The organism is Mesorhizobium sophorae (genome assembly GCF_002270415.1).
GTDB classification, from domain to species: Bacteria; Pseudomonadota; Alphaproteobacteria; order Rhizobiales; family Rhizobiaceae; genus Mesorhizobium; species Mesorhizobium sophorae.
Genome location: NZ_NNRI01000024.1, coordinates 110,624 through 159,216 on the forward strand (window position 1 = coordinate 110,624; position 48,593 = coordinate 159,216).

At 62.3% G+C, this 48,593-nt stretch carries 46 protein-coding genes and 1 tRNA gene (1 of these 47 cut by a window edge); 30 read left to right on the plus strand and 17 right to left on the minus strand.

The window, feature by feature from the left end; genetic code table 11:
* From CGZ66_RS38665 to CGZ66_RS38715, 11 genes are all read left to right on the plus strand, one after another.
* Window positions 1-187, plus strand: partial view of a heme o synthase gene (locus tag CGZ66_RS38665; protein ID WP_095091933.1) — the final stretch only. It extends 758 nt beyond the left edge of the window; the window shows 187 of its 945 coding nt (coding positions 759-945); the start codon falls outside the window, past its left edge; its stop codon occupies window positions 185-187.
* A 2-nt stretch (window positions 188-189) separates the two neighbouring features.
* Window positions 190-348, plus strand: coding sequence for a hypothetical protein (locus CGZ66_RS38670; protein ID WP_095091991.1), 159 nt, complete (start codon window positions 190-192; stop codon window positions 346-348).
* A 7-nt stretch (window positions 349-355) separates the two neighbouring features.
* Window positions 356-979: a cytochrome c oxidase assembly protein gene (locus tag CGZ66_RS38675; protein WP_095091934.1), complete on the plus strand. Its 624-nt coding sequence runs from the start codon at window positions 356-358 to the stop codon at window positions 977-979.
* Between the two features lies 1 nt (window position 980).
* Entirely contained in the window at window positions 981-1,862 is an 882-nt protein-coding gene (locus CGZ66_RS38680) for a cytochrome c oxidase subunit 3 (RefSeq protein WP_095091935.1), read from the plus strand.
* Window positions 1,863-2,002: 140 nt separating this feature from the next.
* The gene (locus CGZ66_RS38685; RefSeq protein ID WP_095091992.1) at window positions 2,003-2,494 is read left to right on the plus strand and encodes a L,D-transpeptidase family protein; all 492 of its coding nucleotides are present in this window, start codon (window positions 2,003-2,005) and stop codon (window positions 2,492-2,494) included.
* A gap of 3 nt (window positions 2,495-2,497) precedes the next feature.
* The gene (locus tag CGZ66_RS38690) at window positions 2,498-2,884 is read left to right on the plus strand and encodes a DUF983 domain-containing protein (protein ID WP_095091936.1); all 387 of its coding nucleotides are present in this window, start codon (window positions 2,498-2,500) and stop codon (window positions 2,882-2,884) included.
* Window positions 2,881-3,636, plus strand: a complete 756-nt coding sequence (locus CGZ66_RS38695; protein WP_167392429.1) for an SURF1 family protein — start codon at window positions 2,881-2,883, stop codon at window positions 3,634-3,636. Before CGZ66_RS38690 ends, CGZ66_RS38695 begins: the two co-directional genes overlap by 4 nt.
* Window positions 3,637-3,715: 79 nt before the next feature.
* A complete protein-coding gene (ispH, locus tag CGZ66_RS38700; protein WP_095091938.1) occupies window positions 3,716-4,726 on the plus strand; it encodes a 4-hydroxy-3-methylbut-2-enyl diphosphate reductase in 1,011 nt (336 codons plus the stop codon).
* Between the two features lie 5 nt (window positions 4,727-4,731).
* The gene (locus CGZ66_RS38705) at window positions 4,732-5,694 is read left to right on the plus strand and encodes a homoserine kinase (protein WP_095091939.1); all 963 of its coding nucleotides are present in this window, start codon (window positions 4,732-4,734) and stop codon (window positions 5,692-5,694) included.
* Between the two features lie 11 nt (window positions 5,695-5,705).
* Window positions 5,706-6,236, plus strand: a complete 531-nt coding sequence (gene rnhA / locus CGZ66_RS38710) for a ribonuclease HI (protein WP_095091940.1) — start codon at window positions 5,706-5,708, stop codon at window positions 6,234-6,236.
* A gap of 42 nt (window positions 6,237-6,278) precedes the next feature.
* Window positions 6,279-6,872, plus strand: coding sequence for a histidine phosphatase family protein (locus CGZ66_RS38715; protein WP_095091941.1), 594 nt, complete (start codon window positions 6,279-6,281; stop codon window positions 6,870-6,872).
* Between the two features lie 7 nt (window positions 6,873-6,879).
* Here CGZ66_RS38715 and CGZ66_RS38720 read toward each other — a convergent pair whose 3' ends face one another.
* From CGZ66_RS38720 to CGZ66_RS38730, 3 genes are all read right to left on the minus strand, one after another.
* A complete protein-coding gene (locus tag CGZ66_RS38720; RefSeq protein WP_095091942.1) occupies window positions 6,880-7,359 on the minus strand; it encodes a DUF2938 domain-containing protein in 480 nt (159 codons plus the stop codon).
* A 71-nt stretch (window positions 7,360-7,430) separates the two neighbouring features.
* A complete protein-coding gene (locus CGZ66_RS38725; protein WP_095091943.1) occupies window positions 7,431-7,913 on the minus strand; it encodes a peroxiredoxin in 483 nt (160 codons plus the stop codon).
* Window positions 7,914-8,096: 183 nt separating this feature from the next.
* The gene (locus tag CGZ66_RS38730) at window positions 8,097-8,903 is read right to left on the minus strand and encodes a protein-disulfide reductase DsbD domain-containing protein (RefSeq protein ID WP_095091944.1); all 807 of its coding nucleotides are present in this window, start codon (window positions 8,901-8,903) and stop codon (window positions 8,097-8,099) included.
* A 169-nt stretch (window positions 8,904-9,072) separates the two neighbouring features.
* On the opposite strand from CGZ66_RS38730, the gene CGZ66_RS38735 reads away from it, so the two are divergent.
* A complete protein-coding gene (locus CGZ66_RS38735) occupies window positions 9,073-9,681 on the plus strand; it encodes a YqgE/AlgH family protein (protein ID WP_095091945.1) in 609 nt (202 codons plus the stop codon).
* 17 nt (window positions 9,682-9,698) lie between these two features.
* On the opposite strand, the gene CGZ66_RS38740 is transcribed toward CGZ66_RS38735, so the two are convergent.
* The 4 genes from CGZ66_RS38740 to thrC are packed head-to-tail and all read right to left on the minus strand — an operon-like array spanning window position 9,699 to window position 15,906.
* Window positions 9,699-12,587 (minus strand): EAL domain-containing protein, encoded by a 2,889-nt coding sequence (locus CGZ66_RS38740; protein WP_095091946.1) that lies wholly within the window; start codon window positions 12,585-12,587, stop codon window positions 9,699-9,701.
* Between the two features lie 2 nt (window positions 12,588-12,589).
* Window positions 12,590-13,186, minus strand: coding sequence for a GNAT family N-acetyltransferase (locus CGZ66_RS38745; RefSeq protein ID WP_095091947.1), 597 nt, complete (start codon window positions 13,184-13,186; stop codon window positions 12,590-12,592).
* A gap of 15 nt (window positions 13,187-13,201) precedes the next feature.
* Window positions 13,202-14,494 (minus strand): M16 family metallopeptidase, encoded by a 1,293-nt coding sequence (locus CGZ66_RS38750; RefSeq protein WP_095091948.1) that lies wholly within the window; start codon window positions 14,492-14,494, stop codon window positions 13,202-13,204.
* A 14-nt stretch (window positions 14,495-14,508) separates the two neighbouring features.
* Window positions 14,509-15,906, minus strand: a complete 1,398-nt coding sequence (gene thrC, locus CGZ66_RS38755) for a threonine synthase (protein WP_095091949.1) — start codon at window positions 15,904-15,906, stop codon at window positions 14,509-14,511.
* A gap of 127 nt (window positions 15,907-16,033) precedes the next feature.
* On the opposite strand from thrC, the gene CGZ66_RS38760 reads away from it, so the two are divergent.
* A complete protein-coding gene (locus CGZ66_RS38760) occupies window positions 16,034-16,768 on the plus strand; it encodes a hypothetical protein (protein ID WP_095091950.1) in 735 nt (244 codons plus the stop codon).
* 23 nt (window positions 16,769-16,791) lie between these two features.
* Here CGZ66_RS38760 and CGZ66_RS38765 read toward each other — a convergent pair whose 3' ends face one another.
* Window positions 16,792-17,481, minus strand: a complete 690-nt coding sequence (locus CGZ66_RS38765) for an HAD family hydrolase (RefSeq protein ID WP_095091993.1) — start codon at window positions 17,479-17,481, stop codon at window positions 16,792-16,794.
* Between the two features lie 176 nt (window positions 17,482-17,657).
* Here CGZ66_RS38765 and CGZ66_RS38770 point away from each other — a divergent pair, with 176 nt between their 5' ends.
* The gene (locus CGZ66_RS38770) at window positions 17,658-18,791 is read left to right on the plus strand and encodes a site-specific DNA-methyltransferase (RefSeq protein ID WP_095091951.1); all 1,134 of its coding nucleotides are present in this window, start codon (window positions 17,658-17,660) and stop codon (window positions 18,789-18,791) included.
* Window positions 18,792-18,858: 67 nt separating this feature from the next.
* On the opposite strand, the gene CGZ66_RS38775 is transcribed toward CGZ66_RS38770, so the two are convergent.
* Together CGZ66_RS38775 and mutY are read right to left on the minus strand one after the other, a co-directional pair.
* The gene (locus tag CGZ66_RS38775; RefSeq protein WP_095091952.1) at window positions 18,859-19,470 is read right to left on the minus strand and encodes an HAD family hydrolase; all 612 of its coding nucleotides are present in this window, start codon (window positions 19,468-19,470) and stop codon (window positions 18,859-18,861) included.
* Window positions 19,463-20,596 (minus strand): A/G-specific adenine glycosylase, encoded by a 1,134-nt coding sequence (gene mutY / locus CGZ66_RS38780; RefSeq protein ID WP_095091953.1) that lies wholly within the window; start codon window positions 20,594-20,596, stop codon window positions 19,463-19,465. Before mutY ends, CGZ66_RS38775 begins: the two co-directional genes overlap by 8 nt.
* Window positions 20,597-20,644: 48 nt before the next feature.
* Between mutY and CGZ66_RS38785 the strand changes: the two genes are divergently transcribed.
* From CGZ66_RS38785 to smc, 3 genes are all read left to right on the plus strand, one after another.
* Window positions 20,645-21,145, plus strand: coding sequence for a DUF721 domain-containing protein (locus tag CGZ66_RS38785; protein WP_095091954.1), 501 nt, complete (start codon window positions 20,645-20,647; stop codon window positions 21,143-21,145).
* 142 nt (window positions 21,146-21,287) lie between these two features.
* Window positions 21,288-22,031, plus strand: a complete 744-nt coding sequence (locus CGZ66_RS38790) for a DsbA family protein (protein ID WP_095091955.1) — start codon at window positions 21,288-21,290, stop codon at window positions 22,029-22,031.
* Between the two features lie 105 nt (window positions 22,032-22,136).
* Window positions 22,137-25,595 carry a chromosome segregation protein SMC gene (gene smc, locus CGZ66_RS38795; protein WP_095091956.1) on the plus strand — a complete coding sequence of 1,153 codons (3,459 nt, stop codon included), beginning with the start codon at window positions 22,137-22,139 and terminating at the stop codon, window positions 25,593-25,595.
* 127 nt (window positions 25,596-25,722) lie between these two features.
* Here smc and CGZ66_RS38800 read toward each other — a convergent pair whose 3' ends face one another.
* From CGZ66_RS38800 to CGZ66_RS38815, 4 genes are all read right to left on the minus strand, one after another.
* Window positions 25,723-27,813: an O-antigen ligase family protein gene (locus CGZ66_RS38800; protein WP_095091957.1), complete on the minus strand. Its 2,091-nt coding sequence runs from the start codon at window positions 27,811-27,813 to the stop codon at window positions 25,723-25,725.
* Window positions 27,814-28,395: 582 nt separating this feature from the next.
* On the minus strand, window positions 28,396-29,076 hold the full coding sequence (locus CGZ66_RS38805) for a Crp/Fnr family transcriptional regulator (protein ID WP_095091958.1): 681 nt from the start codon (window positions 29,074-29,076) through the stop codon (window positions 28,396-28,398).
* A 194-nt stretch (window positions 29,077-29,270) separates the two neighbouring features.
* A tRNA-Gln gene (locus CGZ66_RS38810) sits at window positions 29,271-29,345 on the minus strand.
* 127 nt (window positions 29,346-29,472) lie between these two features.
* Window positions 29,473-29,817, minus strand: coding sequence for a VOC family protein (locus tag CGZ66_RS38815; protein WP_095091959.1), 345 nt, complete (start codon window positions 29,815-29,817; stop codon window positions 29,473-29,475).
* A gap of 223 nt (window positions 29,818-30,040) precedes the next feature.
* On the opposite strand from CGZ66_RS38815, the gene ppdK reads away from it, so the two are divergent.
* The 3 genes from ppdK to CGZ66_RS38830 all read left to right on the plus strand — a co-directional run bounded on the left by ppdK (window position 30,041) and on the right by CGZ66_RS38830 (window position 35,001).
* The gene (gene ppdK, locus CGZ66_RS38820; protein ID WP_095091960.1) at window positions 30,041-32,725 is read left to right on the plus strand and encodes a pyruvate, phosphate dikinase; all 2,685 of its coding nucleotides are present in this window, start codon (window positions 30,041-30,043) and stop codon (window positions 32,723-32,725) included.
* Between the two features lie 260 nt (window positions 32,726-32,985).
* Window positions 32,986-34,089 (plus strand): glycosyltransferase family 9 protein, encoded by a 1,104-nt coding sequence (locus CGZ66_RS38825; protein ID WP_095091961.1) that lies wholly within the window; start codon window positions 32,986-32,988, stop codon window positions 34,087-34,089.
* Between the two features lie 171 nt (window positions 34,090-34,260).
* Window positions 34,261-35,001, plus strand: coding sequence for a polysaccharide deacetylase family protein (locus CGZ66_RS38830; RefSeq protein WP_095091994.1), 741 nt, complete (start codon window positions 34,261-34,263; stop codon window positions 34,999-35,001).
* A 171-nt stretch (window positions 35,002-35,172) separates the two neighbouring features.
* Here the strand turns inward: CGZ66_RS38830 and CGZ66_RS38835 are convergent, their stop codons facing one another.
* On the minus strand, window positions 35,173-35,562 hold the full coding sequence (locus tag CGZ66_RS38835; RefSeq protein WP_095091962.1) for a DUF427 domain-containing protein: 390 nt from the start codon (window positions 35,560-35,562) through the stop codon (window positions 35,173-35,175).
* A 138-nt stretch (window positions 35,563-35,700) separates the two neighbouring features.
* The gene (locus tag CGZ66_RS38840; protein ID WP_095091963.1) at window positions 35,701-36,057 is read right to left on the minus strand and encodes a hypothetical protein; all 357 of its coding nucleotides are present in this window, start codon (window positions 36,055-36,057) and stop codon (window positions 35,701-35,703) included.
* A 190-nt stretch (window positions 36,058-36,247) separates the two neighbouring features.
* On the opposite strand from CGZ66_RS38840, the gene CGZ66_RS38845 reads away from it, so the two are divergent.
* The gene (locus CGZ66_RS38845; protein ID WP_095091995.1) at window positions 36,248-37,876 is read left to right on the plus strand and encodes a fatty-acid--CoA ligase; all 1,629 of its coding nucleotides are present in this window, start codon (window positions 36,248-36,250) and stop codon (window positions 37,874-37,876) included.
* A 156-nt stretch (window positions 37,877-38,032) separates the two neighbouring features.
* A complete protein-coding gene (locus CGZ66_RS38850) occupies window positions 38,033-38,818 on the plus strand; it encodes a DUF1499 domain-containing protein (protein WP_095091964.1) in 786 nt (261 codons plus the stop codon).
* 4 nt (window positions 38,819-38,822) lie between these two features.
* Here the strand turns inward: CGZ66_RS38850 and CGZ66_RS38855 are convergent, their stop codons facing one another.
* Window positions 38,823-39,731 (minus strand): MBL fold metallo-hydrolase, encoded by a 909-nt coding sequence (locus CGZ66_RS38855; protein ID WP_095091965.1) that lies wholly within the window; start codon window positions 39,729-39,731, stop codon window positions 38,823-38,825.
* Window positions 39,732-39,855: 124 nt separating this feature from the next.
* On the opposite strand from CGZ66_RS38855, the gene CGZ66_RS38860 reads away from it, so the two are divergent.
* The 8 genes from CGZ66_RS38860 (at window position 39,856) to CGZ66_RS38895 (ending at window position 48,419) form a co-directional block, all read left to right on the plus strand.
* Window positions 39,856-40,446 (plus strand): biotin transporter BioY, encoded by a 591-nt coding sequence (locus CGZ66_RS38860; protein WP_095091966.1) that lies wholly within the window; start codon window positions 39,856-39,858, stop codon window positions 40,444-40,446.
* Between the two features lie 37 nt (window positions 40,447-40,483).
* Complete coding sequence (locus CGZ66_RS38865) at window positions 40,484-41,509, plus strand: NAD-dependent epimerase (RefSeq protein ID WP_095091967.1); 1,026 nt, start codon at window positions 40,484-40,486, stop codon at window positions 41,507-41,509.
* 132 nt (window positions 41,510-41,641) lie between these two features.
* Window positions 41,642-42,523: a glucose-1-phosphate thymidylyltransferase RfbA gene (gene rfbA, locus CGZ66_RS38870; protein ID WP_095091968.1), complete on the plus strand. Its 882-nt coding sequence runs from the start codon at window positions 41,642-41,644 to the stop codon at window positions 42,521-42,523.
* Window positions 42,524-43,078: a dTDP-4-dehydrorhamnose 3,5-epimerase gene (gene rfbC, locus CGZ66_RS38875; protein WP_095091969.1), complete on the plus strand. Its 555-nt coding sequence runs from the start codon at window positions 42,524-42,526 to the stop codon at window positions 43,076-43,078.
* Between the two features lie 22 nt (window positions 43,079-43,100).
* Window positions 43,101-44,171, plus strand: a complete 1,071-nt coding sequence (gene rfbB / locus CGZ66_RS38880; protein WP_095091970.1) for a dTDP-glucose 4,6-dehydratase — start codon at window positions 43,101-43,103, stop codon at window positions 44,169-44,171.
* Window positions 44,168-45,049: a dTDP-4-dehydrorhamnose reductase gene (gene rfbD, locus CGZ66_RS38885; protein ID WP_095091971.1), complete on the plus strand. Its 882-nt coding sequence runs from the start codon at window positions 44,168-44,170 to the stop codon at window positions 45,047-45,049. Before rfbB ends, rfbD begins: the two co-directional genes overlap by 4 nt.
* Window positions 45,050-45,070: 21 nt before the next feature.
* Window positions 45,071-46,405, plus strand: coding sequence for a class I SAM-dependent methyltransferase (locus tag CGZ66_RS40500; RefSeq protein WP_206073852.1), 1,335 nt, complete (start codon window positions 45,071-45,073; stop codon window positions 46,403-46,405).
* 280 nt (window positions 46,406-46,685) lie between these two features.
* The gene (locus CGZ66_RS38895) at window positions 46,686-48,419 is read left to right on the plus strand and encodes a hypothetical protein (RefSeq protein ID WP_143748965.1); all 1,734 of its coding nucleotides are present in this window, start codon (window positions 46,686-46,688) and stop codon (window positions 48,417-48,419) included.
* Window positions 48,420-48,593 lie beyond the last annotated feature (174 nt).

Consider the following 48,593-nt stretch of genomic DNA (forward strand, 5'->3'; position numbering starts at 1 on the left):
CGCCGTGCTGCTTGGGTTGGGTTTTGTCTGGTACGCTTGGAAAGTGCTTGGCATGACCGACGATGACCGCGTGATGAAGCCGGCCAAGGCCTTGTTTGCCTATTCGTTGCTCTATCTCTTCGCCATCTTCGCTGCCTATCTCGCCGACAGCGTCGTCGAGCGCGCGCTTGCCATGGGTGGAGCATGACCATGATCGAAGAAAAGCTCGAGCTGGTCACGCTGACCGAGCGGCAGAGGAAAGCCAGACGCAATCGTTCTGTCGCCATAGGCCTGGCGCTGGCCGTGCTGGTGATCATTTTCTACATCGCGACGATCGTGAAATTCGGTCATCACCCCGGCTCGATGTGAGAACACGATGAGCCAGGTGACTGCCAGCAGGAAGAACACCAACCGCGTCGTCGCGTTTGTCTGCCTTGCCTTCTTCGGCGGCATGATCGGCATGGCCTATGCCGCAGTGCCGCTCTACAAGATGTTCTGCCAGGCGACGGGCTATGGCGGCACCACGCGGCGCGCCACGCAGCAATACGCGAACCGGGTGCTCGACCGCGACATCGTTGTCCGTTTCGACGCCAACATCGCCGGCGTACCCTGGGATTTCCAGCCGGTCGATCGTTCGATGACGATGAAGATCGGCGAGACCGTGCAGGCGCACTATCAGGCCACCAACAAGTTCGATCGCCCTGTTACCGGCCGCGCCACCTTCAATGTGCAGCCGGAACTGGCAGGTCCCTACTTCAACAAGGTCGAGTGCTTCTGCTTCACCGATACGACGCTGAAGCCCGGCGAGACGCTCGACATGCCGGTCGTGTTCTATGTGGATCCCGATATCGTGAATGTACCGGAACTGAAGGACGTGAAGACAATCACCCTGTCCTATACGATGTTCCCGGTCGAGAAGAGCAAGCCGGTCGCGTCATCAGTGCCGGTCCAAGGCAGCAGCAAGACAATTTCGAATACCGAAGCAAATCTCGGGGGTTGATATGGCAGACGCGCACGCAAAACCACACCATGACTACCATCTCGTCGACCCGAGCCCATGGCCGTTCCTGGGGTCCATCGGCGCGCTGGTGACCGCAATCGGCGGTGTCTGCCTAATGCAGTATCTCAAGGCCGGCGACTTCCCGATCTTCGGCTTCAACATCGCCAATCCGTGGCTGTTCTTCATCGGCCTGGCGATCGTCCTCTACACCATGTTCGCCTGGTGGTCGGACACGATCAAGGAAGCGCATGAGGGCCATCACACGCGTGTCGTGTCGCTGCATCTGCGCTATGGCATGATCATGTTCATCGCCTCCGAGGTGATGTTCTTCGTCGCCTGGTTCTGGGCCTACTTCGATGCCAGCCTGTTTCCGGGCGAGGTGCAGCAATACGCCCGCACCGCGTTTACCGGCGGTGTCTGGCCGCCGAAGGGCATGGAGGTTCTCGATCCCTTCCACCTGCCGCTCTACAACACCATCATCCTGCTGCTGTCGGGCACCACGGTCACCTGGGCGCACCATTCGCTCATCCATGGCGATCGCAAGGGGCTGATCAACGGCCTGGTGCTGACCGTCGGCCTCGGCATGCTGTTCACCATGGTGCAGGCCTACGAGTACATTCATGCTCCGTTCGCCTTCAAGGATTCCATCTACGGCGCCACCTTCTTCATGGCGACCGGCTTCCATGGCTTCCACGTCATCATCGGCACCATCTTCCTCTTGGTCTGCCTGCTCAGGGCGATGAAGGGTGATTTCACCCCCAAGCAGCATTTCGGCTTCGAGGCGGCCGCCTGGTATTGGCACTTCGTGGACGTTGTCTGGCTGTTCCTGTTCTCAGCGATCTATGTCTGGGGATCGGCCGGCGCGGTGATCGAAGCCCACTGATTTCGACCTGAGCAAAACAAAGGGATAGAGCACATCCCGATTCATCGGGATGGAACAGGCTCCAGGGATTTCAAAAAAGGCGGCCGCGGCGACGTGGCCGCCTTCTTCATTTCGGCGCAATGATCGCCGATCGATGGCCGATGCGGCTAACTCTTCTCTGTGCCATTTACGCGTGCATGATCGCCACAGCGCCGGCCCTTGCTGGCGAGAAAGTCGATCTGGTGCGTGTCGACAAGTCGGACCGGCGGCTGGAGTTGATTGGCGGCGGCAAGGTCCTGCGAAGCTACAGCATCGCGCTCGGCGGCGATCCGCTTGGGCACAAGCACCAGGAGGGCGATCAACGCACACCGGAGGGGCGCTATGTCCTCGACTGGCGCAACCCGAACAGCATCGCCCACAGGTCGATCCATATCTCCTATCCCAATGCCGACGATCCGGCCGCCGCAAAGACTCGCAATGTCGATGCGGGAGGCATGATCATGATCCACGGCCAGCCAAACGGTTTCGGCTGGTGGGGCTGGCTGCTTCAATTGGTCGACTGGACCGACGGCTGTATTGCGGTTACGGACTCCGACATGGACGAAATCTGGGCAATGGTGGCCGATGGGACGCCGATCGAGATCGAGCGGTAAGCAATGAGCGACGACAAGGCGATCTGGCCGCCCATCGATCCAATCTCGGCCGGCTTGCACGGTCGCTGCCCCCGCTGCGGCGAGGGGCAGCTGTTTTCCGGCTTCCTCACCGTTGGCAAGCGCTGCACCAATTGCGGCCTCGACTATTCCTACGCCGATGCCGGCGACGGACCGGCGGTCTTCGTCATCCTGATCATCGGTTTCATCATCGTCGGCCTGGCGCTCTGGGTCGAAGTGACGCTCAGCCCGCCGCTCTGGCTGCATCTGCTGCTCTGGATTCCGCTGGCTGTTGCGCTGTGCCTGACGGCGCTTCGGCTGATCAAGGGCGTGCTGCTCACACTGCAATACCGCAACAAGGCGGCCGAGGGCCGGCTGGATCGCGGCGAATGAGCGAGGCATCCATTAGAGCTGGAGGCCGCTCGCGGCCAAGGACGGCATTGCTGCTTGGCCTTGGGCTGGTGCTGTTTTTGATCCTGCTGGCGCTCGGCACCTGGCAGGTCCAGCGTCTGCACTGGAAGGAAGGTTTGCTGCAGACCATCGATCAGCGTACGCACTCGGCGCCGCAGCCGCTCGCCGAGGTCGAAAGGGAATTCGCCTCGACCGGGGACGTCGACTATACGCCGGTGACCGTCAGCGGAACCTTCCTGCATTCCGGCGAACGGCATTTCTATGCCACCTGGGAAGGCGAAGCCGGCTTCAACGTCTACACGCCGCTGGCCCTCGACGATGGCCGCTTCGTGCTGATCAATCGCGGCTTCGTACCCTACGATCTCAAGGATGCCGGCAAGCGCGCCAAGGGGCAGGTGACGGGCAAGGTGACGGTCACCGGCCTCGCCCGCAACCCGCTGCCGGCAAAACCGTCGATGATGCTTCCTGACAACGACGTGGCGAAGAACATCTTCTACTGGAAGGACCGCGACGCGATGGCGGCGAGCGCCGGGCTGCCGGCGGGCGCCACGCTGGTGCCGATCTTCATCGACGCTGACAAGACGCCGAATCCGGGCGGATTGCCGGTCGGCGGCGTCACCATCATCGACCTGCCGAACAGCCACCTGCAATATGCGATGACCTGGTATGGCCTCGCCGCCGCACTCGCCGCCGTGCTCATTCTGCGGCTTCGCCGCCCCTTGAAAGAGGAATGAAGGCGACCGCCGCCCCCTTGCACTTGACAGGGCAGGGGTAGGCACCTCATTTCGGCTTTGATCAACCGGCCAGGATTTAATGCTTCAGACAACCACCAAGCCCCCCCTGGCGATCCGGCTCTGCCAGCCGCGCGGCTTTTGCGCCGGCGTCGACCGCGCCATCCAGATCGTCGTGCTGGCGCTGAAGAAATATGGCGCGCCGGTCTATGTTCGCCATGAGATCGTGCACAATCGCTACGTCGTCGAGGGACTACAAAGCCTTGGTGCCGTCTTCATCGAAGAGCTCTCCGAGATTCCCGCCGAACATCGGCAGTCGCCGGTCGTGTTCTCGGCGCATGGCGTGCCGAAATCGGTGCCGGCGGACGCGCAGGCGCGCAACCTCTTCTATCTCGATGCAACTTGCCCGCTGGTCTCGAAGGTCCACAAGCAGGCGATGCGCCACCAGCGGCTTGGCCGCCACGTGCTGCTGATCGGTCATGCCGGACACCCGGAGGTGATCGGCACCATGGGCCAGCTGCCGGACGGGGCGGTGACGCTGATCGAGACCGAGGCTGATGCCGCGAAGCTTTCGCCTGCCGATCCGCAGGCGCTTGGCTTCGTTACCCAGACCACGCTGTCGGTCGAAGACACCGCCGGCATCATCCGCGCCTTGCAGGATCGTTTTCCGCAATTGCATGCCCCGGCGGCGGAATCGATCTGCTATGCCACCACCAACCGCCAGGAGGCGGTCAAGGAGACCGCGGCCGGCGCTGATCTCTACCTGATCGTCGGCGCACCCAATTCCTCCAATTCGCGACGCCTAGTCGAAGTGGCGGAGCGTGCCGGCGCCTCGATGTCGCTTCTCGTACAGCGCGCCGCCGAGATTCCGTGGAATGACATCGCCGGCATCTCGACGCTTGGCCTGTCGGCTGGAGCGTCGGCGCCGGAGATCATCGTCGACGAGATCATCGACGCGTTCCGCCAGCGCTTCGACGTCACCATCGACCTGGCCGTCACGGCCACGGAAACGGAGGATTTTCCGGTCATGCGGGTACTGCGCGATGTCGAACTGACGCGAGCCGACATGGCTTTCGTCAATGGAGCCGCGTAAGGCACATGGCGGTCTATACCGACGTTGCCGAAGGCGAACTCGGCGCATTCCTGAAGCAATATCCGGTCGGTAATCTCCTGTCTTACAAGGGCATCGCCGAAGGCACCGAGAACTCGAACTTCCTGCTGCACACCTCCAGCGGCTCGTACATCCTGACGCTCTATGAAAAGCGCGTCGAGAAGGCGGATCTGCCGTTTTTCCTCGGGTTGATGGGCCATCTCGCCAAAAAAGGCGTTTCCTGCCCGCTGCCGGTGACCGCGCATGACGGCAGCGTCATCGGCACGCTCGCCGGCCGGCCGGCGGTCATCATCACCTTCCTCGAAGGGCTTTCGCTGCGGCGGCCGACATCGACGCACTGCGGCGAGGTCGGCAAGGCCCTGGCCGCCTTGCATCTGGCCGGAGCCGACTTTTCGATGACGCGTCAGAACGCGCTCGCCATCGACGGCTGGCGCAAGCTTTGGAATGCCGCCCGTGACCGCGCCGACGAGGTTGAGCCGGGCCTGGCTGCCGAGGTCGATGCCGACTTCGCCGACTTCGAGCGGAACTGGCCGAAGGACCTTCCCCAAGGCATCATCCATGCCGATCTTTTCCCGGACAATGTCTTCTTTCTCGGCGAGAAGCTTTCCGGCCTGATCGACTTCTATTTCGCCTGCGACGACCTCTACGCCTACGATGTCGCCACCTGCCTCAACGCCTGGTGTTTCGAGAAGGATTTTTCCTTCAACCTGACCAAGGGCAAGGCATTGCTGGCCGGCTATCAGAGCGTGCGTCTCCTGAGCGACCAGGAAAAGGCGGCGCTGCCGATGCTGGCGCGCGGCTCGGCGCTACGCTTCATGCTGACCCGGCTCTACGACTGGTTGACCGTTCCCAATGGCGGGCTGGTGATGAAACGCGATCCGACCGAATATATCCGCAGAATGCGATTCCATCGGGCGATCAGATCTCCTTCGGAATATGGATTGGCCTGATATGGGGTATCATGAGCAAACACGTTGAGATCTTCACCGACGGCGCCTGTTCGGGCAATCCCGGCCCTGGCGGCTGGGGCGCGATCCTGCGCTTCAACGGCACCACCAGGGAGCTTTCCGGCGGCGAGGCGGAGACCACCAACAATCGCATGGAGCTTCTCGCCGCCATCTCGGCGCTGAATGCGTTGAAGGAACCCTGTACGGTCGACCTTCACACCGACAGCAAATACGTCATGGACGGCATTTCCAAGTGGATCCACGGCTGGAAGAAGAATGGCTGGAAGACCGCCGACAAGAAGCCGGTCAAGAACGGTGAGCTCTGGCAGGCGCTGGATGAGGCCAACAGACGTCACAAGGTGACCTGGAACTGGGTCAAGGGCCACGCCGGCCATGCCGAGAACGAGCGCGCCGACGAACTCGCGCGCGAGGGCATGGCGCCGTTCAAGAGAGGCCCGTTCAAGCCCGCTGCAGTGCCGAAGCCAGCTGCGCAGGCAAAACAGACGGTAGCAGCGAAGGCGCGGCGCTCGACCCAGAGTTATTGAACTCAGGAGCATGTCAGCACTCTCAGGCAGGGAGCCTCGATCATGCCGATCCTGTATTATGTCACCCATCCCCAGGTTCAGGTCGATGCCAACATTCCCGTGCCGGAATGGGGGTTGTCCGACATCGGACGAGCGAGAGCGGTTGCAATGCTCGACCAGCCCTGGATCGGCTCAATCCGGCACATCGTGTCGTCGGCTGAACGCAAGGCGCTGGAAACCGCCGAAATCCTCGCAACGCATCTCGGCCTTGCCATCGAGGTGAGGGAAAGGATGCATGAGAACGACCGATCGGCGACGGGGTTTTTACCGCCGCCGGAGTTCGAAACGGTCGCGGACCAGTTCTTCGCCAACCCTCATGACAGCATTCGTGGATGGGAGCGGGCCATCGATGCCCAGCATCGCATCGTGAGCGAGGTCGACGCCGTGCTCGGCGCCGCCGACGCGGGCGACATTGCGTTCGTCGGTCATGGCGGCGTCGGAACGCTGCTGCTGCTCGCCCTTAGCGGTCGGCAAATCAGCCGCGAAGCGGATCAGCCGGCGGGCGGCGGCAACCACTTCGCGTATGATATCGGCCCACGCTGCGTTGTCCACGGATGGCAGCCGATCGACGCACCGGTGCAGCGTCGCGACGATTAACTTCGCTTCAGCGGATCAGCAACGCCGTGCCATAAAGCCCGAGCGCGAACACCGTGTGCGACACCAGGTTGAGGGCGCGGACCTGCATCGGGTTGGGCCGTTTCGAGGCGGCCCAGCCGGCACCCATGCCGGGCGCCAGCAGGAACCAGCCGGCACCGACGGTGACGATGCCGAGGATGAAGGCCGGCAGGAAGGTCGGCGCCGCCAGCCATGCCGTTCCCGCCAGCGCGACCAGGATGATGCCGTAGACGATGCCGACAAGATAGTGAAAGGCCCAGCCCAGCGCGACTTCATGCGCGTACGGCTTTGCATCGCCGATATCGTCGTGGAAGACCTTACCTTCCCTGAGATGCCACACCCAGCGGCCGACCAGGCCCCAGTTCGGTCGTGGCTGGGCAAACACCGTGTTCAGGAAAATCGCCCAGATGTCCATCAGCGCCGTGGCGCCGATGCCGATCGCGATACTGCGCCAGAAGATGTCAGACATCGTCGCGGTCCCCCCAAAGCTGTCGGCGAGGGGACCTTGCGGTCCCTGGCCCAACGCTGTCGCCGATATTTCTAGAGCTGTCCCAGAATATGAGCCGCGCCGGACTCGTCGACGCCGGGCTTGGTCTCGACATTGAGCGCCGTGACCTTGCCGTCATCGACGATCATCGAAAACCGCTTCGAGCGCAGTCCCATGCCGGCTGCGGAAAGGTCGTTGTCGAGGCCGACCGCCTTGGCGAAGTCACCGCTGCCATCGGCGATGAACAGGATCTTGCCTTCCCCGCCGGTGATGCGCGCCCAGGCGCCCATGACGTGGACGTCGTTGACCGAAACGACGGCGATGGTATCCACGCCGCGTGCCAGGATGGCGTCATGGTTCTCGAGATAGCCGGGCAAATGGTTGTTGCTGCAGGTCGGCGTGAAAGCGCCCGGAACACCGAAAAGCACAACCTTCTTGCCTGTGAAAATCTCAGCCGACGTGATCGGCTTCGCGCCGTCGGCGGTCATCGTCTTGAAGGTCACATCAGGCAGCTTGTCGCCAACGGAAATGGTCATGAGTTCCTCGTCTGGGAAAATGGGGGAGGTCGTGTGATTGCGTAGCGAACTCGACGGCCCTCTGCAACCGTCAAGGAGCGGCCTCAGTCCATGTCGCCCAAAAAGTGAGCAGCGGTTTTGGCACTACGACATTGACAAAGAGAGGACCAAGTGCGTCGCATGATCCGTTCAATGCGAAGCGCTTTAAGGAAACGGCAAGAGCCCTTCGACGGCGCCGGTCGAACTCGTCAGCGTATAATGAAGCCCGCCATCCGTCGGCGTTGTCGACGGGCGGTCGAGGATCGGCACGGTGAAGATCAGCTTGCCGTCCTTTTCGCTGCGGGCAGGGGTGCCGAACATATAATCCCGCTCCCCGGCGACAAAGAAATCCGCCGCCTCCGGATCGCCGGGAAAGCTCGCCTCGACAACCAGCGTCTCGTGGTCACCCGGCAGCACGTTGATGCCGAAATCGGACCTTGCGGGTGTGGGCAACGCCGCGAAGCTCGCCTTCACCAGCGCCATGTCTTCGGCATTGTCCGGGTCGGAGCCGGGGTCGACGGTCAGCCGCGTCTGCACCGGAATGCAGATCGTTTCGCAAATGCCGAGAAAGATGTCGGCGTCGATGACGGCTGGATCTTTGGCCGCCGACAGGGTGAACACGACCGGCAGCGAAACCGGATAGTCGTAGCCTGCCCATTTGCCATAGCCTTCGTCATGACGCTGCGGCGCCGGGAAGGAAAGGCGGGCGTCGGCGATGTTCGTGCTGGCTGAAATGTCGAGCTGCGGCGGCACGCCCGCGTCGCCCGGGTCACGCCAGTAGGTCTTCCAGCCGGGCTTGAGCGCTATGTCGAGAACGCCCTGGATGCGGCCAGCGGCATCGGCCTTGCCGCTGGTCACCAGCCGGACCTTGCCGCCTTCGCTGTTGTACCACGACGATGATGAAGCGGCGGCGGGAAGAACGGTTGCCGATCCGATGGCAGCGCCGAGCAGCAGGATTTTCAAGCTTTGCATGGCGGTGATTTGATCGTCCGTTCGTGGCCGCGCAATGTCTTCATGACCTTGCCGGTATCATATTTGCGTGACCTCGAGGGAAGAATGCTCTGCCTGGTCACATAGGCTTTGGTCGAATCCCGCACGGTGCATCTTTTCGGCGCTTTGGAAACGCGTTACCTTTGCTGTCATGGACTTGCTGCGCCACAAGAAGACAGCCGCCAGCCGCGGTTTTCTCGACGATCAGTTCCTGATTGCCATGCCCGGCATGAAGGACGACCGTTTCACGCGCTCGGTCATCTACGTCTGCGCGCACAGCGATGAAGGCGCGATGGGCCTGATCATCAACCAGACACAGCAGATGCTGTTTCCGGATCTGCTCGTGCAACTGGGCATCATGAACGAACAGGAAGCGATCCGCTTGCCGGCGCAGGCTCGCGATTTCGTCGTGCGCAATGGCGGGCCCGTCGATCGCAGCCGGGGCTTTGTCCTGCATTCGGGCGACTACCGGGTGGAATCGTCGCTGACCGTTTCGGACGACATCTGCCTGACCGCGACCGTCGACATATTGCGCGCCATTTCGTCTGGCCGTGGACCCCGTCACGCGCTGATGGCGCTCGGCTATTCGGGTTGGGGCGCCGGCCAGTTGGAGACCGAGATCGCCGAGAATGGCTGGCTGACTTGCCCGGCCAACTCCGAGTTTCTGTTCGACACCGACATTGAGCGCAAGTACGACCGCATCCTCGCCTCGATCGGCATCGACCTCGCCCATCTCAGCCTCGCCGCCGGACACGCCTGAGCCTCATCACAGAGGTCTCAGGCTTGCGTCAGCGGATACTGTTCCTTCAGCGTCTTCAGCACCTGGTCGCCCGGCATCGGCGCGCCGAACATGAAGCTTTGCACATATTCGCAGCCCATCTGGCGCAGCTCCAGCGCGTCGCGTTCGTCCGAAATGCCCTCGGCGACCACGGACAGTCCGAGTTCATGCGCCATGTTGACCATGGATTTGAGCAGCACCGCGCGTTTGGGGGTGTTGTCGTCGACAAAGCTCTTGTCGATCTTGATCGTGTCGAAGGGAAAACGCGTCAGATAAGCCAGTGAGGAATAGCCGGTGCCGAAATCGTCCAGCGACAGGCCGATGCCGAGCTGTTTCAGCTTGGTCAGCACATGGGCCGTCTGCTCGGGATTATCCATCACCAGCGATTCAGTGAGCTCGAGCCGGAAGCAGCGCGGCTTCAGATTGGCGCGTGCGATGACCGAGCGGACGTCGCTGACCAGGTCGCGGCGGATGAGCTGGCGGCTGGACAGGTTGACCGAGACCGACAGCGGCGCGTCGCCGATCTGCTTTTGCCATCCGGCAAGGTCCTCGGCCGCCTGCTGCATGGCGAACAGGCCGAGCTGCACGATCAGCCCGCAGCTTTCGGCGACCGGGATGAAATCCGCCGGCGGGATCATGCCGCGACGCGGATGGTCCCAGCGCAGCAAGGCCTCGAAGCCGGCGACGCTGCCATCCTCCAGCCGCACGATCGGCTGATAGGCGAGCGTGAATTCGCGCCGCTCGATGGCGCGGCGCAGGTCGGATTCGAACTGCAGCCTGTCGGTGCCGACGGTGCGGAAGGCCGGGCGGAACGGCTCGATCCTGTCGCCGCCGAAGCGCTTGGCCTGATGCATGGCAAGCTCGGCGTCCTTGACCATGTCCTCGGCCGACATCTGCGTCGAGTTCCAGGTGATCAGTCCGATCGATGCGGTCAGCACGATCTCGCGCTTGGCAAAGGTGATCGGGTTGTTGATGGCATGCTTGATGGCGTCGGCGACGGCGGCGATGCGGGACGGATCCTGCTCGGACAACAGCATTAGTGCGAACTGATCGCCGGCAAAACGCGACAGCGAATCCTTCGGCTTGAGCAGCCGGTGCAGCCGGCGCGCAATGGTCAAGAGGATGGTGTCGCCCGCCGAGATGCCGAGCCCATCATTGACCTGCTTGAAACGATCGATGTCGATGACGAAGACGGTCGGGCGTACCTTTTCTTCGGTGCGGGCGATCGAGATGACCGCTTCCAGCCGGTTCATCAACAATTCGCGGTTCGGCAGCCCGGTCAAATTGTCGTGCACGGCGTCGTGCAGCAGACGCTCCTCGGATTTCTTCTGCTCGGTGACGTCGACCATGGTGCCGACGCAGCGAATGACTTCGCCGTCCGACCCGATCACTGGCCGCGCGCGCAGCGAGAACCAGTGATAGTGGCCGTCGGCTCCGCGCAGGCGGAAGTTCTGCGACACCCGGCCGCGCCGGTGTTCCAGCACCACGTCGAGCGTCGTGCGGAAGGTGTCGCGGTCGTCGGCATGCAGCACCGGCAGCCAGTTGCGCGCGGCACCGCCAAGGCTGTTTGGCGCCAGGCCGAGCTGGATGCTGACATCGGGCTTGGTGACGACGCGGTCGCGCAGCACGTCCCAGTCCCACACCGTATCGCCCGATCCGGCCACTGCCAGCGCCTGCCGCTCGAGGTCGGAGAACAGGCCCTGGTGCAGCGCGCCGCCGGCAAAGGCGTGCTGCATGACGGTGAAGCCGATCAGAAGGATGATCAGGATCAGCCCGCCACCCAATGCCGGCTGGGCGATGTCGTTGTCGAGCATGCCGGTGATCGCCATCCACGACCCGCACAGCCACAACAGCACCATGACCCAACTGGGCACCAGCATGATGGCGCGGTCGTAGCCGCGTATACCGAGGAAGATGATCAGGCCGAGCCCGGTCAGCGCGGTTGCGGCGAAGGACAGCCTGGCGATGCCGGCGGCGACCGCCGGATCGACGATGGCGACGCCGGCGATCAGCAGCAGTCCAAGGATCCAGACCAGCGCGCCATAGCTGAAATGGCCGTGCCATCGGTTGAGGTTGAGATAGGCGAACAGGAACACCACGAAGGTTCCCGCCAGTGCCACCTCCGTTCCCGCTCGCCACATCTGCTCGTTGCCGGGCGAGATTTCGATGATCTTGTTGAGGAAGCCGAAATCGACGCAGATATAGGCCAGCACCGCCCAGGCGAGCGCCGCGGTCGCCGGGAACATCGAGGTTCCCTTGACCACGAAAAGGATGGTCAGGAACAGCGCCAGCAGGCCGGCGATGCCGATGACGATGCCGCGAAACAGCGTGTAGGAATTGACCGAGTCCTTGTAGGATTCCGGGTCCCACAAATAGACCTGCGGCAGTTTCGGCGAAGCCAGTTCGGCGATAAAGGTGATCACCGTGCCCGGGTTCAGCGTCACCCGGAACACGTCGGCGTCGGGGCTGGTCTGGCGGTCGAGCGCGAAGCCCTCGCTGGGCGTGATGGCGGCGATGCGGGTCGAGCCGAGATCGGGCCAGAAGATGCCGGAATTCACCAGCCGGAAATGCGGCGCGACGATCAGCCGGTCGAGCTGCTGGTCGGTGGTGTTGGCCAGCGCGAAGACCGCCCAGTCGCCAGTCGAGCGCGCATCATTGGCCTCGACCTCGATGCGCCGCACGATGCCGTCCGGTCCGGGAGCGGTCGACACCTGGAAATTCTCGCCCTGGTTCCGGTAGATCTCGACGGCGCCCGAAAGGTCGAGCGCGACGTCGTCGCGGGCAATCTTGATCGGTTCAACGGCGAAGGCCGACGATGCCGCGCACAGCGTCAGGATTGTCGCGAGGACAAAGGCGAACAGCGGCCCGTTTCGCAGGAAATTCGTCAAGATCAGTCCTTCGTTCCAGCGCCCGGCGGATCGTCCGAGATCCGGGCGTAGAGGTAGTGGTCCTGCCAGATGCCGTTGATCCTGAGATAGGATCGCAGAAGTCCTTCGCGCCGGAATCCGGCTTTTTCAAGCACGCGGATCGACCGGGCGTTGTCGGGAATACAGGCCGCTTCGATCCGGTGCAACCTCAGCGTATCGAAGGCGAAGCGCGTCACTACCTTGACCGCGTCGGTCATCAGGCCACGACCGCCAAAGCGCTCGCCGATCCAATAGCCGACATGGCCGCTTTGCGAGACACCATGGCGTATGTTGCCGAGCGTGATGCCGCCCGCCAGCTTGCCGCTGCTCTTTTCGAATATGAAGAAGGCGATTGCAGTTCCCTGCGCATAGTCTTCGCGGTAGCGGCTGATGCGCAGCCGCCAGGCGGTGCGGTCGAGTTCATCGGGAGTCCAGCGTGGCTCCCATGGTTCGAGAAAGGCACGGCTTTCGCCACGCACCGCCGCCCATTCGCGATAGTCATTCGTGAAGGGCACGCGCAGCATGACGTGGTCACCCTTCAGCGCCGGCAGGTCACGGCGAAAGAAAGGGAGCGCGAACACGACGCTTTGAGGGGCTTAGACGGCGAGCTTGCGGGTGGCGGTCTGCGTGCCCGCAAGCGAATCGAGGATCGCCTCGTATGGCGCCAGCGTACCCACAGGCCCGACAGCTGTAAGCGTCGGCTTGGTCGAGAACAGCCGCGACGACAGGTCGGTCAGCCGCTCGATCGTGAGCGCCGACAGCCGTTCCATCAGTTCCTCCTTGGCGATCGGCCGGCCGAACAGAAGCAGCTGCCGTGCGATCTGCGAGGCGCGGCTGGCCGGGCTTTCGGCGGACATGATCAGCCCGGCGCGATATTGTGCGCGCGCCCGGTCGAGTTCTTCCTGCAGGATCTTCTCGCCGGCCTTCTGCAGTTCGTCGATGATGACCGGCACCAGTTCGGCGATATCGCTCTGGCCGGTCGCGGCATGGACACCGAAGACGCCGGTGTCGGAAAAGCCCCAGTGGAAGGCATAGACCGAATAGCACAGGCCGCGCTTTTCGCGGACCTCCTGGAAAAGACGCGACGACATGCCGCCGCCGAGGATCATCGACAGCACCTGCGAGGCATAGAAGTCGCGCACATGATAGGCGCGGCCCTCGAAGCCCAGCACGATCTGCGCGTCCATCAGGTCGCGGTCCTCACGGAAGTCGCCGCCGACATATTGCGCATATTGCGGGATGGTGCTGTCGGCCTTGCTGCGGAAGCCGCCGAGCTGCTTTTCGACCTCGCGCACGAAATTGTCGTGCTTGATGTCGCCGGCAGCGACGATCACCATGCGCTCGGCGCCGTATTGCCGTTCGATGAAATCGTGCAGCTGCTTCGATGTGAAGGATTTGACGGTTTCCGGCGTGCCCAGGATCGAGCGACCGATCGTCTGGTGGCGGAAGGCTGTCTCGGTGAAACGGTCGAAGACGATGTCGTCGGGCGTGTCGTGTGCTGCGCCGATCTCCTGCAGGATCACGTGCTGCTCGCGTTCGAGCTCCTGCGGGTCGAACTCGGACTCCTGCAGGATGTCGGCAAGAATGTCGACGGCCAGCGGCACGTCGTCGGAGAGCACCCTGGCATAGTAGGAGGTGGTCTCGACGCTGGTGGCGGCGTTGATCTCGCCGCCGACGTCCTCGATCTCCGAGGCGATTTCGAAGGCGCTTCGCCTTTTCGTGCCCTTGAACGCCATGTGCTCGAGCAGATGGGCCATGCCATGCTCTTCGTCACGTTCATTGCGGGCGCCTGACTTGACCCAGGCACCAAGGGCAACCGATTCGATGCTTTGAAGGGTTTCGGTGGCGACTGTCAGGCCGTTCGACAGACGGCTTACCTCAACACCCATATGGCTACTACTCCCTAACGCGCCGCCCGCGCGCGGCGGCCGACGTAATCTTCCACCATTTTCAGGTCGGATGGAAGTACCGTGTATTTTTCCTCCGATGTCATCAACCCACCTAGCCATGCGGGCAGTGCGGGCAAGACGCCGCTGGCGGCTTCGACGGCAGCCGGGAACTTTGCCGGATGGGCGGTGCCAAGCACCACCATCGGCACCGCGCCTGAAGCCTTGCCCGCCGCGACATGCACGGCTGCCGCGGTGTGCGGATCGAGCAGGTAGTTGCTGCCGGCGAGTGTCGAACGGATGGTGGCGGCGACCTCGTCCATGGTCGCGCGGCCGGCATCGAATTCGGACCGCATCCCAGCGATTTGCTGGGTTTCGATGGTGAAAGCGCCGGACTGCTTGAGACTGTCCATGTAGCGCCGCACGGTCGCCGCGTCACGGTCGGAGGCCTCGAACAGCAAGCGCTCGAAATTCGACGACACCTGGATATCCATCGATGGCGAAGTGGTCGCAAAGACGCCCTTGGTGCGGTATTCGCCGGTTGCGAAAGTGCGCGCCAGGATGTCGTTGTCGTTGGTGGCGATTATCAGCCGCTCGATCGGCAGGCCCATCTTCTTGGCGGCGTAGCCGGCGAAGATATCGCCGAAATTGCCTGTCGGCACCGTGAAGGAGACCGGCCTGTCCGGCGCGCCCAGCGACAGCGCCGAGGAGAAATAATAGACGATCTGGGCCATGATGCGGGCCCAGTTGATCGAATTGACACCCGAAAGCGCAACCCGGTCGCGAAAGCCGTGGTCGTTGAACATGTCCTTGAGCAGGCCCTGGCAATCGTCGAAATTGCCTTCGATGGCCAGCGCATGAACATTTTGCGCGGTCGACGTCGTCATCTGCCGCTGCTGCACCGGCGAGACGCGGCCATGCGGGAAAAGGATGAAGATGTCGGTGCGGCTGCGCCCGGCAAAGGCATCGATGGCGGCCCCGCCGGTATCGCCCGAGGTGGCGCCGACGATGGTGGCGTGCTGGTCGCGTTCGGCGAGCACATGGTCCATCAGCCGGGCCAGAAGCTGCATCGCCACGTCCTTGAAGGCGAGAGTCGGCCCGTGGAAGAGTTCCAGGATGAAGGTGTTGGGGCCGGTCTGCACCAACGGGCAGACGGCCTCGTGGCGGAAGGTGGCATAGGCTTCGCGAACCAGGCGCTCGAAGACGGGCGCCGGGATTTCGTCGCCAAGGAAGGGCGACAGCACGCGGATTGCAAGATCGGGATAGGCAAGGCCGCGCATGGCGCGGATCTCGGCAGCGGAAAACTGCGGCCACTCTTGCGGCACGTAGAGCCCGCCGTCGCGCGCCAGTCCAGCCAGCACAGCGTCGGAAAATCCAAGCTCGGGCGCTTCGCCGCGGGTACTCACATAGTGCATGTCACAAATCCGTTACCGCTGGGTTTTCCGTTCACCACAAGGTGGTTAATTTCTGCGCTGGCTCAGTCGCATTTTTGCCGCGCGGTTGATATACGTCACCAGCTTTGCGAGAGGGAAGTGCAGTTTCATGGCGTTTCGTACATTCAGTGGCCGCTTTTTGGCGGGTCTTGCGCTTACCGGCTTTATGCTCGCCGCCGCCGGCTGCCAATCGAGCGACAATGGCATCCTGGACCTCGGCTTCGGCAAGAAGGATCCGACAGCGCCGCCGCCGCCCCAGGATCCCAAGGTCCTGTCTAGCCAGTTGCAGGCCTATTGCCCCAGAGTGACGGTGCGCGACGGCACGGCCTTCTTCAACACCTATGCCAAGGGCGTGCAGAAGCCCAAGTCGAAGCCCATGCGCAAGCCGAGGAACCAGGCCGAGGCCGAGCAGCAGGCGCAGGAGGCGCAGGCCGCGGCCGACGCGGCCGCGACCGCGCCCGACGAGTCTGCGAACATCATCTACCAGGCGTCGATCAGCGACGTGACCCGTGATTGCCTGCGCGCCAACGGGCAGTTGACGATGAAGATCGCGGTCGCCGGCAAGGTTGTGCCCGGACCGAAATTTTCCCCCGGCACCATCACCATGCCGATCCGTGTCGCGGTGATGCATGGCACGGATGTTCTCTACTCGCAGATCCATCCCTATCAGATCCAGGTCACCGACCCTTCGGTCGCGACGCAGTTCGTCTTCACGGATTCCAATGTCGTCGTTCCCGAGCCGTCGGCGCAGGACTATCAGGCCTTTGCCGGCTATGATGAAACCGCGCCGAAGGCAACGACGGACAAGCCGAAGAAGAGGAAGAAGGCTGTCGCCACGAACTAGTCTCGCGTCGCGACGCAAATCTCTCAGGCGTCCGCCGACCACTCCGACAGCGCGGCGATCACGCTTTTCAGCTCCGCCCAGCGGCGGATGACCGTCTCGGCGCCGGCTTCCGTCAAGGCGTCGGCATGACCGGGATAGCTGTGGCCTGCGCCGGTGAAGCCGATCACGCGCATGCCGGCCGTTCGCGCGCCGTGGACGCCATGCACGGAATCCTCGATGACGAATGTGTTCGCCGGGTTGGCGTTGAGTTTCTCCGCCGCGAACAGGAACACGTCAGGCGCCGGCTTGGTCTTCTTGCTTGGTATCTCCAGGGCCGAAAAGATCCGGCCGGCGAAATACGGCAGCAGGTGCACTTTCTCCAGCATGAATTCGATCCGCTCGGAGCGCGAATTCGAGCAGACGCAGTGCGGTACAGTGACCGCGGCGACCGCCTCGCGCGCGCCGTCGATGGCGCGGACGTCGCTGCGCAATTTGCGATCGACGAGGTCTTCGGCGCGGTCGATCAGCGAGGCCTGGAACGGGATGCTGGACTTCTCCTCGACCCGCATCATGATGTCCTTGAAGGTCAGTCCGGCGTAGGTCTCGGCGAGTTCCTCAGGCGATATTTCGTAGCCGGCCAAGGTCAGCAGTTCCGCCTCGACCCGCGCGGCGACGATTTCGGAATCGACGAGGACGCCGTCGCAATCGAAGATGACAAGGTCTGGCTGGGGCATGGTGATCCGGACAATGGGAGGATGAAGGGCCTCGGAAGGCTCAGGCGGCGCGGCATACACCAACAGGGCCGCCTTCGCAAATTTGGAGATCCGCAGTTTTGGCCTTCACCGAATATTTACGCTGATCGGTAACCATAACAGAGAGTAAAACTGCAACGCGTGCCTTGGGTGTCAGAATGTCTGCCGTGCGTCTTCTCGACGAGCTATCCCACGCCCCCCAGCAATCCGAATGGCTGGACACGATCCTCAAGGGTGACTGCGTTGCCGCGCTCGATCGACTGCCGGAAAAGTCGATCGACGTCATTTTCGCCGATCCGCCCTACAATCTTCAGCTCGACGGCGACCTGCACCGGCCAGATCAGTCGAAGGTCGATGCGGTCGACGACGATTGGGACCGGTTCGAGAGCTTCGAGGCCTATGACGCCTTCACCCGCGCCTGGCTGCTGGCGGCGCGGCGGGTGCTGAAGCCGAATGGCACCATCTGGGTCATCGGCTCTTATCACAACATCTTCCGGGTCGGCGCCAAGATGCAGGATCTGGGCTTCTGGATCCTCAACGACGTCGTCTGGCGCAAGACCAATCCAATGCCGAATTTCCGTGGCCGCCGGTTCCAGAATGCGCATGAGACGATGATCTGGGCGTCGCGCGACCAGAAGGGCAAGGGCTACACCTTCAATTACGAAGCCATGAAGGCCTCGAACGACGACATCCAGATGCGCTCCGACTGGCTATTCCCGATCTGCACCGGCGGCGAGCGGCTGAAGAACGACAATGGCGACAAGCTGCATCCGACGCAGAAGCCGGAAGCGCTGCTCGCTCGCATCGTGATGGCCTCGACCAAACCGGGCGACATCGTGCTCGACCCCTTCTTTGGCTCAGGCACCACCGGCGCGGTGGCCAAGCGGCTTGGTCGTCATTTCGTCGGCATCGAGCGGGAGCAGGCCTATATCGATGCGGCCCACGAGCGCATCGATGCGGTGCGGCCGCTGGACGGCGCCGATCTGACCGTGCTCACCGGCAAGCGCGCCGAACCGCGCGTCGCCTTCGTCAGCCTCATCGACACCGGGCTGGTGGCGCCAGGTGCCACGCTCTACGACGCCAAGAAGCGCTGGGCGGCCAAGGTGCGCGCCGACGGCACCGTGGCGATCGGCGACAGCGCCGGCTCGATCCACAAGATCGGCGCCGAAGTGCAGGGCCTGGATGCCTGCAACGGCTGGACCTTCTGGCACTATGAGCGCAGCGGCGGCCTGACCCCGATCGACGAGCTTCGCCGCATTGCCCGGCTCGGCATGGAGCGGGCAGGGGCCTGAACCCCTGCCGGCTGGCGCACATTCCCGTTGATTCAAATGCTCAACGGATCGCCGGAAGCGACTCAAATCACGACATGATTCCGAGGCGTTCGAGGTCTGCCTGAAGCGTCTTGGCATCGGTGAACAGCACCGCTTGCCAGCCGGCCGCCTTGGCGCCGTCGACGTTCTTCTGGCTGTCGTCGATGAACAGCGTGGCCGACGGCTCGAGCCCGAACGCGGCGACGTGATGATCGTAGATGCCGCGGTCCGGCTTGATCATCCCGACTTCGCCGGAGATGGTGACGCCGCGCGGCCGTTCGAGAAAATCGAAGCGTTCGCGCGCCTCGGAGAGCGTGTCGCTGGCGAAATTGGTCAGCATGGTCACGTCGTGGCCGCTCTCGATAAGGCCGACCATGATGGCGACACTGTCGTCATAGGCGTGCGGCACCATGTCGTGCCAGTAGCGACGAAAATTGCGGATGTTTTCCGCGTGATCGGGATGCTCCGCGATCAGCAGCGCCTCGGCCTCTTGCCATGTCCGGCCGCGATCCTGCTCGATGTTCCAGTCATGCGTGCAGACATTGTCGAAGAACCACTTTCTCTCTTCGGCATCCGGAATGAGGCGGCTGAACGGGATATTCGGATCGTAGTGGATCAGCACTCTGCCGATGTCGAAAACGATGTGGCGGATTTCAGTCATGGGGCCTCTTTGCACTGTGTGGCGACGGTTTTTTCGTCGCGCCGGGTATCGCAGCCTCGATTGCCTTTTTCATGACAGTGGGTAGTGCTTCGCCCGAAATGTCTGAAGGCAGCGACCAGAAATGGCCGGCCGGCGTCTCGCCGTTCGTGTGGGCAAGGAACACGTCGAGCTCGAGCGCGAAATGGGTGAAGACGTGCGCGATCCGCCCCGTGGGCTTCCAGTTGCCGGGAAAGGGTGCGGCCGCTTGCGTGGTGGCGCCATCGATCCGCGCTGTCCAGGCGGTCGTCGGCACTTCGGTCATGCCGCCAAGCAGGCCTTTCTCCGCCCGCTTGCGCAGCAGGACGGCGCCGTCGCCCCGCACGGCGACGAAGGCCGCACCGCGCCGCAGCGGCTTGTCGGCCTTGGGCAGCCGCACCGGGAAATGTTCGGGGTCACCTGAAACGACCGCGCTGCAATCTTCGCGCAGCGGGCACAACATGCAGCTCGGCCGGCGTGGCGTGCAGATGGTGGCGCCGAGATCCATCATCGCCTGGGCGAAATCGCCCGGCCTTGTCCCTGGCACCATGCGCTCGACATGGGCGCGTATCTCGGCCTTGGCTTCGCTCAGCGGCGTTGTGATCGAAAACAGCCGGGAGATGACGCGTTCGACATTGCCGTCGACGACGGCGGCGGGGCGGTCGAAGGCGATCGCGGTGATCGCCGCCGATGTATAGGCGCCGATGCCGGGCAGTTCCCTGAGGCCGGCTTCCGTGTCGGGAAACCGGCCGCCGCGCTGGGCCACCAGGTCGGCGCAGGCCTTGAGATTGCGCGCGCGGGAATAGTAGCCGAGCCCGGCCCAGGCCTTCATCACATCCTCGGTCGGTGCCGCGGCCAGCGCCCCGACATCAGGCCATTTCTCGACGAAGACGCGAAAATAGGCCTTCACCGCTTCGACAGTGGTTTGCTGCAGCATGACTTCGGACAGCCAGATACGGTAGGGATCGGGCATCACGCCGCGCGCATGCTCACGCGGCGTGATGCGCCACGGCAACTCGCGATGATGCACATCGTACCAGCCGAGCAGGCGGGACGCGATGTCGGCACCGAATGGGGGTGTGGTCTTGCGGGTCTGGTCTGCTGGTGCCATTGATCGGGAATTGGCCTTGGCCGATGCTGGTGAGGCTGGAGAACGTACATGGCAGGGAGAACGCCCTACGGCAATCCCGTCCCGGTTAGCGATCTTGCGACCAAAATCCTCGACCCGGTGCTGCGCAAGCGGGCCGGCATTTCGATCGGCCTCGTCCAGTCGTGGGAAGAGATCGCCGGGCCACGCCTTGCCAGCCGCTCGCGTCCCGAAAAAATCCAGTGGCCGCGCCGCATGCATGAAGACGATCCGTTCGAGCCGGCGGTGCTGGTCATCGCCTGCGAAGGCATGGCGGCGCTGCATCTGCAGCACGAGACCGGCGAGATCATCAACCGGGTCAACGCCTTCCTCGGTTTCACCGCCATCAGCCGGATCAGGATCCTGCAGAAGCCGGTGACAGCGGACCAAGGAAAGCGCAAACCGACCTTCAGGCCGCTGACCGCGGCCGAGAAGACGAAACTGTCCTCGACCGTCGGCCTGGTCGACGATGATGGGCTGCGCGCCTCGCTGGAAAGGCTCGGCGCCACCATTCTGGGCGAAAGGAAGTCATAGATTTGTCGTCAATATCTCGCATTCGTGATCGCCCCTGTCAGGTTTGGCGATTGGATTGGGGATGGAGATGCCTTAATTCGCGCCAACTCTCGCCTTTTCGTGCCTTTGCATTGCAAAATCCAACTCTTGTCAGGTGATTCGTATGAACCGTCCCCCGTTTGGCCAAAGCTTGTCTCGCAGAAACGTCCTGACTTCGCTGGCCGCCATCCCGGCGGTCGCCCTGCTCGCCGCCTGCAGCGACTCTGACGAGCAAGCCAAGGCGGCGGATGTAAAGCCCGCGGACCCGGCCGCGCCTGCGAAGCCGGCCACGCCGGCCGCCGCTACGGCACCGGAAGCCCAGGGCACCGTGGATATGGCTGAACTGCTGAAGCCGGGTGCGCTGCCCGACAAGCAGCTTGGCAAGGACGACGCCAAGGTCACCATCGTCGAATACGCCTCGATGACCTGCCCGCATTGCGCGCATTTCGCCGAGACCACCTTTCCGGACCTGAAGACCAAGTACATCGACACCGGCAAGGCCCGCTACATCCTGCGCGAATTCCCGTTCGATCCGAGCGCCGAAGCCGGATTCATGCTGGCGCGCTGCGCCAAGGATAACTATTTCCCGATGGTGGACGTGCTGTTCAGGCAGCAGGCGAACTGGGTTGGAGTGCCCAATACCAAGGATGCGCTGCTGCAGATCTCCAAGCTGGCCGGTTTTACACAGGAGTCCTTCGAGGCCTGCTTGACGGACCAGAAACTTCTGGACGATGTGAGATCGGTCCAGAAGCGCGGCGCCAATGAATTCAAGGTCGACTCGACACCGACCTTCTTCATCAACGGTAAGACCTACAAGGGGGCGATGTCGATTGCGGAAATGTCGGCCATTATCGACCCTCTGCTCTGACGCTCAGGCAGCATCGAAGCGGCCGCGCCCGGCGCCGGTCGCCCATTTGCCTTGCCGTGGAAACCACGGCACATCTTTGCTGAATCCGCTTAGCGGGCGGCGCGAATGAAGTTTTCGCGCCTTCGCCTCCTTGGTTTCAAGTCCTTCGTCGAGCCCGGCGAGTTCGTCATCGAGCGGGGCCTGACGGGCATTGTCGGGCCGAATGGCTGCGGCAAGTCGAACCTGGTCGAGGCGCTGCGCTGGGTAATGGGCGAAAGCTCCTACAAGAACATGCGCGCGTCCGGCATGGACGACGTCATCTTTTCCGGCTCGGGCACGCGACCGGCACGCAACACCGCTGAAGTCACGCTTTTCCTCGACAACAGCGACCGCTCGGCGCCCGCTGCCTTCAACGATGCCGACGAGTTGCAGGTGTCGCGCCGGATCGAACGCGAGGCGGGCTCGCTCTATCGCATCAACGGCAAGGAAGCGCGCGCCAAGGATGTCCAGCTCCTGTTCGCCGACCAGTCGACCGGCGCGCGCTCGCCATCGATGGTCGGGCAGGGCCGCATCGGCGAGCTGATCCAGGCCAAGCCGCAGGCGCGCCGCGCCTTGCTCGAAGAGGCCGCCGGCATTTCCGGCCTGCACACCCGTCGCCACGAGGCCGAGTTGCGGCTGAAGGCGGCCGAGCAGAACCTGGAGCGCCTGGACGACGTCGTCGGCGAGCTGGAAAGCCAGATCGAAAGTCTGAAGCGCCAGGCGCGCCAGGCGTCACGCTTCAAGAACCTGTCGGCCGATATCCGCAAGGCGGAAGCGACGCTGCTGCATCTGCGCTGGACACTGGCCAAGACACAGGAAGGCGAGGCGCGCTCGGCGCTGGCGGTTGCCACCGCGCTGGTCGGTGACCGCGCCGCAGCCCAGATGGCCGCCGCAAGGGAGCAAGGCATTGGCGCCCACCGCCTGCCGGAGCTGCGCGACGCGGAAGCCGCCGCTGCCGCCGCCTTCCAGCGCCTGTCGATCGCCAAGTCGCAGATCGAGGAGGAAGCCGGCCGCATCCGCGCCCGTCAGGGCGAACTCGAGCGCCGGCTGCAGCAGCTCGACGGCGACATTGCGCGCGAGGAGCGCATGGTCCGCGACAATGCGGATATTCTTGAGCGCCTTCGCACCGAAGAAGCCGCGCTCAATTCCGAAAATGCCGGTGCTGCCGAGCGCGAAGCCAGCACCCGCGCGGCTTTCGAACAGGCGGCATCGACGCTTGCGGCAAGCGAAGCCAAACTCGCCGCGCTGACCGCCGAGCGGGCCGAGGCTGCCGCCTCGCGCAACCAGATCGAACGGACGCTGCGCGACACCGCCGAGCGCCGCGACCGTTTCGGCCGTCAGCTTGCCGATGTCGACCGGGAACTGTCTGATATCCTCTCCAAGGTCGCCGGCCTGCCGGATCCGGCCGAGAAGCGCATGCTGGTCGAACAGGCGATGGCGCTGCTGGATGAGGCCGAGGCTGCCGTGGCGCAGGCCGAGCAATCGGTCATCGATGCCCGTGCCACTGAGAGCGCGGCCCGGCCGCCGCTGCAGGACGCCAGGGCCGAGCTGGCACGCATCGAGACCGAAGCACGCACGCTGGCCAAGATCCTGAATGCCGCCAGCGGCGATCTCTTCCCGGCGGTATTGGAGCAGATCAGCGTCGAGCGTGGCTTCGAGACGGCGCTGGGTGCTGCGCTTGGCGAAGACCTCGACGTGCCGCTCGACCGCAGCGCACCGGTGCATTGGGGCGAAAGCGAGATCCAGCCCGGCGACGCGGCTCTGCCTGAAGGCGTCAGGAGCCTTGCCAGCGTCGTTCACGCGCCGGCACAGCTTGCCCGCCGCCTGGCGCAGATCGGTATCGTTGTATCAGGCGATGGCCGCCGGCTGCAGGCGCTTCTTGCTCCCGGCCAGCGGCTGGTCAGCCGCGAGGGCGCGCTCTGGCGCTGGGACGGCTTTACCGCCAGTGCCGACGCGCCGACCGCCGCCGCGCAAAGGCTGGCGCAGAAGAACCGGCTGGCTGAACTTGATGCCGAAGCGGTGCAGGCGACGCTCGTCCTGCGCCAGGCCGAGGAGGCACTGGCCCAGGCCGAACAGGCGCTTCGCCTGGCGAGCGAGACCGAGCGCAACGCGCGCCAGGCCGGGCGTGACGCCCAGCATCGGCTGGACGCCGCCCGCAACGCACTGGCCGAGGCTGAAAAGGCCGGCGGCGAATTGGCGAGCCGCCGCGCGGCCCTGGATGAGGCGCGCGCCCGCATCGTAGACAGCCATGAGGAGACTTCGGCGGCCTTCGCCGAAGCCGAAATGCTGCTGCAGGACGCGCCCGATCTCGGCGATTTGCAATTGCAGCTCGAACAGTCCGCGGCCAATGTCGCCCGCGATCGCGCCACGCTTGCCGATGCGCGTGCCGTGCATGAGGGGCTGCGCCGCGAAGCCGAGGCGCGCACGCGCCGGCTCGATGCCATTGGCGCCGAGCGCAGCAACTGGCTGGAGCGGGCCGAGAACGCCTCGACGCAGATCGCTTCGCTTGGCGAACGCAAGGCCGAGGCCGAGGCCGAACGCGAGCGGCTGGCCGATGCGCCCGATGAAATCGACGCCAAGCGGCGCGCCTTGCTGTCACAGCTGACGGAGGCCGAGACCTTGCGCAAGGCGGCGGCCGACCGTCTGCAGGAAGCGGAAAACCGGCAATCCGAAATGGACAAGGCGGCCACCGGCGCCATCCAGTCGCTGGCCGAGGCGCGCGAGACCCGCGTCCGCGCCGAAGAGCGGCTGACCGCGGCCGACGAACGCCGGCTGGAGGTCGAGGCGCGCATCCAGGAAACGCTGAACACGCCGCCGCATCTGGTCATCCGCCACACCGGTCTGGAGGCCGACAGCCCGATGCCGGAAATGGCCGAGATCGAGCGCCAGCTCGACCGGCTGAAGATCGAGCGCGAACGGCTCGGCGCCGTCAATCTGCGTGCCGAGGAAGAGCAGAAGGAGCTTTCCGACAGGCTGGAGACGATCGTGTCGGAGCGCGAAGACATCATCGAGGCGATCCGCAAGCTCAGGCAAGCGATCCAAAGCCTGAACCGCGAAGGCCGCGAGCGGTTGCTTGCCGCCTTCGACGTGGTCAACAGCCATTTCCAGCGGCTGTTCTCGCATCTGTTCGGCGGCGGCACGGCGGAATTGCAGCTGATCGAATCCGACGATCCGCTCGAGGCCGGGCTTGAAATCCTGGCCCGCCCGCCGGGCAAGAAGCCGCAGACCATGACGCTGCTGTCCGGTGGCGAGCAGGCATTGACGGCGATGTCGCTGATCTTTGCCGTGTTCCTGACCAATCCGGCGCCGATCTGCGTGCTCGACGAAGTGGACGCACCGCTCGACGATCACAATGTCGAGCGTTTCTGCAATCTGATGGACGAGATGGCCGCCACCACCGAGACGCGTTTCGTCATCATCACCCACAACCCGATCACCATGGCGCGCATGAACCGGCTGTTCGGCGTCACGATGGCCGAGCAGGGTGTCAGCCAGCTCGTCTCGGTCGACCTGCAGGCCGCCGAAGCGATGCGCGAAGCGAGCTGAGCCGCCGCGCGACGCGCCGGCGATCTAAAGCGCGTCGCGTTGAAACGGATTCAGGCGCCGCGCTTCAAGTCTTTGTTTTTATGCATGTCGTTGCCCCAAGCTCGGGGCCGCTTTTGGGCGACATGCATCAAAAATAGGTTCTCGGCTCGACAAGGTTCTTCTGCTGGCGAAGGTAGAAACAATAGAAGCCGAATGCGGCAGCGAGCCACATGAAGGCCTCGCCGATCGCCAGCCGGTTGTTCGAATTGCTGAGGACGGTGAGGGCGAAGAAGACCAACGTTGAGATGTAGCAGGGCCATACGGCCGGAGCGACAAGCTTGGCCCGCACGGCCAGCAGGACCTGCCTGGACGACCAGGTGTAGAGTAGGCCGAAGAACGCCAGCCCGACCACGCCGTAGCGCACGGCTATCTCCAGATAGCCGTTGTGGAAGACGTTGAAGATCATGGGGTGGTAGGTTCTGTTCTGCCATTCGGTGAGCCAGCTGGAACTGGCTCCGAAGATCGGGTGGCGTTTCCAGACCTCGATCGCATCGGCCCACAGCATCAGCCGTTCCCTGGCCGCTAAGGGAACCGTATTGCTGGCGATGGCGCGGTCGAAGGCCGGGAGGACGCCATGGCTGAGCGCATCCGAAACCAGGTTCTTGACGAAGATCATGGTGTCGCCGGCGGTGGACCAGAAGATATTGTGCATGGCGACGACGCTGGCAGCAACGATTGCCAGCACGCCGCCTCCGATCATCAGCTCGCGGCGATGGCCTCTCGCCAGCGTCATGATCGCCAGCAGAAGCAGGACGAGTGCGAGCGCAAGCCAGACGCCCTTCGACCGCAGCGCAATGATGTTGGCGAAGGCAAACAGCAGGACGGCTGTCGACAGCGCCCAGTGCAGGCTCCTGGATACCTTGTTCAGGTCCGTTCTTTGGGCCGTGTATGCCATGAATTGCAGCGTGCAAAGGAAGATGAAACCAGCCGCCACCGACGCGTGAATGGGATTGTTGAAAAGCCATGGCTCCGGTCTGGTTCCGTGAAGGATGTCCGAATAGCCGGTGTCCGCCGCCAGGAAGACAAGGCTGAGGATCATGAACCAGAGGACGAGCTGCCCAGGCCGCCTGACAAACAGCAAGAGCGCGAAGCCGGTCGTCGCATAAAACAGCGGAAACAGGTAGATGCCTTCGGCGGCACCCAACTGGTGGGTGCCGAAATAGACGATCGCCAGTCGGATGAAGACATAGAGCGACCAACCCAGGCAGAGCCCGCCGACCCATCCGATCAGTGGCTTGCTGTAGGTCCACAGGTCCCGTCTGAACCAGCGGATGGCCGCGACCGCGGCGAGTGCCATCCCCGCGAAGCGGTAAGTGTCAGCCTCGCGCCAGACTGCGGAGGCCATGGCGAGAATGGCGAATACCGCAAGGACCAGAAACACTGTGTAGCGCGGCGCGTCGGCCCTGGCATAATCCGGAATTTCGCGCGGCAAGGGCGGCCGCAGCAGGACGTGATGCAGGCGGCTCAACTCGTCCTTGGCCCGGAACGCCCCGGCGTCCAGCCGGCTCGGCCAGGCAAGCCGCGCGAATTTGTAGCTGCCCGAGGGGCCAGCTATGCCGGAAATCTTGCTGCTGGCGGCGAAGCCGAGCACGTTTTTGCGGACCGAATAGACTTTCAGGCCGGTATCCCAAAATCGTTCGAGTGCGACGTCCCACGGCATTTTCATCACCGCGAGCGCCGACAACAGCCCTTGCGCGCCCTCCCGCGTCACCAGATAGGCCGCGGCCGAGCCCTGCGGGCCATGCAGCGCGCGACCGATCTCGTCGCCTTCCGTCGTCTCGACGGCGCGCATGAAGAAGCTCATGCGATGGTTGTTTAGCTTGATGACGTCGAAATCCGGCACCGCGGCGATGATGGCCTGGATGCGCCGCATGGTGTTTTCGCTGAAGAGGACGTCGTCCTCTACAATCAGGCCATAGGCGCTGCCACCGGCCAGGAACGTTTCCAGCGCCTGGATGTGGCTGCGGTAACAGGCATATTCGCCGGGCAGAATGTCGCGCCCGCTCAACTTGCGCGCGGTTGGAAGATCGATCTCCGTCCAGTCCGCCTTGGCGAGCGCGCGGCCGTCGATAGCCGCAATGCGCTGCAAGGTCAGGCCGGCCGCTTCGGCGCTGGCGAGCAATTCGCTCCAGCGACCGGTCTCGCGATCGAGGTTGATGGCGAAGATGGGAAGGTTCATTGAAGTTCCATTTTGACCGCCACCCGTCTTGGTGGAATCTTCGATGACCTTGTATGGAAAAGAGAGAGATGTTCAAGGCTTATACTGTTGAGGCTATGTGCATGCTTTCGGACGGCCAGCTTGAAGAGATCGTCCGAGTTCGCGTGAGCCATCACATGGCCGCCACGCACCATGGTCGCTGAAAGGCAGTGCCGAGTGGCGGACAATGCACAAGCCCTCTGTGCATGACAATGAAACAGGTGATTGCGGCCAACGTACGATCAAAAAGCCGAAGAACACGATCGGACGCCAAATCGGAATCTATCGGCGCTCGGCGTTTCCTGCGGTTGGCTTGTCCGCAACGATTGACCCTAGCGCAACAAGGCCGGCGCGTCCGCTTGCGGGGGGGGCGGGACGGACGCGCCGACGTCACCAACAACGCCGAGCCATCTTTCTGACGGGCACGACCGCGGCGGGTACGCCGGCAGCCATGCCGTTGCCTCGCCGAGATGGTCTTGGGTTGTAGGTCCGGTCCGGAGGGTGGGACCGCCGTCAAAATTTAACATGGGCGCGAGTGACTTGGCTGTTCCGCACGGAACAGTCTCAACGGTCCCTGTCCCTGAGGTGAGGATTGTCGTGCAGGACCACGTTCAGGAGGGAGTTGTGAACCTCCAAATCTCCATTGTAATGGATGAACCCGAGCTTGCGGAACTTGTTCATGAAGGTACTAACGCGCGACCTGGTGGTTCCGACCATCTCCGCGAGCGTCTCCTGGCTTATCTTCGGGATGACAGGCTGAGGGCTCCCCTCCCTGCCAAAGTTTGCCATCAGAAGGAGCAACCTCGCCAGACGCTTCTCACTCGAATTGAAAAGCTGGTCTACCAGGTCCTCTTCGACGCGGGCGTTCCTCGCCAGCAAATAGGACATGAACATCTCTGAGAACTTCGGCTCCTCCCGAAGCACCCGCGTGATTGATGCTTTATCAAGCCGCGTAATGACGCTGTCCAACATCGCGGAAACTGTAGCCAACCGCAGCGGCTGGCCGGACAAGCAGCCTTCGCCGAAGAAGTCCCCGCTCTCATGGAGAGCGACGATCGCTTCCTTGCCCTGCTCCGATACGATGCAGACTTTGACCTTGCCCTTCTGGATGTAGAAGACGGCATCCGCCGGGTCGCCCTGCGAATAGACAGTCTCATTCTTGCGATACGTCGCCACGGTCCTCCCGCCGTCGACCGTATTGAGGAAGACGTTCACGTTGAATGGGCGCTTGTCGGTCCTGGCCACGACGGGTCTCAACTTCGGTAAGGGGATATTTTAGCGCAGGTCGCGCGTTAGGAAAATCACCTAGATTGATGACGGCAGCCGGTCCGGCGGCTGTCATGTCACAAGTGTGAACTGGACCACGCATCTTGGCCATTGGCCAATCGCTGCTGCCCTATTCGAGATGGGTGATGTTCCAGGCTGGACCCGGAAAAGTATGGCTGGGGCGCCAGGATTCGAACCTGGGAATGTCGGTACCAAAAACCGATGCCTTACCACTTGGCGACGCCCCAATTGCCGTCAGAGTCGCTTGTGCGGCGCGTTCTTAGCAGAGCAGCCGAAAAGCACAATCCTTATGAGCGACGATGGGAACGCCCAAAATGGGCAGGCAACGCAGCGCTGCCAGATGACATGCGATGGCTATTCGGCCCACACCGCCATCTCGTTTCCGGCCGGATCGACAAAGTGAAAGCGCCGGCCCCCGGGAAACGAGAAGATCGGCTTGACGATCGTGCCACCGGCACTTTCGACGGCGTCGAGTGTCGCTTCCAGATCCCTGCTGTAGAGCACGGGCAGCGGCTTGGCGGGGGCTTCCGCCGCGTCGGCCTGGAAGCCTCCGTCCAACCCCTCGGCAAAGGCTGAGTAGGTCGGTCCATAGTCGGTGAACGACCAGGCAAAGGCAGCGCTGTAGAAAGCCTTGAGCCGGTCCAGCGTTCCGCCGGTCGCCGGCATTTCCAGGTAATCGAGTTTTCCGTGTAGTTTCATGGCGCACCTTTGTTCCTGTTATGTTCTAGTCCAAAAGCTCCGGAATGGCAAGTCTTTTTGCCGCATCCTTGGACAGAGCTTTTGCTTAATCGATTGTAGCGGCCGCACAACTTTGCCGACGCCTTGCGTTTCGCACTGCAGCATCATATCGCTCGACAGTCGGACACGGCGGAACTTTCCGTTTCGCCAATCTTTCCAATCTCCTGCAACCGGAGAGCAAAGCATGACCAAATGGGTTTTCACCTTTGGCGATGGTGCGGCGGAAGGCCGTGCCGGCGACAGGAATCTGCTGGGTGGCAAGGGCGCCAATCTGGCCGAGATGTGCAGTCTGGGCCTGCCGGTGCCGCCCGGGTTCACCATCACCACCGAGGTCTGCAACGCTTACTACGCCAATGGCCGCACCTATCCGGCAGGGTTGGAAACGGATGTCGCGGTCGCGCTCGATCACATCGGACGGCTGACCGGCCGCCGGTTCGGCGATCCGTCGAAACTGCTGCTGGTCTCGGTGCGTTCCGGTGCCCGCGCCTCGATGCCCGGCATGATGGATACCGTGCTCAATCTCGGGCTGAACGACGAGACGGTGGAGGCGCTGGCCGCCGATTCGGGCGACGCGCGCTTTGCCTATGACAGCTACCGCCGCTTCATCCAGATGTATTCCGATGTCGTGATGGGCCTCGACCATGAGGTGTTCGAGGAAATCCTCGAAGACCAGAAGGGCGGGCTCGGCTATGAGCTTGACACCGAACTGACAGCTCTCGAATGGCAAGGCGTCATCGCGCTCTACAAGGCCAAGGTCGAGGAAGAACTCGGCAAGCCGTTTCCGCAGGATCCGCATGAGCAGCTGTGGGGCGCCATCGGCGCCGTGTTTTCGAGCTGGATGAACAACCGCGCCATCACTTACCGGCGCCTGCACGACATCCCCGAAAGCTGGGGCACGGCGGTCAACGTCCAGGCCATGGTGTTCGGCAATATGGGCGAAACCTCGGCCACCGGCGTTGCCTTCACCCGCAATCCGTCGACCGGCGAAAAGATGCTCTATGGCGAGTTCCTGGTCAACGCGCAGGGCGAGGACGTCGTCGCCGGCATCCGCACGCCGCAGAACATCACCGAGGCGGCGCGCATTGCCGCCGGATCGGACAAGCCGTCCTTGCAGAAGCTGATGCCGGACGCGTTCCAATCCTTCGTCACCATCTCCGACAGTCTGGAGAAGCACTACCGCGACATGCAGGACCTCGAATTCACCATCGAGCGCGGCAAATTGTGGATGCTGCAGACCCGCTCCGGCAAGCGCACCGCCAAGGCTGCGTTGAAGATCGCCGTCGAAATGGCAAGGGACAAGCTGATCACGAAGGAAGAGGCGGTCGCCCGCATTGATCCGGCCTCGCTCGACCAGCTGCTGCACCCGACCATCGATCCCAAGGCAGCGCGCGACGTCATCGGCGTCGGGCTGCCGGCCTCTCCCGGTGCCGCCACCGGCGAGATCGTCTTCTCCTCTGCTGACGCCGAGGAGTTGAAGACGCAAGGCCGCAAGGCGATCCTGGTGCGCATCGAAACCAGTCCTGAAGACATTCACGGCATGCATGCGGCCGAAGGCATCCTGACCACGCGCGGCGGCATGACCAGCCATGCCGCGGTCGTCGCCCGTGGCATGGGCAAACCTTGTGTGTCTGGCGCGGGCTCACTGCGCGTCGACTACAAGGCCGGCACGCTGATGGCGATGGGGTCGACCTTCCGCAAGGGCGACATCGTCACCATCGACGGCGGCAACGGCCAGGTGCTGAAGGGTGCGGTGCCGATGCTGCAGCCGGAACTGTCCGGCGATTTCGCCGCCATCATGGAGTGGGCGGACGCCGTTCGCCGCATGAAGGTGCGCACCAATGCCGAAACGCCGCTCGATGCGCGCATGGCGCGCTCCTTCGGCGCCGAAGGCATCGGGCTTTGCCGCACCGAGCACATGTTCTTCGATGGCGACCGCATCGTCGCCATGCGCGAGATGATCCTGGCCGACACCGAGAAGGACCGGCGCACGGCACTCGCCAAGCTGCTGCCGATGCAGCGCTCGGATTTCCTCGAACTGTTCGAGATCATGGCAGGCCTGCCGGTGACGATCCGCCTGCTCGATCCGCCGCTGCACGAATTCCTGCCGAAGACCGAGGAGGAGGTGGCCGAGGTTGCCGCCGCCATGAAGGTGTCGCCCGACAAGCTCCGCCAGCGCACTGACGCGCTGCATGAATTCAACCCGATGCTCGGTCATCGCGGCTGCCGGCTTGCGGTTTCGTACCCGGAGATCGCCGAGATGCAGGCGCGCGCCATTTTCGAGGCCGCAGTCGAGGCGGGCAAGAAGGCCGGCGCACTTGTCGTTCCCGAAATCATGGTGCCGCTGGTCGGCCTGGTGAAGGAACTCGACTACGTCAAGGCGCGCATCGATGCCGTCGCCAAAAGTGTCATGGAGGAAACCGGCGTCAAGATCGACTATTTGACTGGAACCATGATTGAACTCCCACGCGCGGCGATCCGCGCCCATGTCATCGCCGCTACGGCCGAATTCTTCTCCTTCGGCACCAATGACCTGACCCAGACCACATTCGGCATCTCGCGCGACGATGCGGCCTCGTTCCTGGAGACCTACCGCCAGAAGGGCATCATCGATCAGGATCCGTTCGTCTCCCTCGACATCGACGGGGTTGGCGAACTGGTGCGCATGGCTGCCGAAAAGGGCAGGGCGACACGGCCCGACATCAAGCTCGGCATCTGTGGTGAACATGGCGGCGATCCGGCCTCGATTCGGTTTTGCGAAGAGGTCGGCCTCGACTACGTGTCCTGCTCGCCCTATCGCGTGCCGATTGCGAGGTTAGCGGCCGCGCAGGCGGCGGTGCTGGTTGCGAAAGCAATTCCCGGAAAAGTGTGAAGCAGTTTCCGTCCGAATTGCGTCAAAGCAAAGAGCTGGAGCAATTCCAGGAAAAGTGTGATACGCTTTTGCTTCCGGAATTGCGTCAAAGCAAAGGAGATTCGCCGTTTCCGTGAACGGTGAATTGCTCTAAGGCCGGCCGCGGATAGGATCCATCCGGTCGAGCTTACCGTTTTGTAAAGCAATTCACACGAACGTGCTGACGGCATTGCGTAATCATTGCGTAATTTCGACATCCCGCCAATTGTCCTGGGAAACAGATGTTGCAGACTGCACCCGCGCCGATTCGCTCGATCCTGGTCATTCAGACGAAGTACATTGGAGATCTCGTTCTCGCCTCGGTGCTCTCAGAAAACCTGCGGCTCGAATTCCCCGATGCCAGGCTGGTGTTTCTGTGCGACGATCGCTTCGCGAGCTTCGTAGTCGCCCATGACATTGCCTCCGAGGTGGTCACGTTCAAGCGTGCCCACCTGCGCGGCACCCCCCTGCAGCGCGGCAAAGAGCTTTACGCCGTCGTGCGGGCGCTGCGCCGTTTCCATTTCGACCTGACGATCGACCTGACCGATTCAAAGACGTCACGCATGCTCACCGGGCTGGTCAATGCAAAGACCCGTGTCGGCTACAATCCCACCGAGAGGCCATTGCGTCTGCTGGAGCGGCAGCCCGCCAACGTGTTTGCCAAGCCATTTGGCTTTGGTGAAGAACATTTCGTCTACCGCTATCTTTCGCCGCTCCAGGCGCTTGGCGTCCGTCTCCATGTGACGGTTCCAAACCTCCAACCGCTCCCGCCCGAGACGTCAAATGCGTTGGCGCTGCTGGGCAAGCATCATCTTCATCCAAACGCTTTCATCGCCGTGCACGCCGGCGCAAGCTTCGAAGGGCGACGTTGGCAGCCGGAGCGGTTTGCTGAGGCGATTGGCGAGATTGCCGGCGAAACCGGTTTGGACGTCGTTCTGGTGGGCGGTCCGGACGAGCGGGAGATTGCCGAACGCATCGTCGCCAGGACAGCATCGCCCGTCGTCAATCTCGTTGGAGCGCTGTCGCTTGAGACGTTGCTGGCGGTGCTGAAACAGGCCCGGCTGTTTCTCGGCAATGAGAGCGGCCCGATGCACATGGCGGCTGCAGCCGGAATCCCGGTTGTCGGGCTGTTCGGCTTGACGCCGCCGTCGCAGTGGGGTCCGGTCGGCGTGCCCAATATCGCGCTTCAACCGCCGATGCCTTGCGACTGCGTGGCCAGCGACCGTTGCGGCTGGCCGGATTTCGGCAGGGCCTACTGCGTCTGGCGACTGGAGGTCAAACCAGTCGTCGATGCGGTGCGCGAACTCCTTTCGCGCACCGACGTGAAGCTCGAACGCGCCATCTGAGTTCATGCGTCGCGCGGACAACGGCCATCGCTGGTCGCGGAACAAGCCGCTCACACCGCGGACAGTCAAATTGTCGCGCCGGGCGCTTTTCTGCTATGCACCATCCCGATTTTCGCCTTCTTGCGGGTCTTGGGATGCCTGCTGGAAAGCACCGGTCGGGAATTCGGTTTGATGCGCCTGCTGCAAAAAAGTCTCTGCATGATCGCCATGTCGTTGGCCGTGGTGTCCAGCGGCCATGCCGCGCCGCTTGTCGAGCCGACATTGCACATCAGGCCGGAGGCAAGCGGAGCCGGCCGCGTTGCGCTCACGCTCGATGCCTGCGGTGGACAGACCGACACCCGGATCCTTTCGGCGCTGGTCGAAAACAAGATCCCCGCCACCATTTTCGTGACCGGCATCTGGCTGAAGCGAAATGCCGCCGCGGTCGAAATCATGCGGGCGCATCCCGACCTGTTCGAACTGGAAAACCACGGCGGCCATCATATCCCGGCTGTCGACACGCCGCAGAAAATCTACGGCATCCGCAGCGCCGGCAGCCCTGACGCCGTGCTGGCCGAGGTCCAGTCGGGTGCCGCCGCCCTTGCCAAGACAGGCGAGCCGGCGCCGAAATGGTTTCGTGGCGCGACCGCCGAATACAGCCCGTCGGCAATCGCCATGATCCGCAAGCTTGGCTTCAAGATCGCGGGATTCTCGATAAACGGCGACGGCGGCTCATTGCTCGGCGCCAGGGAAACCGCGCGGCGCATCGCGGCGGCCAAGGACGGCGACGTCATTATCTCGCACATCAACCAGCCGACCCATGCGGCCGGCGAAGGCGTGGTGCAGGGGCTTCTGGCGCTCAAGGCCAAGGGCCTGACCTTCGTGCGGCTCGACGATGCCGACGGCTTCGGCAATCACGGCACCACGGACTAGAGCAATTCCAGGAAAAGTGTGAAACGGTTTTCCGTCCGGAATTGCGTCAAAACAAAGAGTTAGAGCCGTTCGCCGTTTCAGTGAAACGGTGAACTGCTCTAGGTGCGTTGATATTCGGGTGATGTCGGCCCGACCTGACTCTCGATGGACCTGAGAGGCAAGTCGAAATGCTCAGCCCGCTTTTGCTTCGATGCTGACCTTGCTGGCGTAGAATGCGCCGTGGTCGCGGATTTCAGCCATTTCGTCGAAAGGCTGCTCATAAGCCCACATCGCGTTCTGGCCGGTCTCGCCCGCAGGCAGCACGCTCCAATAGCTGGCATCGCCCTTGTAGGGACAGTGGGTCGAATGTTCCGTGCTGCTGAGCTTGCCGAAATCGATGTCGGCGAACGGAATGTAGAAGGCCGCGGGATAGGGGGGCTCGGTCAGCACCTTGGCCTTCGTCGATGAAGCTATGACCGTGTCTCCGACACGCACCGTAACGGTGCCGACATAAGGCTCGATGGCGATGACCTTGTCGGGATTGCGTTGGAAACCGGGTGCCGGGTTGACGATCTGATCCATGCGGGTTCTCCTTGCCTGGGCTTTAAGGTGTGTCACGCAAACGCCTTGCGCAAGGCCTGCTGTCGCCACGCAACACGCAAACCATTAGCCCAGGCCGGGTGCAGGCCCTATCACGGTTTCGAAGATTGCCTGAGATGGTCAGGCGGCGGTCTTGAACGCATCCATAAGCCCGGCATAGGCGGCTGCGATACCGGCCACCGGATTGCTGCTTCTCGATGTGGTCTCGACCTTCAGGGGGCCGCCACCGGTTGGCAAGGTGAGCAGCAGCAACTGACGATTGCCACCGTCGCCGATCGATGCGGCCGCGACGTGCTGGCCTTCGCCTTCGTTCTGGACGCACATCTTGAACAGCAGTGTGCCGCCGACCGCTTCCAGCGCGCCGCCGACAACTTCAACAAATTCATCTTCGGAAACAGTCTTTGTATCAGGGCCCAGATCGGCCAGACTTTCGGCAAGCGTATTCTCAAGGGACTTGTCGTCGAGCTGCGCGTCCATGCGAACCTCTTTCAGTCGCCAATCGCCCCTTGCCCGTTAACGAACCTTAACGCCGACGATGGCCGGATTGTGGCGGTCTTGTCCGTCATGCCGATCAATGCTGGGCTTGCCGGTGCTGGTGGCTGGACAATCCGCCGGTTCGCTCCACAATGGCACGAAAAGCACGACGCAAAGCGCGGGGGAGGAACGAATGCTGGGACTGATGCAGGAATGGCCGCTGCTTTGCCACAAGCTCATCGACAATGCCGAGCGCCAGCATGGCGTGCGCGAGATCGTGTCGCGCTCGATCGAGGGGCCGATCGTGCGCACCAGCTATGCGGACATCCATCGCCGCGCCCTGAAGGTCGCCCAGCGGCTGGAACGCGACGGCTATCGCCTGGGCGACCGCATCGCCACACTCGCGTGGAACACGGCGCGCCACATCGAGGCCTGGTACGGCATCATGGGCATCGGCGCCATCTACCATACGCTCAATCCGCGCCTGTTTCCCGAGCAGATCGTCTGGATCATGAACAATGCCGAGGACAAGGCTGTCTTCGTCGACCTGACCTTCGTGCCCTTGCTCGAAAAGATCGCCGGCGCCGTCAAGTCGCTGAAACAGGTGATCGTGCTGACCGACAAGGCGCACATGCCGCAGACGACCCTGCCGAATGTGGTTGCCTATGAAGAATGGCTTGACGAGGCGGATGGCGACTTCGCCTGGAAGACCTTCGACGAAGGCACGGCTGCCGGCATGTGCTACACGTCGGGGACCACGGGCGATCCGAAGGGCGTCGTCTACAGCCACCGCTCGAACGTGCTGCACGCCATGATCGCCGCCATGCCTGACGCCATGGGGCTGTCGGCACGCGATACGATCTTGCCGGTCGTGCCGATGTTCCACGCCAATGCCTGGGGCCTTGGCCAGAGCGGGCCGATGATCGGCGCCAAGCTGGTCATGCCCGGCTGCAAGATGGACGGCGCCTCGATCTATGAATTGCTCGACACCGAGAAGGTGACCTTCAGCGCTGCCGTGCCGACCGTCTGGATGATGCTGCTGCAGTATCTGGAGGAGACCGGCAAGAAGCTTCCCTATCTGAACAAGGTCGTCATCGGCGGCTCGTCCTGCCCGCGCGCGATCATGACCAAGTTTCAGCAGAACTACGATGTCCAGGTCATCCACGCCTGGGGCATGACCGAAATGTCGCCGCTCGGCACGTTGTGCACCTTGAAGCCGGACTATGCCGGTCTCCAGGGCGAAGCCCGGCTCGACGTCCAGCAGAAACAGGGCTACCCGCCCTTCGGCGTCGAAATGAAGGTGACCGACGACCACGACAACGCGCAGCCGTGGGATGGCAAGACATTTGGCCGCTTGAAGGTGCGTGGACCGGCCGTTGCCCGCGCCTACTATGGCGGTGTTGGCTCGGAGCAGTTCGACGAGGACGGCTGGTTCGACACCGGCGACGTCGCCCACATCGACGCCGGCGGCTATATGCAGATCACCGATCGCGCCAAGGACGTCATCAAGTCCGGCGGCGAATGGATTTCGACCATCGATCTCGAGAACCTGGCTGTCGGTCACCCCGATGTCGCCGAGGCAGCAGCCATCGGCGTCCATCATTCGAAGTGGGGCGAGCGGCCGTTGCTGGTCGTTGTTCGCAAGCCGGGCAAGGAACCGACCAAGGCCGACATTCTCGACTTCATGGATGGCAAGGTCGCCAAATGGTGGATGCCGGACGATGTCGCCTTCGTCGGCGAAATACCGCACACCGCCACCGGCAAGATCCAGAAGATCACCTTGCGTCAGCAATTCCGGGACTATCGCTTGCCGACGGATTGACGGGAATGTTGCGTCTTTCGGCTTCAAGCCGCCAGCAAAAGGTTCTAGAGCAATTCCGGGAATTGCGTCAAAACAAAGAGATAAGGCGGTTTGTCGTTTCCGTGAAACGACGAACCGCTCTAAGTCTCCGTTCGGGTTGGGGTGGTGCGGCAATCGATGGCAAGTATTCCTGAACGGCAGACCTCGAAGGCGGCCGGATGGTCGCGACGCACGGCCGCCTTTTCGGCAGTGCTGCTGCTGACCGCTTTCGTCGGCCATCGCTTCGACCTCGTCGAAACGCCTATCTTCCTGTGGGTGATGGGTATTGTGGCGCTGCTGGCGGCCCTGGCGCTGTTGTTTGCCGGGTTTGCCTTTTCGCGGCTGTGGAACTTCGGCGACCTTGGCGGTCGTGACCTGACAGTCGGCGCCTTGCTGGCGCTGCTGGTGCTCGCACCCTATGGCGTTGCCGCCTACTGGGCGACGATCTATCCGCAGCTCAGGGATATCTCGACGGATTTCGACAATCCACCCGCGCTCGACGTGAGCGACCGGACCAAAGACATGAACGTGCTCTCCCCATCCACGCCTGGCGAACAGCGGCTGCAGACGGAGAGCTATCCGCTGGTCAGCGCACGCAGCTACGACCTGCCGTTCGACACCGTCGTAGATGCCGTCGAAACCGTGCTCGACCGGCGCGATTGGGACCTTTCCGAGCCCTATCCAGACCTCAGGGGGCAAACCGAGGTGACGATTACCGCAGTGGCCAAGGGCTTTGTCCTTGGTCTTCCCGCCGACGTCGCGATCCGCGTGGCCGACGACGGCGACACGATCATCGTCGACATGCGGTCGGCCTCTCGCTACGGCCGCTTTGACCTCGGCGACAATGCCGCGCATATCGTCGATTTCCTCGCCGAACTCGACCAGGAAGTCGCCGGTCAGGTTGGCGCGGCTCCGGCCGAATGAAGGCCTATCTGGCCGGCGTGAAATTGCCGTCAATGGCTGGTGCGGCGTTGGTCACGACCAGGCCGCGTTCCACCAGGTCCTCGAGATGGGCAAGCACCGACAATCCAGCAGCGCCATGCAGCCGCGGGTCGGTATCGCGATAGATCGCCTTGACCATGTCCACGATCGTCCGATCGCCGGCTCTGACCCGCTCCAGGATGGCGCGCTCGCGCATCTTGCGATGCGTCTTCAACCCGCGCATGAAACGGCGCGGTGCGGTCACCGGCCCGCCATGTCCCGGCAGCAGCAGGCGGTCCCCGCGTTCGATCAGCCGGTCCAGCGAGGCCATATAGTCGGCCATCGCCCCATCCGGCGGCGCGACGATCGACGTCGCCCATGCCATGACATGATCGGCCGAAAACAGGATCCCGCTTCCTTCCAACGCGAATGTCGCGTGATTGGCGGTGTGGCCCGGGGTCAAAATCGTCCTGATCGACCAGCCGTCGCCGTCGACCACCCTGTCGTCGGGCAATGCGATATCGGGAACGAAAGCAGTGTCGGCACTGGCGTCGAGCGCGTTAGTCTCGCCGATATGCAGGGGTCTTGCAGGGCGATGCGGTCCTTCCGCCAGCACGGCGGCGCCAGTGCGCTCTTTCAGCCGGGCCGCCAGCGGGGAATGGTCGCGGTGCGTGTGGCTGACGAAGATATGGCTGACCGGCCGGCCTGCGATCACATCGAGCAGGGTTTGCAGATGCGCCTCGTCGTCCGGCCCAGGATCGATCACCGCCAGCGTATCGCGGCCAACGATGTAGCTGTTGGTGCCGTGAAAGGTGAAGGGGCTTGGATTGCGGGCGGTGATGCGCTGGATATCAGGCGCGACGCTCACCGCCTTGCCATAGACGGGATCGAAGCCGGTTTCGAATTTGAGAGCCATGGCAGATGCATCGATGCCTTGTTCGAGGAGACGGCAAAACCGATTGCCGCATAACACACAAGCCAATATAGGAGAACGCGAGGCCGCGAACATGAGATAGCGGCAATCGGATTGGGGAAATACGATGGCAATTGCAACAACGATGCGTCCGCTTGTGTCTCTGGCTTTGCCGCAAGAGGGCGCGGCGCGGCTGGCAACGCAGCTTTTCCTGGCGATCGCCGGAACGCTGCTGCTGACCCTGTCGGCCAAGACCAAGGTGATGCTCGGGCCGGTCGACATTTCGATGCAGACGCTGGCCGTGTTGCTGATCGCCGCTGCCTTCGGGATGCGTCTGGGTGTCGCCACCTTGCTGCTCTACTTGGCAGAGGGCGCAATGGGCTTTCCCGTCTTCCAGAGCACCCCGGAAAAGGGTATCGGCATTGCTTACATGCTCGGCTCGACCGGCGGCTATCTCTTGGGTTTCGTGGCCATGGCGGTGATTGTCGGCTGGGCCGCCGACCGGGGCTGGGACCGTCATCCGGTCAAGCTTTTCAGCGCGATGCTGGTTGCCGAAGTCGTCATGATGGCGATGGGCTTTGCCTGGCTGGCGCTGCTGATCGGTCCCGAAAAGGCGTGGCAGTTCGGCGTCGTGCCATTCATCGTCGGCGATCTGATCAAGGTTGCCCTGGCGGCAAGCCTGGTGCCGGCCGTGTGGTCGCTCCTGAAGCGCTCCTGAACCCCGGGAGAGATCGAGGACTGGACGGGCGCTTCTGATGAAGGTCCTGGTCACCGGCGCCGCCGGCTTTATCGGCTGTCACGTATCGAAGCGCCTGCTGGAGCGCGGCGACGAGGTTGTCGGCATCGATAGCGTCAACAGCTACTATGATCCGAAGATCAAGGAGGCGAGGCTGCGGCTGCTGGAGGAAGCCAGCCGCAAGACCAATGCGAGCTATCATTTCATCCGCGGCAATCTCGCCGACAAAGGCGTGGTCGATGGTTGCTTTGCCAACCACACGTTTGACCGGGTGATCCATCTCGCCGCCCAGCCAGGGGTTCGCTACAGCCTGGAAAACCCGCATGCCTATGTCGAAAGCAACATCATCGCCTACACCAACATGCTCGAGGCCTGCCGCAGCAGCGCCGTTGCGCATTTGACCTATGCCAGCACCTCGAGTGTCTACGGCGCCAACACCGACATGCCGTTTTCCGAGCATCGGCCGGCCGATCATCCGCTGCAGTTCTACGCCGCGACCAAGCGCGCCAATGAGCTGATGGCGCATAGCTACAGCCATTTGTTCAGGTTGCCGACGACCGGGCTTCGCTTCTTTACGGTGTATGGTCCCTGGGGGCGTCCGGACATGGCGCTTTTCCTGTTCACCAGAAGCATTCTTGCCGGCGAGCCGATCAAGCTGTTCAACAACGGCAACCACACGCGCGACTTCACCTATGTCGATGACATCGCAGAAGGCGTCGTCCGGGCCAGCGATAGCCCGGCTGTCGGCAATGCAGCCTGGGACTCCAGCCGTCCGGATCCGGCCACCAGCAGCGCCCCCTGGCGCATCTTCAACATCGGCAACAGCAAACCGGTGAAGCTGACCGCCTATGTCGAGGCGCTGGAAAGCGCGCTTGGCAGGAAAGCCATTATCGAAATGCTGCCGCTGCAGGCCGGCGACGTGCCCGATACCTTTGCCGACACATCGGCGCTGGAGCAGGCGGTCGGCTACCGCCCGGTGACGACGGTTGCCGATGGGGTAGGGCGGTTTGTGGACTGGTACCGGGCGTACTTTGGACTGACCTAGCGGAGGCGCGCCTGGCGCGCCAATAGTACGGTTGTTTGTCGATCGCCGAGATTGACAAGCCATTGCATGGAACCTAAGCACGAGCGCGGTTTATGTCAGGGCTGGGGGTTTAGGCATGTCAAGGAGAACTTCTTGAAAGGAATTATCCTTGCTGGAGGCAGCGGTACGCGGCTCTATCCGCTAACGTTGGCAGTCTCCAAGCAAATCCTCCCGATATACGACAAGCCGATGATCTATTATCCGCTGAGCGTTTTGATGCTCGCGGGTATCCGCGAGATTCTGATCATTTCAACGCCGCGTGATCTGCCGGTTTTCCGCGAGTTGCTTGGCGACGGATCGGAGTTCGGGCTTGATTTGTCCTACGCCGAGCAACCGCAACCCAACGGACTTGCGGAAGCCTTCATCATCGGCCGGAATTTCATCGGCAAGGACAGCGTGTCGATGATCCTCGGCGATAACATCTATTTCGGCGAAGGCCTGTCGCAGCTCTGCCGTGCAGCGGCATCGCGCGAGACGGGGGCTTCCGTGTTCGCCTATCATGTCGAAGATCCCCAGCGTTACGGTGTCGTTTCCTTCGACAAGGTCACCGGAACCGCCCTGACGATCGAGGAAAAGCCAAACAATCCGAAATCCAACTGGGCCGTCACCGGCCTCTATTTCTATGACAACGATGTCGTTGACATTGCCCCGGCGATCCGGCCTTCGGCGCGTGGCGAACTTGAGATCACGGCGGTCAACAATGTCTATCTTGAGCGTGGTCAGTTGCATGTGCATCGATTGGGGCGTGGCTATGCCTGGCTCGACACCGGCACCCACGACAGCTTGCACGAAGCGTCTTCGTTCGTGCGCACGATCGAACATCGCCAGGGCATAAAGGTTGCCTGCCCGGAGGAAATCGCCTTCGAACAGGGCTGGCTGACGGCGGACGATGTCCTCCAGCGCGCCACCCGCCTGGGAAAAAACGAGTATGCCGTCTATCTGCGTCGGCGCGTTGTCGAGCGGTTGGAGGAGTAAATGCTGGAGGTCAGGTCCCTTGGCATCGAAGGCGTTCTGGAAATCATTCCGAAACGACATGGCGATGCGCGTGGTTTCTTCGTCGAAACCTATCATGCCGAGCGCTTTTCACAGGCCGGCATAGGCTTGAGTTTCGTCCAGGACAATCAGTCCTATTCCGCCGCGGCGGGCGTTCTGCGCGGGCTGCACTACCAGCTTGCGCCGCGAGCCCAGGACAAGCTGCTGCGTGTCGTCCGGGGTGCGCTACTGGACGTGGCGGTCGACATTCGTCGCAGCTCGCCAACGTTCGGAAAATGGGTTGCGCTCGAAATTACCGCCGAAAAGGGCAACCAGATTCTGGTGCCGAAGGGCTTTGCGCATGGCTTCGTGACGCTCGTGCCGGACACCGAAGTCTTGTACAAGGTGACCGATACCTATTCGCCCGAGCACGACCGCTCGATCCGTTTCGACGATCCTGCCATCGGCATCGAATGGCCGTCATTGGCTGGCGGATTCCAGCTTTCGGACAAGGACCTCAAGGCGCCGGTGTTGGCCGCCGCCGAAGTGTTCGCCTGATGGGTTGCATGAGGACAGCAACATGAATTTTCTAGTGACAGGCGGTGCCGGCTTCATCGGTTCTGCGGTGTGCCGGCATCTGTGCGCCAACCCGGCCTATCGCGTGACCAATCTCGACAAGCTTACCTACGCGGGCAATCTGGCCTCGCTGCGGCCGATCGAGAATGCCCACAATTACCGCTTCGCTCATGCCGATATCTGTGACGAGAGGGCGGTGCTCGACATTCTGCATCGGGACGAAATCGACATCGTCATGAACCTTGCTGCCGAAAGCCATGTCGACCGATCGATCGACGGACCTGGCGCCTTCATCGAGACCAACATCGTCGGCACCTATAAGGTGCTGAATGCTACGCTGGAATATTGGCGCGGCCTTCCTGACGATAGGAAAAGCCGCTTCCGCTTCCATCATGTCTCGACCGACGAAGTGTTCGGCGACCTTCCTTTCGATGGCGGTCTTTTCGTCGAGGAAACGCCCTATGCGCCGTCCTCGCCCTATTCCGCTTCGAAGGCGGCGTCGGACCATCTGGTGCGGGCCTGGCACGAAACCTATGGCCTGCCGGTGGTGCTTTCAAATTGTTCGAACAACTACGGGCCCTATCACTTTCCCGAGAAGCTGATCCCGCTGGTCATCCTCAATGCGCTCGACGAAAAAACGCTGCCGGTCTATGGCGCCGGCGCCAATGTGCGCGACTGGCTGTTCGTCGAGGACCATGCGCGTGCGCTGGAGCTGGTTGCCACCAAGGGCACGCCAGGCGAGAGCTACAATGTCGGTGGCAATTCGGAGCGCACCAACCTGGGCGTCGTCGAGACGATCTGCGATCTGCTCGACATCAGGCGTCCTCGGGCCGGCGGCAAGAGCTATCGCGATCTGATCTCTTTCGTCACCGATCGTCCAGGCCATGACCGCCGCTATGCCATCGACGCCTCCAAGATTGGTCGCGAGCTTGGCTGGGCGCCGAAGGAGAATTTCGACAGTGGCCTGGCGAGAACCGTGGACTGGTTTATCGAGAACAAGTGGTGGTGGGGGCCGATCCGCGAAGAGCGCTATGCAGGTGAGCGATTGGGCGAAGCGCGCAAGGGGGCCGCGTGAGGCTCGTTGTCACCGGGCGCGAAGGCCAGGTCGCGTTAAGCCTTCTGGAGGCCGGCCAGAGGCACGCCGGCGTGGAAGTCATCGCAATTGGCCGTCCGGAGCTCGACCTGGCAAAGCCCGACACCGTCATCGACATCATTGCGGCCGCGGAGCCGGATATCGTCGTGTCGGCTGCCGCGTACACCGCCGTGGATCAGGCCGAGGATGAGCCCGATCTGGCGTTTGCGGTGAACGCTGTCGGCGCCGGCAAGGTGGCCGAAGCCGCAGCGCAGCTTGGCATTCCCGTCATTCATCTTTCGACCGACTATGTCTTCGATGGCAGCGCTTCCGGTGCCTATGTCGAAACCGACGCAACCGCACCGCGCAGCGTCTATGGTGCCTCCAAGCTCGCCGGCGAACAGGCGGTGGCAGCCGCCAATCCGCGCCATCTGATCCTGCGCACGGCTTGGGTCTACAGCCCGTTCGGCAAGAATTTCGTCAAGACCATGCTGCGGCTTGCCGCCGACCGGGATGAGATCTCGGTGGTCGCCGATCAGTGGGGAAATCCCACCTCCGCGCTCGATATCGCCGACGCAGTCCTGCATGCGGCGGCGACGCTGCATGGCAACAAGAGCTTCGCTGCGTTCGGTGTCTATCATCTGGCTGGCACGGGCGAGGCCAACTGGAGCGGCTTTGCCCGCCATATCCTGGACACAAGCCGAGTGTCCGGTGGCCCTTGGGCGCGAGTACGGGACATTGCTACGAAGGACTACCCGACCAAGGCGCGACGCCCCGCCAATTCCCGGCTATCAAGCGCGAAATTCGCCTCCGTCTTCGGATGGAATGCGCCTGACTGGCGGCAATCGACTGAAGCGGTGGCGCGTCGTGTCCTGGTCTGAAAGACGGGATGGGCTTGAGGCATGAAGAAGGACCTATCGCCGAAAGACATGCGCGATGCAGAGGCCGCCTCACAGGCGGTCGACCCAGACGCGGTCGGCCCCGAGGCAGTCGGCCCCGAGGCGGTCGGTGACATCCCGGCGACTGTTCGGACCGAGGCGCATGCCATGCCGGTCAATGCGCACGCGCCTTCGCTTCACGACCTGTACAATGTCCATAGCGGCAAAGTGTCGGACAAATGGTCTAGCTATCTGGATGCATATGACCGCGTTTTTGTGGACTATCGGAAGAAGCCGGTTCGACTCCTGGAAATTGGCGTCCAAAACGGTGGTTCTCTCGAAATCTGGCCGCGATATTTCCCGAATTCGGAACTCATTCTTGGCTGCGATATCGACACGGCCTGCAGCGGTCTGGTCTTCGACGATCAAAAGATTGCTTTGGTCATCGGGGATGCCAATACTGATGAGGTAGAAAGAAAAATTGTTGCGAAATCCGCGACATTCGACATCATAATCGATGACGGATCGCATACATCGTCAGACATAGTGCGCTCTTTCGCCCGTTATTTCCCTCATCTTTCTGATGGCGGGGTTTTCATAGCGGAAGATTTGCATTGCAGCTACTGGCAGGAATTCGAAGGCGGTCTCTATGATCCGCTTTCGTCGATGTCGTTCTTCAAGCGCCTGCTCGATGTGGTCAACCATGAGCATTGGGGACTGCCCCGCTTTCGGGCGGATGCCCTAGCCACGTTCTCCGACAGGTATAAGACCGTATTCGGGGAAGCCTCGCTGGCCTCCATTCATTCCGTCGAGTTTTTGAACTCGCTCTGCATTGTGACCAAGCGTCCAAGTCCGGAAAATGTTCTTGGGACTCGCAATGTGCAAGGCCGGATCGCGCTCGCCGAGAGGGAAATGATTTCTCTTGCCGGCACGACAAGCAAAGCGTTCGATCAAGCCGCAAATCCATGGTCTCTGGTGTCGACGACCATGGAAGAGGAAATCGGGACCAACAGGGCGTTGGTGACGAGCCGCGCGGCGCGGATAGAGGAACTCACCCGCGAGGTAGCTGTGATACGCGAACAACTCCGGAGCGGTCGCGCCCAGATCGCACGTATGGAGGCGGATCTCGTCGAGAGAGCCGAAGAGATATCGGCCGCGCACGCGACTGCGAGTGTGTTGCAGACCGAGATAGCGCGTGCGCAAGCGGTGACGACTGAGCTCCAGGCAAGAATAGAGCAAAGTGAACGGGTCGTTCAAGAATTCAAGGACTCAACGAGTTGGCGAATAACCAGCCCTCTGCGAGCGCTCTCTGCGATTGTCACGCGGTTGCTGAGAAGGATCGCCGCAGTTTTTCGTTGAAAGCGAAATTCAATTGGAGAGAGGCGGGCTCTGCTCTTGGCCTCTCCATCTGAAATCCGTTTCTTCAGAACAGGGGCAACATCAAGCCGCCGGATATGCTTTCTCATTCATGCGACGGCTGATCGTTCCAGTCGCGCCAACTTGTGGCGTTTGAGACGCACACCGGACCTATCCGGCGGTCCGCTTGCCAAGTCGTCGAATTTTTGTTGCGCAGTCTGGCGGTGTGTGCGAGGTGCCACCTACGCCAACGCAAGGGCAATACGCAGCAAACGCAGGACTAATGTCGGCCACCGTTCGCACCCTCTCTGTCAGCCGTTCAACCTCCGCTTTCGCGATTGCGTTTGTTGGTCCGGTCGCGGTGTTCGTGGTTGCGCTCCTGCTCACGGTGCAGGCGAGAGGTGTTCCGGATAACGACTATTGGGGCATTCTCCCTTCGATGGTCGGATCGCTGGACGGGGTACCGACGCTGAGGGATCTGTATGTAACGGCAAACGAGCATATTATTGCCGGCGCAAAACTGTTTTATCTGCTGAATTTTCACCTTACCCAAGGGGACAATATCGGGCTGTCGGTCACTGTTGTCGCGTTCTCCCTTCTTATAGCGTTGGTTTTTTCGGGCGCATTGTCGCTCTTTGCGCGATCCTGGTTTGAAGCATTTGTCGTCGGGATAGCCGTGTCGGTGTTCGTATTCAGTCCGCTTGCCGCACACAATTTCTTCGTTGGCATGAGTGGAGTAGCCTGGATCGGCGCAAATCTCTTCACCGTGCTGGCTGTATTGGCTTTTTGGCAGTCGACCGAAAAAGACATGCCGATAGGTTATGTGGCTGCGATCGCATTGGCCGTTTTTGCCACGCAATTTTACAGCACGGGCCTGACCGCAGTGTGTGTGATCGGCATCCAAGGATTTTGCACTGCCAAAACACGGCGGCTCGGCATCTTGATTTTCGCGGCGGGCTTGGCCCTCGTGATTTTTGTCGCGATGAATCAGAAAGTCCCCGATTATCACGCCGCACGCAGTTTCGATCCAATTGGGATTTCGCTGTTTTGCCTGACATTCATTGGTGGCGGCATCGTAACAACCGAAGCAGCCGCAATTCCGCTGGGCGCAATCGGAATCGCAGCGGCCGCTTTGATCGTTGGGTTTTGCCTTTTGCGGCCTGGCGAAAGCAGGTACCGATCAGCCTTCTGGATTGCGATCATGGCCTATGCCGTCATGTCGGGCGTGCTGGCCGCTATTGGTCGATCGAATATGGGAGGAGACGCGGCAGCCTTAGCCAGCAGATATGCAACCCTTCCGGCGCTTTTTTGGGTCGGACTGTTTGGAGCTGTTTCGTGTCTGGTGTGGCAAGTTGATTTCAAGCGTCGTCTGTCGATCGCCATATTCGCGGCGGTAGCCGCACTGATCGTCGTCAACGGCATGCCGAGGCTGAATGACGCTCTTGTCAGGGCTGAAGGAAAAGATCTCGCAACACTGGCATTGTCGCTCGGCGTCAAAGACCCCGACTTGATGCGATACGTTACGTTGGCTGGGGTCGATTACTATAATGTCGAAGACAATCTGAAGAAATTCAATCACGTCCCGTTCAACGGGAGGGACTTCGGCTGCCCCTCGCTCGGCGCCGGGCTGGCAATCCCCACCCAGCCGAACAGCTTGACGGGCTACATTGATGCCGTGTCCAAAATAGAAGATCCGCAGTGGGGACGCGTCTCCGGTTGGGTCGCGGACACCTCGAACAAGTGGCCCCCACTGCTGGGCAGCGATATTCTTACCACCTACCGCTGCATTGCCTTCGTTGACGGCACGGGAACAGTCGTGGGGTTGGGATTGGGAGGAGCGCATCGGCCGGACGTGGCGAAGTTCCTCGGGCGAGGGCGTGACGACTATGGCTGGAGTGGCTACGTCGATCTTCGACGTGTGCCGGCTAGCCCTGCTTCTCGATCGATATATGCAGTTTTGCTTACGCCGTCCGGGTGGACGAGATTGCAGGCACCTGGGGTTGGATTTCAGTTTTGAAAAATACCTATGTAAGCGTCGTCAGATTCGCCCGGAAAGCAGCTGAGGGCTGCGGATTGCTTGCGGCGTTGGAGCGGTCGAACAACCGCTCTGCTCTCTGGATCAGAAGTCTGTTCGGCATATACGACAGCGCTGACCTGGTTCGGCTTGACATGCCGTGGTGGACATTCTCCG

Excerpts from the sequence above, each read along its gene's own strand:
- CGZ66_RS38670 (WP_095091991.1), top strand. The coding sequence starts at position 190 with ATGATCGAAGAAAAGCTCGAGCTGGTCACGCTGACCGAGCGGCAGAGG.
- CGZ66_RS38675 (WP_095091934.1), top strand. The coding sequence starts at position 356 with ATGAGCCAGGTGACTGCCAGCAGGAAGAACACCAACCGCGTCGTCGCG.
- CGZ66_RS38680 (WP_095091935.1), top strand. The coding sequence starts at position 981 with ATGGCAGACGCGCACGCAAAACCACACCATGACTACCATCTCGTCGAC.
- CGZ66_RS38685 (WP_095091992.1), top strand. The coding sequence starts at position 2,003 with ATGCGGCTAACTCTTCTCTGTGCCATTTACGCGTGCATGATCGCCACA.
- CGZ66_RS38690 (WP_095091936.1), top strand. The coding sequence starts at position 2,498 with ATGAGCGACGACAAGGCGATCTGGCCGCCCATCGATCCAATCTCGGCC.
- CGZ66_RS38695 (WP_167392429.1), top strand. The coding sequence starts at position 2,881 with ATGAGCGAGGCATCCATTAGAGCTGGAGGCCGCTCGCGGCCAAGGACG.
- ispH (WP_095091938.1), top strand. The coding sequence starts at position 3,716 with ATGCTTCAGACAACCACCAAGCCCCCCCTGGCGATCCGGCTCTGCCAG.
- CGZ66_RS38705 (WP_095091939.1), top strand. The coding sequence starts at position 4,732 with ATGGCGGTCTATACCGACGTTGCCGAAGGCGAACTCGGCGCATTCCTG.
- rnhA (WP_095091940.1), top strand. The coding sequence starts at position 5,706 with ATGAGCAAACACGTTGAGATCTTCACCGACGGCGCCTGTTCGGGCAAT.
- CGZ66_RS38715 (WP_095091941.1), top strand. The coding sequence starts at position 6,279 with ATGCCGATCCTGTATTATGTCACCCATCCCCAGGTTCAGGTCGATGCC.
- CGZ66_RS38720 (WP_095091942.1), bottom strand. The coding sequence starts at position 7,359 with ATGTCTGACATCTTCTGGCGCAGTATCGCGATCGGCATCGGCGCCACG.
- CGZ66_RS38725 (WP_095091943.1), bottom strand. The coding sequence starts at position 7,913 with ATGACCATTTCCGTTGGCGACAAGCTGCCTGATGTGACCTTCAAGACG.
- CGZ66_RS38730 (WP_095091944.1), bottom strand. The coding sequence starts at position 8,903 with ATGCAAAGCTTGAAAATCCTGCTGCTCGGCGCTGCCATCGGATCGGCA.
- CGZ66_RS38735 (WP_095091945.1), top strand. The coding sequence starts at position 9,073 with ATGGACTTGCTGCGCCACAAGAAGACAGCCGCCAGCCGCGGTTTTCTC.
- CGZ66_RS38750 (WP_095091948.1), bottom strand. The coding sequence starts at position 14,494 with ATGGGTGTTGAGGTAAGCCGTCTGTCGAACGGCCTGACAGTCGCCACC.
- thrC (WP_095091949.1), bottom strand. The coding sequence starts at position 15,906 with ATGCACTATGTGAGTACCCGCGGCGAAGCGCCCGAGCTTGGATTTTCC.
- CGZ66_RS38760 (WP_095091950.1), top strand. The coding sequence starts at position 16,034 with ATGGCGTTTCGTACATTCAGTGGCCGCTTTTTGGCGGGTCTTGCGCTT.
- CGZ66_RS38765 (WP_095091993.1), bottom strand. The coding sequence starts at position 17,481 with ATGCCCCAGCCAGACCTTGTCATCTTCGATTGCGACGGCGTCCTCGTC.
- CGZ66_RS38770 (WP_095091951.1), top strand. The coding sequence starts at position 17,658 with ATGTCTGCCGTGCGTCTTCTCGACGAGCTATCCCACGCCCCCCAGCAA.
- CGZ66_RS38775 (WP_095091952.1), bottom strand. The coding sequence starts at position 19,470 with ATGACTGAAATCCGCCACATCGTTTTCGACATCGGCAGAGTGCTGATC.
- mutY (WP_095091953.1), bottom strand. The coding sequence starts at position 20,596 with ATGGCACCAGCAGACCAGACCCGCAAGACCACACCCCCATTCGGTGCC.
- CGZ66_RS38785 (WP_095091954.1), top strand. The coding sequence starts at position 20,645 with ATGGCAGGGAGAACGCCCTACGGCAATCCCGTCCCGGTTAGCGATCTT.
- CGZ66_RS38790 (WP_095091955.1), top strand. The coding sequence starts at position 21,288 with ATGAACCGTCCCCCGTTTGGCCAAAGCTTGTCTCGCAGAAACGTCCTG.
- smc (WP_095091956.1), top strand. The coding sequence starts at position 22,137 with ATGAAGTTTTCGCGCCTTCGCCTCCTTGGTTTCAAGTCCTTCGTCGAG.
- CGZ66_RS38800 (WP_095091957.1), bottom strand. The coding sequence starts at position 27,813 with ATGAACCTTCCCATCTTCGCCATCAACCTCGATCGCGAGACCGGTCGC.
- CGZ66_RS38815 (WP_095091959.1), bottom strand. The coding sequence starts at position 29,817 with ATGAAACTACACGGAAAACTCGATTACCTGGAAATGCCGGCGACCGGC.
- ppdK (WP_095091960.1), top strand. The coding sequence starts at position 30,041 with ATGACCAAATGGGTTTTCACCTTTGGCGATGGTGCGGCGGAAGGCCGT.
- CGZ66_RS38825 (WP_095091961.1), top strand. The coding sequence starts at position 32,986 with ATGTTGCAGACTGCACCCGCGCCGATTCGCTCGATCCTGGTCATTCAG.
- CGZ66_RS38830 (WP_095091994.1), top strand. The coding sequence starts at position 34,261 with ATGCGCCTGCTGCAAAAAAGTCTCTGCATGATCGCCATGTCGTTGGCC.
- CGZ66_RS38835 (WP_095091962.1), bottom strand. The coding sequence starts at position 35,562 with ATGGATCAGATCGTCAACCCGGCACCCGGTTTCCAACGCAATCCCGAC.
- CGZ66_RS38840 (WP_095091963.1), bottom strand. The coding sequence starts at position 36,057 with ATGGACGCGCAGCTCGACGACAAGTCCCTTGAGAATACGCTTGCCGAA.
- CGZ66_RS38845 (WP_095091995.1), top strand. The coding sequence starts at position 36,248 with ATGCTGGGACTGATGCAGGAATGGCCGCTGCTTTGCCACAAGCTCATC.
- CGZ66_RS38850 (WP_095091964.1), top strand. The coding sequence starts at position 38,033 with ATGGCAAGTATTCCTGAACGGCAGACCTCGAAGGCGGCCGGATGGTCG.
- CGZ66_RS38855 (WP_095091965.1), bottom strand. The coding sequence starts at position 39,731 with ATGGCTCTCAAATTCGAAACCGGCTTCGATCCCGTCTATGGCAAGGCG.
- CGZ66_RS38860 (WP_095091966.1), top strand. The coding sequence starts at position 39,856 with ATGGCAATTGCAACAACGATGCGTCCGCTTGTGTCTCTGGCTTTGCCG.
- CGZ66_RS38865 (WP_095091967.1), top strand. The coding sequence starts at position 40,484 with ATGAAGGTCCTGGTCACCGGCGCCGCCGGCTTTATCGGCTGTCACGTA.
- rfbC (WP_095091969.1), top strand. The coding sequence starts at position 42,524 with ATGCTGGAGGTCAGGTCCCTTGGCATCGAAGGCGTTCTGGAAATCATT.
- rfbB (WP_095091970.1), top strand. The coding sequence starts at position 43,101 with ATGAATTTTCTAGTGACAGGCGGTGCCGGCTTCATCGGTTCTGCGGTG.
- CGZ66_RS40500 (WP_206073852.1), top strand. The coding sequence starts at position 45,071 with ATGAAGAAGGACCTATCGCCGAAAGACATGCGCGATGCAGAGGCCGCC.
- CGZ66_RS38895 (WP_143748965.1), top strand. The coding sequence starts at position 46,686 with ATGTCGGCCACCGTTCGCACCCTCTCTGTCAGCCGTTCAACCTCCGCT.